Below are 57120 nucleotides of genomic sequence, written 5' to 3'. Positions count from 1 at the left end.
GCGCAAGGACCTCGCCGAGAAGGTCGCGGCCCTCAACCCCGGCTTCGTCCGCTTCCCCGGCGGCTGCATCGTCAACGTCAACAGCCACTACGGCTACGACGCCTCCTCCAACTGGGAGCGGGCGCGCTCCTACCAGTGGAAGGACACCGTCGGGCCCGTCGAGACCCGCGCCACGAACGCCAACTTCTGGGGCTACAACCAGAGCTACGGGCTCGGCTACTTCGAGTACTTCCAGTTCGCCGAGGACGTCGGCGCGATGCCGCTGCCCGTCGTGCCCGCGCTCCTGACCGGCTGCGGCCAGAACAGGGCCACCGAGGACGAGGCACTGCTGCAGCGCCACATCCAGGACACCCTGGACCTCATCGAGTTCGCCAACGGCCCCGTCACCTCCACCTGGGGCAAGCTGCGCGCCGACATGGGCCACCCGGAGCCCTTCGGGCTGACCCACATCGGCGTCGGCAACGAGGAGAACCTCCCGACGGAGTACGCCCGCAACTTCGTGAAGTTCCGCGACGCCATCAAGGCGAAGCACCCCGACATCGTCGTCATCAGCAACTCCGGGCCCGACGACCAGGGCTTCGTCTTCGACGAGCACTGGAAGAACAACCGGGCCAACGACGTCGACATGGTCGACGAGCACTACTACAACAGCCCCGCCTGGTTCCTGCAGAACAACGCCCGCTACGACTCCTACGACCGCAACGGGCCGAAGGTCTTCCTCGGGGAGTACGCCTCCCTCGACAACAAGCTCTTCAACGGCCTCGCCGAGGCCGCCTTCATGACGGGCCTGGAGCGCAACGCCGACGTGGTCAAGATGGCGTCCTACGCGCCGCTGCTGGCCAACGTCGACCACGTGCAGTGGCGGCCCGACATGATCTGGTTCGACAACGACCAGTCGTGGGGCTCGGCCAGCTACGAGGTCCAGAAGCTGATGATGAACAACGTCGGCGACCGGGTGGTGCCGACCCGCGCGAGCGGCAAGGTCGCCAAGCCCAAGCCCATCACCGGCGCGGTCGGCCTCTCCACGTGGGCCACCTCGGCGAAGTACGACGACGTGAAGGTCACGGGGACCGACGGCGCGACCCTCTTCGCCGACGACTTCAACGACGGGAACGACGAGGGCTGGACGAACCTGGCCGGGCGCGGGGCCTGGTCCGCCGCCGACGGCACGTACACCCAGTCCGACGTCGGGGCCGAGAACACGCTGGTGCGCGGCCCGGTCCTGAACGCGGAGAACTACGACATCTCCCTCAAGGCGACCAAGACCGCCGGCCGGGAGGGCTTCCTCATCGGCTTCGGCGTCAAGGACAGCGACAACTACTACTGGTGGAACCTCGGCGGCTGGAACAACACCCGCAGCGTCGTGGAGAAGGCCAGCGGCGGCGCCAAGGAGACCCTCTTCGCCAAGGAGGGCCACTCGATCGAGACCGGGCGCACGTACGACGTCAAGATCGAGGTCCGCGGCGGCAAGGTCAAGCTGTTCCTCGACGGGCAGCTGTGGGGCGAGTTCGCCGACGACGCCGTGACGGAGCCCTTCGCGCAGGTGGTGACGAAGGACGAGGCCACCGGCGACCTCATCGTCAAGGTGGTCAACGCCCAGGACACGCCGGCCGTCACGAAGGTCGACCTCGGGGCCGTCAGGGTCAAGAACAAGGCTCAGATGACCGTGATCTCCGGTGACCCGCTGGCCCACAACACCCGCTCCGCGCAGCCCGTCGAGCCGGTGACCAGCACCATCCGGGGCATCGCCCCCACCTTCACGCGGACGTTCGCCCCGAACTCCGTCACCGTCATCCGCATCGCCACGAAGTGAGGGAAGAGCTCATGTCGCACGACCTGACGTCCGGCGTCTCCCGCCGGCTCCTCCTCGCCGGCGGCCTCGGTGCGGCGGCGGCCACCGGGTTGACCGTGGGGGCCTCGGCCACCGTGGCCGCCCCGCCGAAGGGAGTTCCCCTGACCGACGCCCAGATCTACGGGGTGCCCACCCTGAACCCGCTCGTGGAGAAGCGCGCGGACCCCTTCATCACCCCGCGCACCGACGGCACGTACTACTTCACCGGGTCGGTGCCCGAGTACGACCGGCTCGTCGTGCGTGGTGCTCCCACCCTCGCGGGCCTGCGCGACGCCGAGGAGTCCGTCGTCTGGCGCCGTCCGCTCTCCGGGCGCATGGGCGGTCACATCTGGGCGCCGGAGCTGCACCGCATCGACGGCCGCTGGTACATCTACTTCGCGGCGGGCGACTCCGACAACGTCTTCGCCATCCGGATGTACGCCATCGAGTCCTCCCTCGCCGACCCGCGCGACCCCGCCGGCTGGGGGGACCCCCAGGAGGTCGTGACCCCCTGGGGCTGGTTCAAGCTGGACGCGACCACGTTCGAGCACCGTGGGCGGCGCTACTACGTCTGGGCCCAGGCGGAGCCGGAGCTGGCCGTCAACACCAGCCTCTACATCGCGGAGATGAGTTCGCCGTGGGCCATCAAGGGTGAGCCGGTGCGCATCAGCACCCCCACCCTGTCCTGGGAGATGCGGGGCTTCCGCGTCAACGAGGGCGCCGCCGTGCTGATCCGCAACGGCAAGGTGTTCATCACGTACTCGGCGAGCGCGACCGACGCCAACTACTGCATGGGGCTGCTCACCGCGGACGCCAAGGCGGACCTGCTCGACTTCCGCTCTTGGACGAAGAGCCAGGAGCCGGTCTTCACGACCAACGTGCAGACGAGCCAGTACGGGCCCGGGCACAACTCCTTCACCGTCGCCGAGGACGGCGTCACGGACGTCCTCGTCTACCACGCCCGGGACTACCGCGACATCGTCGGCGACCCGCTGTACGACCACAACCGCCACGCCCGGGTGCAGAAGGTGTACTGGCACCCGGACGGCACCCCGCTGTTCGGCGTTCCGGTCGGCACCGGCGGCCCGATCGTGCGGCTCAGCCCGGCCGACGTGCGCTCGGCCGCCTACGTCCGGCACGCGGAGTTCGTCCTCCGCGTCGACGAGGCGCCGCGGGAGCTGGCCGACAGCCAGTTCCGGTTCGTGCCGGGCCTCGCGGGGGCCGGCACCGAGTCGATCCAGTCGGTGAACTTCCCCGACCGCTACGTGCGGATCGTGGACGGCGAGGTGCGCATCGACCCGGTGCAGCCGGGCGACGCCGCCGCTCCGATGGCGAGCTTCCGCCGCGTGCCGACGAAGTGGGGCGTCGCCCTGCAGGCCGCAGGGGACACCGGCACGTACCTGCGGCACGAGAGCGGCCGGCTCACGGCCGGTCCCGCCGCGGGGGCGCGCACCTCGTTCCGGCTGAGCTGACGAACGACGGGAGGGGGGTCCGGCCATGCGGCCGGGCCCCCCTTCCGCTTGCGGTGCGGGTCCTCCGTCCTGCTCCCGGCTCGTCGGGGGCGGGCGACGCGGTGCGTGACGGGCCTGGTGAACTGCACCCGTGCTCGATGCCCCCGACCGCGACCGGCCGGTGGAGGTCCTCCGCTGGTACCCGGGGTCACCTCGCACCGCCGACCTGACCGTGCTGCTGACCGGCTACCACCTGCGCACGGAGGCGGAGAAGGGCGACGCCCCGGACGGGGTCGCCGGACTGCCCGAGCGCTACCGGCGCGAGGTGCTGGACCCGGCGGCCGCCTACGCCGGCTGCACCGTCGTGCTGGCCGCCGTGGCCGGGCGAGCGGTGGCGTGCGTGGTGCTCACCGCCCCGCTGGACGGGTGCAGCGAGGTCAAGCGGCTGTGGGTGGATCCCACGGCCCGGCGTCGGGGGATCGCCGCGGCGCTCCTGGAGGAGGTCGCCGGTGCCGCTCGTGAAGCCGGGGCGGACACCCTTCGCCTGTCGGTGTGGCGCTGGCGCGGGCCCGCCGTTGCGCTGTACCGGCAGGCGGGCTTCGAGGTCGTGCCCCCCTGGGGCCCTCGTGAGGGCCTGCTCTGCATGCAGCGGCGGCTCTGAGACCGGCCCCCCGCACCTACGTCCCGCGCCCACCGTCCCCCGCGCCTGCAGCGAGCCGGCGGTCGGGCTCAGCCCCCAGCGGGGCCCGCGGCGGCAGTGCCCGCGCGCACCCTGCGCCGGCGCAGGAGCAGCACCGGAGCGGCGAGGGCTGCGCCCACGGCGGCGAACGGCAGGACCGCCCCCGCGACGAGTGCGGTGGTGCGGACGGTGGCGGTCAGGGCGCCCCAGCCGGCGTCGAGGCCGTCGGTGAACCCGGGGACCCCCGCGGGCACCACCGCCGACCGCCCGGTCAGCGTGACCTCCACCGTGGCGAGCGCCACCTGGTCGGCGAGGGCGCGCTGGCGCGCCAGCAGCGCCTCGAGGTCGGCCTGCCGGCGGGCGAGCTCCCCTTCCAGGGCGAGCACGTCCGCGACGGAGGTGGCCTCGGGCAGCCTGGCGCGGAACGTCTCCAGCACCGCCCGCGCCGAGGCCACCCGGCTGTCGACGTCGGCGACCTCGGCGGTGACGTCGGTGGCCGACGTCGTCTGCGCCGTCCGGGTCCCGAGCGCCGCGAGCTCGTCGAGGACCGCGGTGAACCGGTCGCCGGGAACTCGCAGGGTCAGTTCGGCGCGGCCGTTCCCGTTCTCGGTGCCGGTCCGGCTCGCGGTCACCATCCCCCCTGCCGCCGTGGCGATCCGCCCGGCCGCCGCCGAGGCCCGCGCGACGTCGTCGACCTCGACGCCGACGCTCGCCCGGGACACGACGGCCCGGGTCACCACGCCGACGGCCGCCCCGGGGGTGTCGGACGTGGCATCGGTGTCGGACGCGGTGTCGGACACTGCGCCGGCCGCGGCGCCGGTCTCCGTGGCGGCGATGCCGTGCAGTCCGCTTCCGCCGCCGCCCTGTGCGGCGGGAGCGCCCGACTCGGCGGCAGAGTCGCCCGCTCCGCCCGAGCAGCCGGCGGACCCCAGCACGAGCAGACCCGCGAGGAGGGCGACGGTGGTCCTGGCCGCCGGGGTGCGACGGCTGCGGGTGCTGGCTGCGGGCATGGCGACCTCCGGAGGGACTGCGGTCACGGCGACCGTGGGCCCTCCGACGCACCCGGTCGGCGCCCGGTTCCCGGCAGGCGCCGCGCCGCGGCTCCGGCGTGGCGTCAGGCGCCCGCCGTGGAGCCGGCCACCCCGACAGCCAGGCTGCCGAGGAAGGCGATGCTCGCGACGACCTGCACGAGGACGGTGAGCCAGACGAGGGTTCCCAGCCCGCCGATGACGATGCCTGCGATGGCGAGACCGTGGCCACCGGCCTCCCCGCGGCCGGTGGACTTCAGCGCCAGGACGCACAGGACCAGGGCCACCGGGCTGAGGCCGATGAGGGAGAGGACGAAGCCCGCGACGGCCAGGCCGCTGGTCGGGGGCCCGATGACCGCGACCGGGTAGGCGTTGACGACCTGGCCGGGCCCGTAGGCGTGGACCGGCTGGTGCGGCGCGACCGGGGGCTGCTGGTGCGGTGCCTGCGACGGGAACTGCTGGTGGTTCACGGTTGTCCCTCCTCGGACGCCGCCGGGAGCGGCTCTCTGCCACGAGGGTGGGACCCGCGCCCTCCCCGGCGCGCGGTCTGCGTGACGCACTCGCCCGTACGGCGGACGCCCGCACGGGCGCTTCCACCCGAGCGGGTCACGTCGGACGGGGCGGCGCACCGCTCGCCGGGGCGGCTCCGACCGCTGCGGGTTCTCGGATCAGCAACCCGAGGCCGAGTCCGGCGGCGACCACGGCGATGCCCGCCCACACCGCCGGCGCGGGCGCCGGCCCTCCCAGCAGCATCCCGCTGACCGCCGCCGCCACCGGCGCGACGCCGGTGAGCAGGCCGGCGCGAGCCGGGCCGAGTCGCCGGACGCAGGAGTACCAGAGCACGAACGCGACCGCCGTGACGGCGAGCGCCAGGTAGGCGACGGCGAGCAGGTGCCGGCCGGTGAGCCCGGAGGGGGCCCCCTCCCCCGCGGCGACGGCGGCCAGGCCGAACGCGGCCGTCGCCATCCAGGTGGTGTGCACGGACACCCCCCACGCCCCGTGGCGGGCCAGCACGGGCACCGCCAGCAGGGTGAAGCCGACCTCGCAGAGCAGGACGACGAGCGCCCACAGCAGGCCCGTCGCGTCGCTGCGCCCGAAGCCCTGCACGAGTGCGGCTCCGGCCGTGACAGCCAGTGCGGCGAGGACTGCACCCGCGCGGGGCCGCCGACCCTCCAGGAGCGGCCCGGCGAGCGCGAGGGCGACCGGGACCCCGGCCACGGCGACGCCGAACACCGCCGGGTCGGCGTGCCCGGCCCCGCGGACGAGGGCCACGTTGAACAGCAGCAGCCCGGTGCCCGTCACGGCCGCGAGCCACCCCCACTCCGCACCCCGCGGCCGGTGCAGGGGCACTCCGGCGAGCCGTGCGGCGGTCAGGAGCAGGAGGCAGGCGGCCGCGTAGCGCAGGGCCTGCGCCGCGGCGAGGGGGGCGTCCGCAAGTTCCGCCGAGACGCCGACGCTGCCACCGACGAAGCCCATCGCCGTCGCACCGGCGAGCACGGCCACGGCGGCCCGAGCCGTGGCAGGCGGGGCGGTGGGCGGGGCGGCGGGCGGGGACTGGGGGCGGCGGGCCGGGCGGGTGCGGGGCGAGGTGGTCACGCTGCGATGCTCCGACCGCAGCGGTCCGCTAAGAAGGTCCAATGGACGTTGCGCCGACAGGACCACTGGCGCAGCGCGGCACCGGCGCGAGTGCGGCGGGCGGTGCCGACTTCCTGCAGCTCGACGCCGGTGGCGTGCCCGCCCGCGGACTCGCGGACTGGCTGACAGGGGCGGTGCGCGACGCGGTGCTCGACGGCCGGCTCGCGGCGGGGGCGGCCCTGCCCGCCACCCGGGCGCTCGCCCGCGACCTCGGGGTCTCGCGCGGCGTCGTCACCGAGGCCTACCAGCGGCTGGCCGACGAGGGGCTGGTCGCGGGGAGGGTGGGCGCCGGCACCCGGGTCACCGGCACCCGCACCTCGGGCACGCGCGCCACCGGAACCCGGCGCGCCGCCCGCGCGGCAGCCGGGGGCGGGAAACCCGTGGCGGAGCCAGTCCCGGCCCGCTCCCCCGGCGCGCCACCGGTGGACGGCGCCGCGCTCGACCTGTGGCCGGGCGTGCCGGACCTGTCGGCGTTCCCGCGCGCGGCGTGGCTGCGCGCCGAGCGGGAGGTCCTCGGCCGGGCCACCGCGCGCGACCTCGGCTACGGCGACCCGCGGGGCAGTTCGCGGCTGCGGGTGGAGCTGGCGGCCTGGCTGGCCCGGACCCGCGGGGTGCGCACCGCTGCCGCGGACGTCGTCGTCGTGAACGGGGTCGCGCAGGCGCTGGCGCTGCTCGGGCAGGTGCTGCCCCGGCACGGGCACGAGCGCATCGCGGTGGAGGACCCCGGTTCCCGCGGCGCCCGCGACCAGGTCGCCCACTGGGGCCTGCACCCGGTCGGGGTGCCGGTGGACGCCGACGGGCTGGACGTGGAGGCCCTGCGTCGCAAGCACCTGCGGGCCGTCCTGGTGACCCCGGCCCACCAGTTCCCCACCGGCGTCGTGCTGGCCCCGCACCGCCGGAGGGAGCTGCTCACGTGGGCGCAGCAGGTGGACGGGATCGTGGTGGAGGACGACTACGACGCCGAGCACCGCTACGACCGGCGCCCCGTCCCCGCGCTGCAGGCCGCGGCGCCGGAGCTGGTGGCCCACACCGGCAGCACGTCGAAGACGCTGGCGCCGGGCCTTCGGCTGGGGTGGCTGGTGGTGCCGCAGCGGCTGCACGCCGACGTCGTGGCGGCCAAGCACGCCACCGACATCTGCAGCCCCGTCCTGCCGCAGCTCGTGCTGGCGGAGCTGCTGGCGACCGGTGCGCTGGAGCGGCACCTGCGCCTGGTGCGCCGGCGGCAGCGGCAGCGGCGCGACGCCCTCCTGGCGGGGTTGCGCGAGCACCTGCCGGGAGTCCGTGTCCACGGGGTGCCGGCCGGCCTGCACCTGGTCGCGACGCTGCCGGGGCCGGCGAGTGCGCACACCGGGGATGCGGCGGCGCGCGAGCTCCACCTGGCTGCCGCGCTGGCCGCCGAGGGCGTGCGGGTGCAGCCGCTGTCGATGCACCGGCTGACCCCGGGCCCCGCGGGACTCGTCCTCGGCTACGCCGCGACCCCGCCGGACCTGCTGCGCGAGGCCGCCCGCCGCATCGCCGTGGCCGTGGGCCGGAGCGCTGCGCCGGATGGTGGAACCCCACCGGGGAACCCTCCCCCGCCGATGACGTAGCGTGCTCAACTTCTCACGGCGTGCTGAACGCTCCAGCGATCTCATCCCTCCCGAGGAGTCGGCATGCTCGCTAAGCCGGACGGACCACACAGCAGCACTGCCCGCTGGGCCGGGGCCCTGGCGGGCGCCGCCCTGGCGGTGAGCGCGGTCGTGGCGCCCGCTGCCCCGGCCGCGGAGGCGGCGGTGACCACCAACCGCTCGGTCCTGGTCCACCTGTTCGAGTGGAAGTGGACGGACGTCGCCCTGGAGTGCGAGCGCTTCCTGGGGCCGAAGGGCTTCGCGGCGGTGCAGGTCTCCCCGCCGCAGGAGCACGCCGTCGTGGCCGGCGCGCCCTGGTACCAGCGCTACCAGCCGGTCAGCTACAAGATCGAGAGCCGCGGCGGGACGCGCGCGCAGTTCGCCGACATGGTCCGCCGCTGCAACGCCGCCGGCGTCGACGTGTACGCCGACGCCGTCGTCAACCACATGACCGGCGTGTACTCCGGCACGGGCAGCGCCGGCACGTCCTTCACCCCCTACGCCTACCCGGGCACGTACCAGTCGTGGGACTTCCACCACTGCGGCCGCAACGGCAACGACGACATCGTCGACTACGGCGACCGCTACGAGGTGCAGAACTGCGAGTTGGCCAACCTCGCCGACCTGGACACCGGCTCCCCCTACGTCCGCGACCGGCTCGCGGGCTACCTGAACGACCTGCTGTCGCTGGGTGTGGACGGTTTCCGCATCGACGCCGCCAAGCACATGGACACCAACGACATCGCGAGCATCAGGTCGCGGCTGTCCAACCCGAACGTGTACATCTACCAGGAGGTCATCGAGGCCGCCAACGAGCCCGTCAAGGCGAGCGAGTACTTCTCCAACGGTGACGTCACCGAGTTCAAGTACTCCACCGAGATCGGGCGGGTGTTCAAGACCGGGCAGCTGTCCTGGCTGAGCGGGTTCGGCGAGTCGTGGGGCTTCATGCGCTCCGACCTGGCCGAGGTGTTCGTCGACAACCACGACAACCAGCGCGGCCACGGCGGCGGCGGCAACGTCGTCACCCACAAGGACGGGCAGCTGTACGACCTCGCCAACTACTTCATGCTGGCCTGGCCCTACGGCTACCCGCAGGTGATGTCCAGCTACCACTTCACCAGTCATGACCAGGGCCCGCCCAGCTACGGCGGCAACACCACCCGCGACGTGTGGGTCAACGGCTCGCCCAGCGGATGCAACTCCACCGAGTGGGTGTGCGAGCACCGCCGCACCGGCATCTCCAACATGGTCTCGTTCCGCAACGCCACCGTCGGCACCGGCGTGAGCAACTGGTGGAGCAACGGCTACCAGGCCATCGCCTTCAGCCGCGGCACCAAGGGCTACGCCGTCGTGAACAAGGAGAACTTCGCCGTCAACCGCACCTGGCAGACCTCCCTGCCCGCCGGCACCTACTGCGACGTGATCACCGGCGACATCAACTCCACCCGCACCGGCTGCCTCGGCCGCTCCGTGGTCGTCAACTCCTCCGGGCAGTTCACCGCCGGCGTCGGCGCCGTGCAGGGCCTCGCCCTCCACGCCGGCGCCCGCCTGAACTGAGCACCCCCGCAGCGGGCGTGCCGCCGCGGGGTCCGGGCACCACCCGGACCCCGCTGCCGCACCCGCCTCAGCGCGTCTTGGCGACCAGGGTGAGGACGTCGTAGGTGGCGACCAGCTCGTCGCGCTGGTTGAGCAGCCGCGCGTCCCAGCGGACCTCGCCGTAGTCGGCGTCGACGCGCGGGGCGATCGACTTCGCCGTCAGCTGCACCCGCACCTGGTCACCGGGGTAGACGGGGGTCAGGAAGCGCAGGTCCTCCAGCCCGTAGTTGGCCAGCACCGGGCCGGGGTCGGGCTGGACGAACAGCCCCGCCGCCATCGACACCAGGAAGTAGCCGTGGGCCACCCGCCCCTCGAAGAAGGGGTTCGCGGCGGCCGCCTCCTGGTCCATGTGGGCGTAGAAGCGGTCCCCGGAGAAGTCGGCGAAGTGCTCGATGTCCTCCAGGGTGACGGTGCGCGGGCCCGCCTCGACGCAGTCGCCGACCGACAGCTCCGCCAGCGACAGCCGGAACGGGTGCTCCTGCGGGGTGCTCCTGGGGGCGCCGGGGAACCACGTGCCGGTCACCGCGGAGAGAGCGCGCGGGGACCCCTGCAGCGCGGTGCGCTGCATGTAGTGCAGGACGCCGCGGATGCCGCCGAGCTCCTCCCCGTCGCCGGCGCGGCCGGGTCCGCCGTGGGTCAGGTGCGGCAGCGGCGAGCCGTGCCCGGTGGACTCCTTCGCGGAGTCCCGGTCGAGGACGAGGACGCGACCGTGCCACGGCGCGACCCCGAGCACCACGTCGCGCACGACGTCGGTGTCGGCGGAGACCACCGAGCCGACGAGGCTGCCCTTGCCGCGGGCGGCGAGCTCGACCGCCTCCGCGGTGGAGCGGTACCCGAGGAGGGTGCTCACCGGGCCGAACGCCTCCACCTCGTGGACCTCCGGGCGTCCGGCGTCCTCGGCGAGCAGCAGCATCGGCGGCAGGAACGCGCCGCGCTCGGCGTCGGCGTCCACCAGTTCCATGCGCGTGGGGTCGCCCACCACGATGCGGGCCGCCCGCTGCAGGTCGCCGACGCGCGCGCGGACCTCCTCGCGCTGCTGCAGGCTGACCAGCGCACCCATCGTCACGCCGTCGGCACCGGGGTGCCCGACGCGCACCTTCTCCGCGATGCGGGCCTCCACCGCCTCCGACACCGCGCCGAGCAGCTCCACGGGCACCAGGGCCCGGCGGATCGCGGTGCACTTCTGCCCCGCCTTCGCGGTCATCTCGGTGACGAGCTGGCGGACGAACAGGTCGAACTCCGCGGTTCCCGGCACGGCGTCGGGCCCGAGGAGGGAGAAGTTCAGCGAGTCCGCCTCGGAGGTGAAGCGCACCCCGCCCTCCAGCACGGCGCGGTGCGAGCGCAGCGAGTTCGCGGTCGAGGCGGAACCGGTGAACGCCACGAGGTCCTGGTCGCCGAGCACGTCGAGCACCCCGCGCGCGCTGCCCGCGAGCAGCTGCAGGCTGCCCTCGGGCAGCAGTCCCGACTCCAGCGCCTCCCGCACGACGGCCTCGGCGAGGTAAGCGGTCTGGCTCGCCGGCTTCACGATCGTCGGCACCCCGGCGAGGAAGGCCGGCGCGAGCTTCTCGAGCATCCCCCAGACGGGGAAGTTGAAGGCGTTGATCTGCACCGCCACCCCGTGGCGGGGGGTGTAGACGTGCTGGCCGAGGAACTGCCCGCCCCGTCCCAGCGGCTCGGTCGGACCGTCGAGGTAGACGGTGCCGCCGGGCAGTTCCCGCCGGCCCTTGGAGCCGTAGGTGAACAGCACGCCGATGCCGCCGTCGATGTCGATGAGGGAGTCGCGGCGGGTGGCGCCCGTCCAGGTGGACAGGTCGTAGAAGTGGTCCTTGCGGGCGTCGAGGTGCTGCGCGAGCTGCTTGAGCAGCAGCGCCCGCTGGTGGAAGGTCAGCGCACGCAGCGCCGGACCGCCGACGCGGCGGGCGTGCTCCGCGGCGGTGGCCGCGTCGGGGGTGGTGGCGGCGATGCGGGCGACGGGCTCGGAGGTGGCGGCGTGCAGCAGCGTGGCCGTCTCCCCTCCGGGGGCGCTCCAGCGCCCGGCGATGAAGCTGTCGACGGTGGCGACGTCGCGCACGGCGGTGGCGGTCATCGGGAACCTTCCTCCCAGGAGTAGAAACCCCGGCCGCTCTTGCGGCCCAGCTCTCCGCGCGCGACCTTGTCGCGCAGGAGCTGCGGCGGGGCGAAACGGGGCCCGAGCGTGCGCTCGAGGTGCTCGGCGATGCCGAGGCGGACGTCCAGGCCGACCAGGTCGGTCAGTCGCAGCGGCCCGATCGGGTGGCGGTAGCCGAGGACCATCGCGGCATCGATGTCCTCGGGTGCGGCGACGCCCTCCTCCACCATGCGCACGGCCTCCAGCCCCAGGGCGAGACCGAGGCGGCTGGAGGCGAAGCCGGGGGCGTCGCGGACGACGACGGCCGTCTTGCCGAGTTCGCCGACCCAGCCCCGGGCGCTCTCGACGAGTCCCGGCGGGGTGGACGGGGCGTGCACCACCTCCACGAGGGCGCTGGCCGGCACGGGGTTGAAGAAGTGCAGGCCGAGGAACGGCCGGTCCGGGCCGAGCGCAGCGGCGAGTTCGGCGATGCTGATCGAGGAGGTGTTGGTGGCCAGGACCGCGCCGGGGGCGAGCGCGTCGTCCAGTTCCGCCAGCACCCGGGCCTTGAGGGCGGGGTCCTCAGGAACGGCCTCGACCGCGAGTCCGCACGGCGCGAGGAAGCGCGCCCCGACGCCGACCTCCAGGCGCTGCAGCACCTCCGTGGCGGAGCCCGTGAGGACGCCGCGCTGCTCGCTGGCGCGGACGGCGCGCTCCACGGCGGCGCGGGCCTCCTCGGCGCGCCCGTCCTCGCTCTCGGCGACGCGGACCGCCGCGCCGGCGAGCAGCAGGGCGTGGGCGATGCCCGATCCCATCCGGCCGCCGCCCAGCACACCGCACTGCGCGGGCAGTCCACCGGATCCGTTCCACGCGGGCGCCGGGGCGGTGGTGCCGGCGGTGGAGGCGTTCACGAGGTCCCCCCGGCCGGCCGTCGGCGTTCCAGGAAGGCGGTCATGCGCCGCTCCTTCTCCTCCGTCTCGAACAGGACGGCCTGCGCGACGTCGTCGAAGGCGGGGTGCGCCCCCGGCGGCATCCGCAGCGCCAGTTTCGTCAGTCGCACGGCGAGGCCGCCGTTGCGCAGGATTCGGTCGACGAGCCGGTCCGCGGCGGGCAGCAGGTCCTCCGGTTGCACGACCTCGGTGACGAGGTGGGCCGCGAGGCTCTCCGGGGCGTCGAGGATCCGCCCGGCCAGGAGGATCTCCCGGGCCAGCGGTTCGCCGACGAGTTCGCGCAGCCGCCAGGTTGCCCCGGCGGCGGCCATGATCCCGAGACCCGTCTCGGGGTTGCCGAAGCGGGCGCGGGTCGTGGCGACGCGGAAGTCGCAGGCGTAGGCCAGCTCCGCCCCGCCGCCGAGGGCGTGGCCGTCGACGGCGGCCACCGTCGGCATGGGCAGCTTCGCGACACGGTCGAAGACCGCGGAGTTGATGCCCCGCAGCGCGTCGTCGCGGCGGCGTTCGCGCAGCTGGCGGATGTCGGCGCCGGAGGCGAAGATCCCCTCGCCGCCGGTGAGGACCAGGGGGCGCGGCTCGCGCTCCAGCTCCGCGCACAGGGCGTGCAGGGCGTCGACGAGCGCGGCGTCGATGGCGTTGCGGGTGGCAGGGCGGTCGATGCGCGCCAGGACGCGGTCGCCGAGGTCGCTGACCACCAGGCCGCCCACGGCGGCCTCGCCGTTCTCCCCGGTCCGCGGCTGCCCGGTCACTGGTCGAAGTCCAGCACGACGCGGTCGCTGGTCGGGTGGGACTGGCACGCCAGCACGTAGCCCGCCTCCTTCTCGTACTCCTCCAGCGCGTAGTCGTGCTCCATGCGCACGCTGCCCTCCAGCACCCTCGCCCGGCAGGTGCCGCAGACGCCGCCCTTGCAGGCGAACGGGGCGTCGGGGCGCACACGCAGCACGGCGTCCAGCACGGGTTCGTCCTCGACGGCGAGGTCGAGGGTGGTGCTGCGGCCGTCGAGCAGGACGGTGACGCTGCTCCCCGCTCCGCGGGCCGCGTCCCGGTCGCGCGTCGGCCGCAGCACGGGCTCGGCCCCGGCGACGTGGAACAGCTCCCGGTGCACGCTCGCGGCGGGAACCCCCGACGCGTCGAGCACCCGCCGGCACTCGGCGACCATCTCCTCGGGGCCGCAGAGGAACCAGGCGTCGACGTCCTCCGGGCGCAGCAGGCTGCCCAGGAGCGTGCGCAGCTTCTCCGCGTCGATGCGCCCGGACAGCAGCGGCGCGTCCTGCGACTCGCGGGAGAGCACGTGCAGCACCTGCAGTCGCTCGGGATGGCGGTCCTTCAGGTCCGCCAGCTCGTCCAGGAACATGACGGTGGCGCTGCTGCGGTTGCCGTAGACCAGGGTGAAGCGGCTGCCGCGCTCCACCTCCAGGCCGGTGGCGAGCAGGGACAGGACGGGGGTGATGCCGCTGCCGGCGGCGATGGCGACGTAGGAGCTCGCCCGCTGCGGCTCGAACGTGGTGCCGAACCGGCCGGCCGGCGTCATGACGTCGACCTCGTCGCCAGGGCGCAGCTCCCGCGTGGCCCAACCGCTGAACGCTCCCCCGTCGATCCTCTTGACCGCCACCCGCAGGCGCCCGGAACCGGCCGGGGCGCAGATGGAGTAGCTGCGCCTGGCCTCCTTCCCGTCGACCACGCGGCGCAGGGTGAGGTGCTGGCCCGGGCGGAACTCGTAGGCCGCGCGCAGGTGCTCGGGCACGTCGAAGGAGATGGCGACGGCGTCGTCGGTCAGCCGCTCGACCTCCCGCACGCGCAGGGGGTGGAACGTCGCGGGCATCAGGCGTCCTCGTGTCTCGGCGGTCGGGGCGCGGGCGGCGGCCCGGTGGTCCTGGAGTCGGTGACCCTCGGAGTCAGTGGTCCTTGAAGTGGTCGAACGGCTCCCGGCAGTCGTCGCAGACGCGCAGCGACTTGCAGGCGGTGGAGCCGAAGCGACTCAGCTCCCGGGTGCGGGCGGAACCGCACTGCGGGCAGCGCACGGTGAGCACGAGGCTCACCGTGCCTCCCGCGCGCCGCAGCGGCGGCGCGATGCCGTACTCGGCGAGCTTGCGGCGACCCTCCTCGCTCATCCACTCCGTCGTCCACGCCGGGCTGAGGGTGGTGACGACCTCGACGTGCGGGAAGCCCGCCGCGCTGAGGCGGGAGATCAGGTCGTCGCGGATCGCCTCCACCGCGGGGCACCCGGAGTAGGTGGGGGTGATGGTGACCCGCAGGTGGCCGTCGTGGTCGTCGACGTCGCGCAGCACGCCGAGGTCGGCGATCGTGAGGACCGGGACCTCGGGGTCGGGGACCTGCCCCGCCACGATGCGGGCCAGCTTCAGGTCCGCCGGCGACATCGGCGGCGGCCCGGGGGACGGCGGGGCCTGCTCCGCGGCGAGCACCGTCCCGGTCTCGGCGAGCACCGGCTGCTCGTTCACCAGGTCGCTCCGGGGTGCGAGCGCGCCAGGTGCTGCATCTCCGCGAGCAGGTAGCCGAAGCACTCCGTGTGCAGGCCCCGGCGCCCCCCGGTGGCGACCCGCACGGAGGACGGGCGCGCCAGGCCCGCCTCGGCGAGGACCGCGTCGACGTCGGCGTCCCAGCGCGGGCGCACGCTGGCAGGGTCCACGGCGACCCCGCGCACGGCGAGGGAGCGGACGAGGTCGTCGCTCTCGAACAGCTCCGCCGCGAAGGGCCAGAGCCGGTCGAGGGCCGCCTGCATCCGCCGGGAGCTCTCCTCGGTGCCGTCACCGAGGCGCAGGGTCCACTGGACGGCGTGGTCGCGGTGGTACGCGACCTCCTTCACGCCCTTGCCGGCGACCCCGGCCAGCACCTCGTCGGCGCTGGTGGTCAGGGCCTGCAGCAGGGGCAGCTGGTAGCAGGAGAACAGCAGCTGCCGGGCGATGGTGCCGGCGAAGTCGACGTCGGGCTGCTCCACGAGCTGGCAGTTGAGGAAGTCGCGCTCCTCGCGCAGGAACGCCAGGGCGTCCTCGTCGCGCCCGCGGCCCTCCAGCTCCCCGGCGCGGGCCAGCAGCGGCCGGGCCTGCCCCAGCAGGTCGAGGGCGATGTTGGCCAGGGCCACGTCCTCCTCCAGCTGGGGGGCGCGGGTCAGCTGGGCGCCGAGGCGCTGGGCGAGGACGAGGGCGTCGTCACCGAGGCGCAGCAGGTACTGCACGGTCGCCGCGGTGGTGCCCGCGCCGGTGGCGGGCTGGTCGACGGGGGCGGAGCTCTCGACGCGGGCGGGGGCGCTCACAGGTGCTGCACCCCCTCGGGCACCTCGTAGAACGTCGGGTGCCGGTAGGCCTTGTCCGCGGCGGGGGCGAAGAACGGGTCCCGCTCGTCGGGACTGGAGGCGGTGATGGCGGCGGCCGGGACCACCCAGAGGGAGACCCCCTCCTGCCGGCGGGTGTAGACGTCGCGGGCGTTGCGCAGGGCCATCGTGGCGTCGGGGGCGTGCAGGCTCCCCACGTGGGTGTGTGCCAGGCCCCGGCGCCCGCGCACGAAGACCTCCCACAGGGGCCAGTCGCGGCGCGAGGCGCGGGTGGGCGTGGGTGTGCCGGTGGCGACCCCCTCCACGGGCACGGCGCCGTGGCCGCCCTCGGCGCGCACCTCGGCGCTCACGCCGCCACCTCCGCGCCGGCCCGGGCGGCGTGCTTGGCGGCGTAGGCGTCGGCGGCCTCGCGCACCCAGGCACCCTCCTCGTGGGCGCGCACGCGGTGCTCGACGCGCAGGGCGTTGCAGGGCCCGTTGCCGCGCAGCACCTCGTGGAACTCCGTCCAGTCGATGGCCCCGAAGCGGTAGTGGCCGCTCTCGGCGTCCCAGCGCAGTTCGGGATCGGGCAGCGTGAGGCCGAGCGCCTCCGCCTGCGGGACGGCCATGTCCACGAAGCGCTGGCGCAGCTCGTCGTTGGAGAACCGCTTGATCTTCCACGCCATGGAGCGGGCGCTGTTCGGCGAGGCGTCGTCGGGCGGGCCGAACATCATCAGCGACGGCCACCACCAGCGGTCCACGGCGTCCTGCGCCATGGCGTGCTGCTCGGGAGTGCCGCTCGAGAGGTGGTGCAGGATCTCGAAGCCCTGCCGCTGGTGGAAGGACTCCTCCTTGCAGATGCGCACCATGGCCCGGGCGTAGGGCCCGTAGGAGCAGCGGGTGATGGGCACCTGGTTCACGATGGCGGCGCCGTCGACGAGCCAGCCGATGGCGCCGACGTCGGCCCACGTCGGCGTCGGGTAGTTGAAGATCGAGGAGTACTTCTGCCTGCCGGCGTGCAGGAGGTCCAGCAGTTCGGCGCGGTCGACGCCGAGGGTCTCCGCGGCGCTGTAGAGGTAGAGGCCGTGGCCAGCCTCGTCCTGCACCTTCGCGAGCAGGATCGCCTTGCGTCGCAGGCTGGGGGCGCGGGTGATCCAGTTCCCCTCGGGCTGCATGCCGATGATCTCGGAGTGGGCGTGCTGCGCGATCTGCCGGATGAGGGTCTTGCGGTACGCCTCGGGCATCCAGTCGCGCGGTTCGATGCGCTCCTCGGCGGCAACGGTGCGCTCGAAGCGCTCGGCGAGCGCCGCCTCGTCGGGTTCCACGGCCGCCTGCAGTGCGGGCGACGGGTCGGTGACCGGCACGGCTCCTCCTCGAGACCAACCGAACGTTCGGTTGCAGCGTGGCGCAGCGACCCGCCGTCGTCAAGGGGGGTCGAGGCGGCCGGGCGCGGGCGCGTCAGCGGGCGCGGAGCCCGTCCAGGGCGAGGGCCAGGACGGCGTCGGCGAGGCCGTCGGTCTCCGCCCGCGAGCCCGCGCCGCCGCCACGCGCCGACTTCGGCCGGTACCACTCCACGACGGAGTTGATCATGCCGAAGACGAGGCGCGTCACCAGGGCGGGGTCGAGGTCGGCGCGCAGGTCGCCCTCCTGCGCCGCGCGCGCGGCGAGGGCGGCCACGGCGGCGTCGAAGTCGCGGCGGCGCTGCAGCGCCCAGCGCTCGGTCTCCGTGTTGCCGCGGACCCGCAGCAGCAGCGTGACGTAGGGCAGCTCGGCGACCAGCACCTCCACCTCCCGCCGCAGGACGTGCTCCAGCCGGGCGAGGGCGGGGCCCTGCGTGGCGGCCGGCTCCTCCAGGACGGCGAAGAGCGGGTCGAGGGCGCGCTCGAGGGCCAGGTGCAGCAGGTGCTCCTTGCCGTCGACGTGGTGGTAGATCGACGACTTCGACACCCCGGCCGCGCGCGCGAGGTCCTCCATGCTCGTGCCGTCGTAGCCGCGCTCCGTGAAGACCCGCACGGCCACCGCGAGCAGGGAGGCGGTGTCGTAGCGCTGGACCCGTCGGGCTGTCTGCGGTGCGGCCATGCCGGGAGCATGGCACGGGCGGGACGCGCCACGACCGGTGATCGGCCGGGGTCTTGACGGCGGCGCCCACCAGCGCGTAAACCGAACGTTCGGTCGAAGACGACGAGGAGAGCACCGTGGCCCCCACCGCCCCCGTTCCGGCGGCGCCCCCCGACGTCGCGGCCGGCACGCAGGAGCTCGCCGAGCGCACCGTCGGGGCGCTGCGCGCCGCCGACACCGTCGCCGCGCACCTCGGCATCGAGCTGCTGTCCGTCTCCCCCGGCCGCGCGGCCGTGAGCATGCGGGTCGCGGCGGAGATGACCAACGGCCACGGGATCACCCACGGCGGCTACGTCTTCCTCCTCGCGGACACGGCGTTCGCCTACGCCTGCAACAGCCGCGGCCCGGCGACCGTCGCCGCCGGCTGCGACATCGACTTCCTGGAACCCACCCGCGCCGGGGACGAACTCGTCGCCACCGCGGCGGAGCGCAGCCTGCGGGGGCGCAGCGGAATCTACGACGTGACCGTGACCTGCGCGGGCCGTGCCGTCGCAGAGTTCCGCGGCCGCAGCCGCACCCTGCCCGTCCCGGCCGGGAACGCCCCGGACCCGGCAACCACGAGGGGAGCACGTCAGTGAGCTCGGGACAGAGCACCGCCTACCTGGTGGACGGCGTCCGCACGCCCATCGGCCGCTACGGCGGGGCGCTGAGCGCCGTGCGGCCCGACGACCTGGCCGCCCACGTCCTGCGGGAGCTCGCCGCCCGCAACCCGGGGGTCGACCCCGCCGCCGTCGACGACGTGGTGCTGGGCTGCGCGAACCAGGCCGGAGAGGACAACCGGGACGTGGCGCGGATGGCGCTGCTGCTCGCCGGATACCCGCACACGGTCTCCGGCACCACCGTCAACCGCCTCTGCGGTTCCGGGGCGGACGCCGTGGCGACCGGGGCGCGGGCGATCGTGGCGGGCGAGGCGGACCTCGTGGTCGCCGGCGGCGTGGAGAGCATGAGCCGGGCCCCGTTCGTGATGGCGAAGGCCGAGCAGCCGTTCTCCCGCACCGCGCAGGTCTTCGACACCACCATCGGCTGGCGCTTCGTCAACCCAGCCCTGGAGGCGGCCTACGGCACGCACTCCATGGGCGAGACGGCCGAGAACGTCGCCGCGGAGGACGGCGTCTCCCGCGAGGACCAGGACGCCTTCGCGCTGCGCTCCCAGCAGCGCGTCGCCGCGTCCCGGGCCCTGCTCGCCGAGGAGATCGCCCCCGTCAAGGTCCCCGGCCGCCGCGGCGCCACCCTCGTCGAGCACGACGAGCACCCCCGCGAGACGTCCCTGGAGGCGCTCGCCCGGCTGCGCCCCGCCTTCCGCGAGGGCGGCAGCGTCACGGCGGGGAACTCCTCGGGGGTCAACGACGGCGCCGCGGCCCTGCTGCTGGCGTCGGCGGACGCGGTGCGCCGCTACGGCCTGCGGCCGCTGGCGCGGGTGGCCGGGACCGCCACCGCGGGCGTGCAGCCGCGCACGATGGGGCTGGGACCGGTGCCGGCCACCGAGAAGCTGCTGGCCCGCCACGGCCTGGGCGTCGGCGACCTCGACGTCGTGGAGCTCAACGAGGCGTTCGCCGCGCAGGCGCTCGCGGTGCTGCGGCGCCTCGGCCTGCCCGACGACGCCGAGCACGTCAACCCCAACGGCGGGGGCATCGCGCTGGGGCATCCGCTGGGTTCCACCGGGGCGCGCCTGGTGCTGACGGCCGCGCGGGAGCTGGACCGCCGCGGCGGCCGCCACGCCGTCGCCACGATGTGCGTGGGCGTCGGGCAGGGCGTCTCCGTCCTGCTGAGCGCCCCGTGATGCGCGGCAGCGTCGAGGTGCGGGAGGGGGAACGGCGATGACGTCGGTGGAGGGCAGGCAGGTGGACGGCACGAAGGTGGACAGCACGCCGGCGAGCGCGAGCGTCGCGGAGGACGGCGCGGTCGCGGTCCTGACGCTCGACCGGCAGGCACGGCGCAACGCGCTCGACCTGCCGGCCGCCGCGGAGCTGGCCCGGGCGCTCGACGGGCTGGCCGAGTCGGTCGCCGCCGGCCGGATCCGCGCGGTGGTCGTGACCGGTGCGGGCGGCAGCTTCTGCGCGGGCCGCGACATCGCCGGCGTGGACCCGGCCGCGGAAGACGCCGGGCAGGTGCTGGCGGACGTCTTCAACCCGCTGGTGCGCCGCATCGCGGACCTGCCCGTCCCGACCCTGGCCGCGGTGGAAGGCCCGGCGCTCGGTGTCGGCCTGGGTCTCGCCCTGGCCTGTGACCTGGTCGTGGCCGCGGAGGACGCGAAGCTGGGCTCCCCCTTCGGCCGGATCGGGGCCGTGCTCGACAGCGGCGCGCACCTGTTGATGGCCGAGCGCATCGGGCGCCCCCGCACCCTGGAACTCGTCTACACCGGCCGCCTGCTCGACGGCGCGCAGGCGGCCGCGTGGGGGCTGGTCTCCCGCGCGGTGGCCCCGGGCAGCGCGCTGGCGGAGGCGCTGACGACGGCGCGGGCGCTGGCGCAGGGGCCGACGCGGGCGTTCGCCGCGAGCAAGCACCTGCTGGCGCGCATCCGCGACGAGGCGCTGCCCCTGGCGGAGGTGCTCTCCCTGGAGGCGGCGGTGCAGCGCGAGCTGAGCGCGGGAGCCGACTACCGCGAGGGCTTCGCGGCGTTCCAGCAGAAGCGGTCGCCGGTGTTCCGCGGCGCCTGAGCACCGGTGTGGTCGGCCCGCGCCGGACCTGGGATCATGCAGGCATGGGGTTGGGCGGCGGACCGAGCGAGTGGGACGAGTACGAGTGGTTCCGCCTCGCCGACCTCCCGCCGGCCCCGGAGGCGGCGCAGGCGACGCCGGACCCGTTCGGCGAGGTCCTCTGCGGCCTGGTGCAGGGCTACCCCGTCTGGGCCGACGCGCCCCGGGTGCTGCTGGTCGACCTCGACAACCTGCGGGCGGCGCCCGGGCGGCTGCGGGCGCGGATGGCCGTGGTCGTCGAGCTGGCCCGGCAGGCCGACCACGTCGCCCTCGCCGGGCAGGTCGGGGCGGTCGCCAGGGCCCGGCCGTGGCTGGCGGAGTTCGCCGCCCGGGCGCAGGCCGTGCCCGACGGCGCCGACGTCGCCGACCTGGTGCTGCTCGCCGCGGCGCAGGCCGTCGAGGGTCCGATCGAGACCCTCATCGTCAGCAACGACGGCATCTTCGCCGAGCTGGCCGAGCGCGGGGACCTGACCGTGCTGTCGCCGGGGATGGACGCCCTCAGCGACCGGCTCTACGGCGCGGCGAGCCTCCTGATCGACCTCGCCGCGCTGGAGCGGGAGGCCGCGGCCCTCGTCGCCGAGGAGACCTCGGGGGCCCGCACGCGCTGACCCGCAGCGGTCACCCCCCCCCGCGACGAGGGGCGCCGGCGGGCACGGACGCGGAGGGCACCCGAGTCACCGCGGCAACCGTCACAGCAGGGCGGGCCCGGACGGGGTCGGCCGGGCCGCCGGGGCGCGGCCGGGCGGCTGCGGGGGCCGTGGCAGCAGCGGCGCCCGCGGGAGCACCGGCAGCGTCAGCGGGACGCCCGCTTCGACGGTGACGTCCTCCCCCGCGTGCCGCAGCCGCAGACCGGCCACCCCAGCGCCGTCGGAGCCGTCGGAACCGTCGCGCAGCAGGTACGTCGCCCGGTCCGGTTCGACGTCGACGCTGAGCCGGCGACCGTGCCAGCGCAGCGTGAAGCGGAGCCGGTCGATGTCCTGGGGCAGCCTCGGGTCGAAGGAGAGCGTCCCCCCGTGGTCGCGCAGGCCGCCGAAGCCGTTGACCAGCGCGATCCACGTCCCCGCCAGGGAGGCGATGTGCAATCCGTCGCGGGTGTTGCGGTGCAGGTCCCTCAGGTCCACCAGGGCGGCCTCCCAGGTGTAGTCGTGGGCGAGGTCGAGGTGGCCCACCTCGGCCGCCACGACCGCCTGCACACTGGCCGAGAGGGAGGAGTCGCGCACGGTGCGGCGCTCGTAGTAGTCGACGTTGCGCGCCTTGTCCTCCCAGGCGAAGCGGTCCCCGAACCACACCATGGCCAGCGCCAGGTCCGCCTGCTTGACGACCTGCCGGCGGTAGAGGTCGAAGTACGGCGCGCTGAGCAGCAGCGGGTAGTCCGCGTGCGCGGCGAAGTCCCACTCCGGCAGCCTGGTGAAGCCCTCGTGCTGGGGGTGGACGCCGAGCTCGGGGTCGTAGGGGACGTGGACGGCGTTCGCGGCGTCGCGCCAGGAGGCGCCCTCCTCCATGTCGACCCCGAGCATGCGGGCCAGGTCGGGGTTGCGCCGCACCGCCGCGGCCGCCGCACGCAGGTTCGCCGCCGCAGCGAGGTTGGTGAAGACGTTGTCGGCCACCACGGCGGTGTACTCGTCGGGCCCGGTGACACCGACGACGTGCCAGCGCCCGTCGCGGTCGTGGTGGCCGAGCGACATCCACAACCGCGCGGTCTCGACCAGCAGCTCCAGGCCGCCCTCGCGCTCCAGCGAGTCGTCGCCCGTCACGGTGCGGTAGCGGTCCACGGCCAGGGCGACGTCGGCGTTGAGGTGGAAGGCCGCCGTGCTGGCCGGCCAGTACCCCGAGCACTCCGCCCCGCCGATGGTGCGCCACGGGAAGGCGGCGCCGCGGAGGCCGAGCTCCCGCGCGCGGTGGCGCGCCTGCCCGAGCGTGGCGTGGCGCCAGCGCAGCGCGTCGGCGGTGGCCTCGGGTGCGGTGTACGTGAGCACGGGCAGGACGTAGGCCTCCGTGTCCCAGAACGTGTGCCCGTCGTAGCCGGGCCCCGTCAGGCCCTTGGCGGGGATGCAGCGGCCCTCGGAACGGGCACCGGCCTGCAGCACGTGGAACAGGCCGAAGCGCACGGCCTGCTGCACGACCGGATCGCCCTCCACCTGCACGTCGGCGGCGTCCCAGAACTCGTCGAGGTAGGCGCGCTGCTCGGCGAGGAGACCGTCGAGGCCGCTGTAGCGGGCGCCGGTGAGCGCGCTGGCGACCTGGTCGCGCAGCGCCTGCTGGGAGCGGCGGCTGGACCAGCCGTAGGCCAGCGTCTTCTCCAGCCGCACCCGCTGCCCCGGCTGCAGGACGGTGACAAAGCTGGTCCGGGCCCAGTCCTCCGCGGCCCGCGTCTCGGCCTGGACGCGGCCCGGCGACTCGAAGCGGTGGTCCATCCCCGCCGCCATCTGCCGGCCGCTGGCGCGCGTGCGGTGCACCAGCACCGCCCTGAGGTCGGCCGCGTCCTGCTCGACGGGAACGAGGGGCGAGCGGAGCGCGGCGGCGGCGCGCGGGTCGCCCGAGCCGGTGGGAACCGCCTCGTTGGCCACCAGGAGGGACTGGATGATGAGCCGGACGGGCGCGTCGACCGCTTCGACGACGTACTCCAGCGCGGCGACGGCCCGCTGCGTGAAGGAGACCAGGCGCACGGTGTGGACGCGGACGCGGCGCCCGGCGGGCGAGATCCACTCCACGTGCCGCGTCAGGGTTCCCGCGCGCAGGTCCAGCACCCGCTCGTGCGCGACGAGCTGCCCGTAGCGCACGTCGAACGGCTCGTCGTCGACCATCAGCCGAACGAGCTTGCCGTTGGTGACGTTGACGATGCTCTGGCCGATCTCCGGATAGCCGTAGCCGGCCTCGGCGTGCGGCAGCGGGCGCTCCTCGAAGAAGGAGTTGAGGTAGGTGCCAGGCACGCCGTGCGGTTCGCCCTCCTCCAGGTTGCCGCGGAAGCCGAGGTGGCCGTTGGACAGCGCGAAGACCGACTCGGACTGCGCCAGCACGTCGAGGTCCAGGCGCGGCTCGCGCACCTGCCACGGGTCGATGCCGAACGTGGAGCGGCCGATCACCCCGCGGCTCCGTCCAGGAGCTCGGCGAGGTCGGCGACGACGAGGTCGGCCCCGTGCCGGCGCAGCTCGTCGGCGTGGTCGACGCGGTCGACGCCCACAACGCAGCCGAAACCGCCCGCGCGGCCGGCCTGCGCACCGGCCAGGGCGTCCTCGAAGACCGCCGCGCGCTCCGGGGCGACGCCGAGGGCCCGGGCGGCGGCGAGGAACCCGTCGGGTGCGGGCTTGCCGCGCAGGCCCTGCTCGCGCAGCGTCAGGCCGTCCACCCGCAGCTCCACGAACTCCGCGAGGCCGGTCACCTGCAGCACCTGGGCGGTGTTGGCGCTGGAGGACACCACGGCCCGGCGCAGGCCGGCCTCGCGGGCGGCGGCGAGGTAGCGGCGGGAGCCCTCGTAGACCCGCACGCCCTCCTCCTCGATGCGGCGCAGCAGCTCCACGTTCTTGCGGTTGCCCAGGCCGTGGACGGTCTCCGCGCCCGGCGGGTCGTCCGGGCCGCCCTCGGGCAGGGCGAGGCCGCGGCTGGCGAGGAAGTCGCGGACGCCGTCCTGACGGGGTTTGCCGTCGACGTGGCGGGCGTAGTCCTCCACCGGGTCGAACGGCACGAACGGCTCCCTCGTCCGGTCGGAGCGCTCCCGCAGGAACGCGTCGAACGTCGCGGTCCAGGCCGCGTCGTGGACCGCCGCGGTGTCGGTGAGCACGCCGTCGAGGTCGAACAGGCACGCCTCCACGCCGTCGGGCAGTCCCAGCACGTCGCACCGCCTCCGTCGTCGCAGTGGTCGGGGTGCCGACCCTAGGACTCCCGCACGGCCGGGGCGAGCCGCGTGCCGGCGCCGGGCTCACCGTGCGGGGCTCCGCCCGGTGCTCGCCCCATCGCCGCGGCGAGGCCCCCGGCCGCTGCGGCGAGGCGCGCGCCCAGGCGCCCCTCGTCCAGCGCCGCACCGTCGATGTAGACGACGGCGAGGGCGCAGGGTTCCTCCAGGTGCGCCGGCACCGGCACCGCGACGGCCCGCAGGCCGGGGATGACCTCGTCGTGGGAGGTGGCCCATCCCCGGCGGCGCACCTCGGCGATCTCGCCGGCGCGCGGGCCGCCCGCGGCCCCGGGGCGGGCCGCGAGCAGCGCCAGCCCCGGAGCGCCCCGGTCCAGCGGGTGGACGGTCCCCGGGCGCTGGGCGAGGCTCGCGCCGGCGCGGCGCGGTTCCACGCTGGCCAGCGTGACGCACTCCTCGCCGCGGGCGACGACGAGGAAGGCGGTGACGCCCAGGTCGGCGGCGACGGCCTCGAGGACCGGCTCGGCAGCGGTTCGCAGGTCCGGCAGGACCGAGCGCGACAGCACGGCCAGGCCGACCCCCGGGCGGTAGCGCCCGGCCGCGTCACGCTCGACGAGGCGGTGGGCCTCCAGCGTCCGCACCAGCCGGTAGGCGATGGAACGGTGCAGTCCGAGACCGGCTGCGACGTCGTCGACGCTCAGGGCCCCGCCCGCCGCGGCGAGCAGTTCCAGGACCTGCAGCCCGCGCGACAGCGTCTGCGACAGCACTCCCTCGGTCGCCACGTCTCCTCCTCCTCGCGCCGGTTCCGCGCTGGTTCCCGCAGCGGCCTGGACCGCTGAGCCCGCCCCCGTGTCCGTCGGCCTTGACGGCTCCACCACGCCTGCCTAGCGTTGCTCTGCTTGCGAATTCAGAATTCTAATACAGAACGCGTCCTCGACGCGGGGTTCCACAGAGAGGTGGGCAGATCCCGTGCAGTTCCACCACCACGGATACGTCTCCGGCGACCCGCGGATCGAGCCCGCCGCCGGCACCGGCCTCAACCGGCCCGACGACCTGCCGGACGAGGTCGACGTGCTCATCGTCGGCACCGGCCCCGCCGGGATGATCACCGCCGCGCAGCTCGCGCAGTTCCCCGGCGTGGTGACGCGGATCGTCGAGCGACGCGGCGAACGCCTCGCCATCGGCCAGGCCGACGGCATCCAGGCGCGCAGCGTCGAGACCTTCCAGGCGTTCGGCTTCGCCGGGCGGATCACCGCCGAGGCGTACCGGATCACCGAGACGGCGTTCTGGAAGCCGGACCCCGCCGACCCGTCCCGCATCGTCCGCACCGCGCTGACCCCGGACGACCCCTCGGGCATCAGCGAGTTCCCGCACCTCATCGTCAACCAGGCCCGGGTGCTGGACCACTTCGCGGAGTTCATGGCCTCCTCCCCCACCCGCATGCGCCCGGACTACGGCTACGAGTTCGTCGGCCTGCAGGTCCACGACGGCCGGGAGCACCTGGTCGAGGTGACCCTCGCCCGCACCTGCGGTGAGCGCGCGGGCGAGACGCGCACCGTCAGGGCGAAGTACGTCGTCGGCGCCGACGGCGCGCGCAGCCGGGTGCGCGCCTCGATCGGCTGCACCCTCGCCGGGGCGTCGGCCAACCACGCGTGGGGGGTGATGGACGTGCTCGCCGTCACCGACTTCCCCGACGTCCGGCGCAAGTGCGCCATCCAGTCCGCGGCGGGCAGCATCCTGCACATCCCGCGGGAGGGCGGGCACCTGTTCCGGATGTACGTCGACCTCGGCGAGGTCCCCGAGGGCGGCAGCCACGCCGTGCGCAGCACGACCCTGGAGCAGGTCATCGCCAAGGCGCAGCAGATCCTGCACCCCTTCACCCTCGACGTGCGCGACGTGGCCTGGCACAGCGTCTACGAGGTCGGCCACCGCCTCACCGACCGCTTCGACGACGTGCGGCCGGAGGAGGCCGGCACCCGCACCCCGCGGGTGTTCATCATGGGCGACGCCTGCCACACGCACAGCGCCAAGGCCGGGCAGGGGATGAACGTCTCCATGCAGGACGGCTTCAACCTGGCCTGGAAGCTCGGCCACATCCTCGAGGGCCGCAGCCCCGAGGAGCTGCTCACGACCTACTCCAGCGAGCGGCAGGTGGCCGCGCAGAAGCTCATCGACTTCGACCGCGAGTGGTCCACCCTCATGGCCAAGAAGCCCGAGGAACTGGCGGACCCCACCGAGCTCGAGCGGTACTACGTGCGCACCACCGAGACCCTCGCCGGCATGGCGACGCGGTACGCGCCGTCGCTGGTGGTGGACGAGCCGGTCCACCAGGACCTCGCCGCGGGCTTCCCCGTGGGCATGCGGTTCAAGTCCGCGCCGGTCGTGCGCGTCTGCGACGGCAACCCCGTGCACCTCGGCCACCAGGCCAGGGCCGACGGCCGCTGGCGGCTCTACGCCTTCGCCGACGCGGCGGCACCCGGGCGGGCCTCGGCGGTCGACGAGCTCGCGCGGTGGCTCACCGGCGCACCGGACTCCCCGGTCGCCGCCACGCCGGCAGGCGCCGACCCCGACGCGTGGTTCGACGTCAAGGTCGTCTACCAGCAGGCGCACGCCGAGGTGGACATCTCGGCGGTGCCGCAGCTCTTCACGCCCCGGGTGGGGCCCTTCCGGCTGCTCGACCTCGAGAAGGTGTACGCCGCCGACCCGGAGGCGGACGTCTTCGACCTGCGCGGCCTCGACCGGCGCGGTGTCCTCGTCGTCGTGCGCCCGGACCAGTACGTCGCCGCGGTGCTGCCGCTGACCGCGCGGGAGGAGCTCGCCGCCTTCTTCGCCCCGCTCCTGCGCCTGCCGCGGGGCGCGGGGGTCTGACGTACCGGCTGGCCCACCGTCGAGGGAGGACGTGTCATCCTCGCGCCCTGACGAACGCCATGGTGAAGTTGGTGAACCACGTCTCGCCGTCGTCGAGGGAGAAGGCCTGCTCCCAACGGGCGGTCGCCGGACCCGTCACCGTCCACTCGAAACGGACGTCGACGTCGCGCCCGTCGATGCGATCACGTCCGTGGAAGAGGCCACGTGCTTCCTCGAACCGGCCGGCCAGCGGCGAGTCGAGGTGGCCGGGATTGCGGTTCGAGGCCCACCAGATCCGCCAGGTCCGGTCCCTGGGGTCGAAGAGGCGCAGCGAGAACCCGACGAAGGGCTGACCGTCCGGCCCGGTCGCGGTCTCGCAGGAATCGGTGTTGCCCAGGCCTCCCAGGAGGGGGCGCGCGCGCTGGGTCATGAGGAACTCGTGCCAGTCGTCGCAGCGCGGGTCGAGCATGTCGTGAGCCCGGCGGGCCCTGACCTGCCAGTCGCCGAACAGGAAGTCGAAGTCGGCGCGCCCGTCGGCGGGCGGGGCGTCCACGAGGGCCCGCGCGGCCGGGTGATCTGCGGTCGGCACATCTGCGGTGGGGTGCTCAGCGGTCATGGCGCCAGCCTCCCGGCAGATGCTGACAACCCGTGTCAGCGATGGCTGGGAAGATCCCGGGATGAGTTCCAGCCGCCTGCTGTCCCTGCTGATGCTCCTGCAGGTCCACGGCAGGCACACCGCGGCGCAGCTCGCCGCGGCGCTCGAGGTCTCGGTCCGCACCGTCTACCGCGACGTCCAGGCGCTGCAGCAGACCGGCGTGCCGATCACCGCTGAGCCGGGCCCAGCGGGAGGCTTCGAGCTGGTGCAGGGCTACCGCAGCGGCCTCACCGCCCTGACCGGGCCGGAGGCGGAGACGCTCTTCCTCACGGGCCTCCACGGACCCGCCACCGACCTCGGGCTCGGAGCCCAAGTGCGATCGGCGCGGCTCAAGCTCGAGGCGACGCTGCCGGCCGAGTTCCAGCAGCGGGCCGTGCGGGCGCGCCGCACCTTCCACCTGGACCCGGCCGGCTGGTACCACCAGGCCGACGACGTCCCCTGGCTGACCGCTGTCGCGGAGGCGGTGCGGCGAGGCCGGCGGATCCGCGTCGGCTACCGGAGCTGGCGGCACCCGGAGGGGATGGTCCGCCTGCTGGACCCCTACGGCTTGGTGCTCAAGGCCGGCACCTGGTACCTGGTCGCCGCCTCGACCAGCGCGTCGGCGGCTGCTTCGACACCGCGCACCTACCGGATCAGCGAGATCAGCGAGGTGACCCCGCTCGACGTCCCCGCCGACGTCCCGGGCGGATTCGACCTGCAGGCCCACTGGGAGGAGCACGTCGCGGGCTTCCTGGCCCGGCTGCACCCCGACCTGGCCGAGCTGCGGCTGACGCTCGCCGGGGTTGCGCTGCTCCAGCGACTCTCCGTCGCGGCCGCGCCCCTGCTGGTCGACCTGGTGCACGACGAGGACGGGTGGGCCCGCACCACCGTCCCGGTCGAATCCGGGGAGGCCGGAGTTCGGCTGCTCCTGCAGCTGGGACCCGACGCGGAGGTCCTCGCACCCGTGGACCTGCGCAGCGCGATCGCCGATCGGACACGACGGATGGAGGCGCTCTACCGGTCGGGATCGTGACCTCGGCGGCGCCCGGCCGTTGCAGAGAGCCGCCGGACGGGCGCTACCTCGCGGCTGCGTGCACCGCGACGATCTCCTCCTGGTGGGGTGCGACGACCGTCGCGCTGACCCGGCAGTCGAGGAGGAACACGCCCTCGCGCCCGGCGGCGACCCAGTCCGCCAGCGCGTCGAGGTCCTCCAGCGTGCGCGCCACCGCGGCCTCGGCGCCCACGGCGCGGGCGAGGGCGGCGAAGTCCACCTCCGGGATGAGCATGGGGGCGATCGCCAGCCCCTGGCGCCCGTACAGGCTCACCTCCGCGTTGTACGCGGCGTCGTTCCACACCACGACCACTCCCCGCCGAGTCTCCCGCACGACGCTCTCCAGGTCCGCCAGGGCCATCAGGCAGCCGCCGTCGCCCGTGGACAGCACGATCGTGGAGTCCGGGCGGGCCTTCGCCGCGCCCACGGCGCTGGCCAGCCCGAGCCCGATCGTCTGGTAGGCGGTGCCCACCATCTGCATCCGGTGCGGGCCCGCCACCGGCCAGTAGGCGTTGGCCCAGCCGATGAAGTGCCCGCCGTCGGAGACCACGACCCTGTCCTGCGGGAGGATCTCCGCCAGCCGGGTGGCGACGCTGCGCGGGTCCAGCCGCCCGTCGGGCGCCACCCTGACCCCGGGGTCGCGGCGGTGCAGGCCGCGCCGGGTCAGCTCCGCCGCCGCCGCCCGCCAGGCGGGGTCGGCGTTGCGGCGCGCCGGCAGGGCGGCGCAGAGAGCGTGCACCGCCTGCGCCGCGTCACCGCGCACGAAGTGCGACACCGCCGGGTGTGTCGGGGCCTCCGACTCGTCGACCTGGACGACCTTGGTCCCGGGACCGAAGAGCCGGCCGAAGCGCGACGTGAACTGGTTGAGGCCCGCGCCGACCACGAGGACGACATCGGCCTCCCCCACCAGCGCCATCGCCTCCTCGTGGCCGAAGCCCCCGGTGACCCCCACGTCGTAGCGCGCGTCGGGGAAGAGGCTGCGGGCGATCGCCGTGGTGCCCGTCACCGCCCCGACGGCGTCGGCGAGCCCGCCGAGCGCGGCACCTGCTCCGGACAGCACGGCGCCGCGCCCGGCGAGGAGGAACGGGCGCCGCGCGGCGGCCAGGTCCGCGGCCGCGGCGGCGACCGCCGTCGCGTCCGGGCGGGGGCGCGGGGGCGGTTCCAGCGCCAGCGGTGTCGCGGGAACCCCGGCCTCGCGGGCGGCGAGGTCGTACGGGATCGCGACGACGACGGGGACGCGCGCGGACAGGGCGTGGTGCAGGGCCGCCGTCGTGACGGTGGCGGCGTCGTCGGGGCCGACGACGAAGGTGCGCACGCCGACCGCGGCGGCGATCGCCGCCTGGTCGACGTCCCAGGGCCGCGGCCCCGGGGTGGGCCGGTCACCGGTGACGAGCACGAGGGGGACCCGCGCCTGTGCCGCCTCCGCGAGCGCGGTGATCGTGTTGGTGAATCCCGCGCCGTACGTGGTCGTGGCCACGGCGAGGCGGTCGCAGGCGCGGAAGTAGGCGTCGGCGGCGGCGACGGCGGCCGCCTCGTGCCGCACCGCCGTGAACCGCACCCGGCCCCCGGTGTGGAGGGAGTCGAGGAAGTGGGCGTTGCCGTGGCCCATGACGCCGAACGCGTCGGTGGCGTGGGGGGTCAGGGCGTGCGCGACGTGCGCGGATACCGAGGACATGCGAACTCCGCAGGATGGTGTGAGCGGCTTCCGTATGTGTCTCGCGCACCATCGCTTCGTGCCCCTTTTTCGGGCACCGGGAACATCGTCCGGACCCGACCATCGTAGGACAGGGGGCGCCTCGCGGGTACCCCGCGAGGCGGGGGTTCCTCCTCGCGGGGTACCCGCGCACCGGCTGCGCCACCGGACGATCAGCGACCGGTGGCGCAGCGGCTCACACCTGGTGCCCGACCTTGAACCCCTGCTCGACCTCGTCGCGGCGGGTGTACGAGAACCCGTCCGCGCCGATCGTCACCTCGGCCTCGCGCGCGTCGCGGCGCTCGACCACCGGGCGCGGGTCGCCGTCGAGGTCCAGCACCGTGGAGGCGTTCGCGTACCAGGAGGGGACGACGGGGTTGCCCCACCAGTCGCGGCGCTGGTTGTCGTGCACGTCCCAGGTGATGACCGGGTTGTCTGGGTCACCGGTGTAGTAGTCGTGCGTGTAGATCTCGATGCGGTGCCCGTCGGGGTCGAGCAGGTACAGGTAGAACGCGTTCGACACCCCGTGCCGGCCGGGGCCCCGCTCGATGTGGTCGGAGCGGCGCACCGCCCCCAGGTGGTCGCACAGGTGCAGGATCTGGCTCCGCTCGTGGGTGGCGAAGGCGATGTGGTGCATCCGCGGGCCGTCGCCGCCGGTCAGCGCCACGTCGTGGACCGTGGGCTTGCGGTACATCCACGCGGCGTAGACCGTGCCCTCGGAGTCCGCGATGTCCTCCGACACCTTGAACCCGAGGCCCTCGTAGTAGCGGCGGGCGGCCGGCACGTCGGGGGTGACGACGTTGAAGTGGTCCAGCCGCGAGATGGCACCGGCGCCGTGCAGGTCGTAGCGCTGGGTGAAGCGCTCGACGTGCTCGGCGTCGTGGAAGAACTCCACCGGGAAGCCGAGGGGGTCCTCGACCTGCACCGCCTCCCCGATGCCCTTCGTGGTGCCGGCCGGCACCCGGCGCACCGGCACCTCCAGGGCCCGGTAGTACTCCTCCGCCAGGTCCAGGTCGCGCGGGGTGCGCACGCGGTACGCCAGCTTCGCGCAGGCGGCCACGGGTCCCCGCCGGATGACGAGGCTGTGGTGCAGGTACTCCTCGAAGGCCCGCAGGTAGAGCGCGTCCTCGGTCTCGGCGGTGACGACGAGGCCGAGGAGCTCGGTGTAGAACCAGCGCGACCTCTGCAGGTCGGTGACGACCAGTTCGGCGTAGGCGCAGCGGATGACGTCGGGCGGGGTGGGCAGCTGGGCGGCCGCGGGCGGGATGGAGGCGTTGTCGGCCACGGGGTTCTCCTCGTCGAGAGCGGTGCGGGGACGTCGCGGGTCAGACGTCGGTCTCGGCGGCGGCACGGGCGCCGAAGCGGGCGGTGTGCACGTCGCCGAGGGTGATGTGCACGGCCTGCTGCTCGGTGTAGAAGTCGATGGACCGGTAGCCGCCCTCGTGGCCGAGGCCGGACGCCTTCACCCCGCCGAACGGGCTGCGCAGGTCGCGCACGTTGTGGGAGTTCAGCCAGACCATGCCCGCCTCGATGGAGTGCGCGACGCGGTGCCCACGCTGCAGGTCCGAGGTCCACACGTAGCCGGCCAGGCCGTACTTCACGTCGTTGGCCAGCCGGATCGCCTCGGCCTCGTCCTCGAACGGGGTGATGGCCACGACGGGGCCGAAGATCTCCTCCTGGAAGATCCGGGCGGTGGCGGGCACGTCGGCGAAGACGGTGGGGGCGAGGTAGTTGCCGACGGGAAGGTGCTCGGGGCGGGAGCCGCCGGCGACGAGGCGCCCCTCGGTCTTGCCGATCTCGACGTAGCCCATCACCCGCTCGTAGTGCTCGGGGTGCACCAGCGCCCCGACCTCGGTCCGCGGGTCGTGCGGGTCGCCGACGACGATGTTGCGCGCCCGGGCGGCGTAGCGCTCGACGAACTCGTCGTAGATCTCGCGCTGGACGAGGATGCGGGAGCCCGCGGTGCAGCGCTCGCCGTTGAGGGAGAACACCCCGAAGAGGGTGGAGTCCAGCGCCGCCTCGAGGTCGGCGTCGGCGAAGACGACCGCCGGGGACTTGCCGCCCAGCTCCATCGACATGCCCTTGAGGGAGCCCGCGCAGTTGCGGAAGATGAGCTGCCCGGTGGTGGTCTCCCCCGTGAAGGAGATCAGGCGGGTGCCGGGGTGCTTGACCAGCGCGTCGCCGGCCTCCTCGCCGATGCCGTTGACGAGGTTGAAGACGCCCTTCGGCAGGCCCGCCTCCGTGAAGATGTCCGCCCACAGGCTCGCCGACAGGGGCGTGAACTCCGCGGGCTTGAGCACCACCGCGCACCCGGAGGCCAGCGCCGGCGCCAGCTTCCACGACTCCAGCATGAACGGGGTGTTCCACGGCGTGATGAGACCGGCGACGCCGACCGGCTTGCGGTTGACGTAGTTGATCTGCTTGCCGGGCACCTTGTAGGCGTCGTCGGTCTGGGCGACGACCAGGTCGGCGAAGAAGCGGAAGTTCTCCGCGGCGCGCTGGGCCTGCCCGAGCGCCTGGGTGATGGGCAGGCCGGTGTCGAAGGTCTCCAGCTCCGCCAGGCGGGCGTCGGAGGCCTCGACCAGGTCGGCGATCCGGTTCAGGACGCGCGCGCGGCCCCGCGGGGCCGTCGTGGGCCACGGGCCGTCCTCGAAGGCGCGCCCGGCGGCGCGCACCGCGGCGTCGACGTCGGCGGCCTGCCCGGCGGCGGCGGTGGCGTAGGTCTCGTTGGAGACGGGGTCGAGCACGTCGAACGTCTCGCCGCCGATCGAGTCGCGCAGCTCACCGTCGATGAAGTGCTGCAGGTGCGTCGGCAGGCCCTCGGGCACGTGCCGGCCGGCGGTGCGGGCGGTGGTGTCGGTCGCGGTCATGCTGGTCACCTCGAGGCGGGGGCGGGGACGTCGGCGGGGGTGAGGTACTGCTCGGCGGCGGCCGCGAGGGCGGCCACCTTGCGCCGGCCCGCCTCGGTGAGCGGGATGAGCGGGGAGCGCACGTGGTCGGAGGCGATGAGACCGCGTTGCTGCAGCAGCCACTTCGCCGGAGCGGGGTTCGTCTCGACGAAGAGCAGGTCCACCAGCGGGTGCACCCCGTAGTGGATCTCCCGGGCGCGGGCGGCGTTCCCGGCGGTCGCCGCGTCGTACATCTCCGCCACCGCGGCCGGGGCGATGTTGGCCAGGGCGGAGATGAACCCCACCCCGCCCAGGGACAGCACCGGCAGGCACAGCAGTTCGATGCCGGACCACACGAGCAGGTCCGGTCCGCAGGCGGCCAGGACCCGGGAGAAGTGCTCGAAGTCCTTCGTCGTCTCCTTGATGCCGACGAAGTTGTCGTGGGCGCGGAAGAGCCGCGCGACCGTCTCGGGGGCGATCTCCACCGCGGTGCGCGAGGGCACGTTGTAGGCGACGATCGGCAGGTCGGGGAACTCCCGGGCCACCGTGGAGTACCAGACGTAGAGCGCCTCCTGGGTGGGGCGCGCGTAGTACGGGGTGATGACCAGGGCCGCGTCGGCGCCGGCGTCGCGGGCGGCGGCGGTCAGCTCCAGGGTTTCGTCCAACTTCGCGGAGCCGGTCCCCGGCACCAGCGGCACGCGGTCGCCGACCTCCTCGGCGACGACGCGGATGGCCGCGGCGCGCTCGGCGACGCTCTGCGAGGACGGCTCGCCGGTGGAGCCGCCGATGGAGACGCCGTCGGAGCCGTTGGCCAGCTGCCAGCGCACGAGGCGGCGCAGGGAGTCGTGGTCGACGTCGCCTGCGTCGGTGAACGGGGTGATGACCGGGGCGAGGGATCCCCTGATCTGCGCGGGGTCGGAGCGGAACTTCACGGGGGTCCTCCTGTCGGTGCGCCGGCGCACCGTGCGGATCGGTCGGCGGGCGGGTCGGGCGGTGCGGGGTCGGGGCGGGGTGCGCGGTGTCAGGCGTGCTCGTGGTCGAGCACGGCGCGCAGGGTGGCGGAGCGGTGGGCCCTGGCGGCGCGCTCGACGTCCTCGGGCGCGGCGCCGGAGGCGATGAGGTCCAGCAGCGCGTCGTGCTCGGCGACGGACCGCGCCGTGCGCTGCGGGACCAGGGAGAAGACGCTGGCGCGCAGCAGGGCGAGCCGGCCCCAGCCGCGGTCGACCAGTTCGAGGAGGTGGGGGTTGGGGCAGGGGGAGGCGAGCAGGCGGTGGAAGCGCTGGTTGAGCGCGGTGAAGCGCTGGGGGTCCAGGTCGTCCAGCTCGGCGCGCATGAGCTCGTTGAGCCGGCGGGCCTCGGCGAGCACCGCGGCGTCGAGGAAGGGCAGCGCCTGCGCCACCGCGGCGCCCTCGACGACGGCGAGGGTCTCCATGGTCCAGCGGTACTCCACCGGGTCCAGGCCGCGGACGGTGGCGCCGACGTTGCGCTCGACCTGCACGAGGCCCTCGGCCTCCAGCCGGCGCACGGCCTCGCGCACGGGCACGGAGCTGATGCCCAGCTCCTTCCCCAGCAGGCCCAGGACGAGGCGGTAGCCGGGGGTGTACTCCCCCGAGACGATGCGGGAGCGGATCAGCCCATGGGCCAGGTCGACCTTGGAGACGGCCGCACCCGCCTCAGGCGCCGGGCTCACGCGCTCCCCCGGCCTCGGCGTCGTAGCGCTCCCGCCACGCCCCGCTCAGCGGGTACAGCCCGTCGACGGCCTCGCCCTCCGCGACCCGGGCGGCGATCCAGCGCTCCTCGGCCTCCTGGCGCTCGGCGTCCGCGAGGACGTCCTCCACCAGTGCGGGCGGGATGACGAGGGCGCCGTCGTCGTCGGCCACGACCACGTCGCCGACCTGCACCGTGGCCCCGCCGCAGGCGATCGTCACGTCCGTCTCCCACGGCACGTGGCGCCGGCCCAGCACCGCGGGGTGGACGCCGGCGGCGAGCACGGGCAGCCCGGTGGCGGCGACGGCGGCCGAGTCGCGGACCGCGCCGTCGGTGATGACCCCGGCGGCACCGCGCACCTTGGCGCGCAGGGCGAGGATGTCACCGAGGGTCCCGGCGGTCGGGTCGCGGCGGGCGTCCATGACGAGGACCTCGCCGGGACCGACGGCGTCGACCGCCTGCTTCTGCGGGGTGAACCCCGCGCCCCTGTCCTGGAACAGGTCCGGGCGGAAGGGCACGTACCGCAGCGTGCGGGCGGTGCCGACCAGGCGCGTCCCGGGCGTCAGTGGCCGCACGCCGTCGATGCTGACGTCGTGGTAACCGCGCTTGCGCAGCTGGACGGACAGCGTGGCGACGGCCACGTTCCCCAGCCGCGCGCGCAGCTCCTCGTCGAGCCCCCGGGCGGGGTCCGGCTCGGGCGTTCCCCAGGCGTCGGCCCGCACGGCGTCGTCGACGCGCGGGGGCGTGCCGACGTCCACCGGGGCGGGCCCGTCGACCACTCGGGTGCGCAGGCGCCCGGTGGTGGCCGCGCCCGCCAGGTCGGAGACCTCGACCTCGACGACCTGCCCGGGCTCGGCCACCGAGGCGCCGGCCGGGGTGCCGGTGAGGATGACGTCACCCTCCTCCAGGGTCAGCAGCCGGGCGAGGTCCGCGACGAGGTGCCCGAAGCCGAACAGCAGCGCCCCGGTCGTGTCGTCCTGGACGAGCTCCCCGTCGAGCCAGGTGCGCACCCGCAGCGCGGCGGGGTCGAGGTCGGCGGCCGGCAGCAGCACCGGACCGAGCGGCGTCATGCCGTCGCCGCCCTTGGAGCGCACGTTCGAGCCCTTGTCGGCGGCCCGGAAGTCGTAGAGCCCCAGGTCGTTCGCGGCGGTCACCCAGCCGACGTGGTCCCAGCCCTGCGCCGCCCCGATCCGGTCCGCGGGCCGCGCTGCGCGGCCGATGACCAGCGCGATCTCCCCCTCGAAGCCGAGCAGTTCCACGCCGGCGGGGCGCACCACGTCCCCGCCGCCGGTCAGCGACGAGGACGGCTTGAGGAAGTAGGAGGCGGCTGCGGGGGTGCGCCCGCGCTGCGCCGCGCGGGAGGGGTAGTTCAGGTGCACGGCGACGACCTTGCCCGGGCGGCGGCCGGTCGCGGTCGTCACCGCGTCCGCCAGCACCTCCGGGGCCCGGCCGGTCGTGGGGGGCACTGCCGCGTCGGTGCTCACTCGATCTCCTGGGACGCCGTCGACTCCGGATCGTATACGTTGTCGAATACGGTAGGTGGCGCGGCGCGTCCGGCGCAAGAGCCGCCGGGACCCGGGACGGCACGACGCGCAGGGGCCCCGCCGTCGGGTGGCAGCGGGGCCCCTGCGCGGACGGTCAGACTCGGCTGAGCGTGCGTTCCCGCGCGTGGTTCCGGCTCCACCGCAGCACGAGCGCACCGGCGACCAGCGATCCGAGCATGCCGGCGAAGAGGTCCACGACCGTGTCCGTGTAGCCGACGATCATCCCCTGCGGCGCGATCTGCTCGACGATCCACTCGTAGAACTCCCACACCACCGCGACCGTGACCCCCACACCGGTCACCCACGCCACCGGGGCCCACCCGCGCAGCCCTTCGGGGAACTCGCGGCCGTCGGGGAGCAGTCGCATCTGCACCAGCACGAAGTACGCCACCGCCGCGACGCTGCCCGGGGTCAGGAAGTGCACGAGCGCGTCGAACTGCGGCAGTTCCCGGTACCAGTGCTGCGCCGACGCCCACATCGCCAGCAGGATGAAGACGGAGAACGCCGCCCCGAAGGGCGCCGGCACCTCGGCGCCGCGCGCCGCGCCGATCGCGGCCGTCACCAGGACGAACCGGACCGTCTCCTCCCAGCGGCCCGCCAGGGCCATGACCACGGCACTGGCGAGGGCCCCCAGCAGGGCCAGGTCCAGGATCCAGCGCCCGGCCCGCCGTGCACCACTGCCCTGCGTCGAATCCATCCTCACGCCCTCCGTTCGCTTCGTCGGCCCACCTCTGGAACCGATCCTCGGGATCCCCTCATGCGGTGGCCCGGCCCGGCTGCACGCGGGCCACCCACCGTTCGACGTGCGATTCGACGACGTGCGGGTCGGTCAGGGGCAGCATGTGCCCCTCCCCCCGCAGCGTCACGAACTCCGCGTCCGGGAGGTCGGCCAGCAGTTCCCGCACCTCACGGCGGGGCACCTCCGGATCGCGACTGCCGTGCAGCACGAGCGCGGGCACCGCGAGATCGGGCGCCATCCGCCGACCGTCGTGGCTCACGCTCGCCAGCGTCGTCCCGGCGAGGGCCTGGGGCCGGGTGCGGAGGAAGTCGTCGCGCACCTCGGCCACGAGGTCGCGCGGGGCGTGGGAGGTGAAGGCGCACCGTCGCACGATGCGGTCGGAGACGCTCTCCACCGGTCGCAGGTGACGCCCGGCCCTCGCCACGAGCAGGAGCGCCTTCAGCCACGCGGTCCGCACCGCCGCCTCGACGCGGTCAGGCAGCCGCCGGGCTGGCAGGCCGGGCACGGTGACCCCGGAGGCGCCGGAGCCGGCGAACACGACGCCCGCCATCCCGCGGGTGCCGCAGTGGTGGGCCCGGGCGACGATGACGCCACCGCCGAGGCTGTTGCCCACGAGCACGGCGTCCCGCCCCTCCGGCACGACCTCGCGCAGCACCGCGTCGAGGTCGAGCGCGTGCGCCCGCATCGAGTAGTCGCCACCGCTCGCAGGCGCGCTGCGTCCGTGCCCGCGCAGGTCGTAGGCGACGACCCGGTGCCCGCCCGAGAGCGGTCCGGCGACGCGGCGCCAGGAGTCCGCCGACAGGCCGAGGCCGTGGACCAGCACCACGACGGGAGCGGCCTCCGGGCCCCGCGACTGCACGGCCAGCCGCGTCCCGTCGAAGGAGGTGATCTGGGACATGCGCACTGGGGCCCTCTCGTCGTCGGCACGGTCACGCACCCGGCGCCGGGCCCGCGAACCCTGCGCGAGGGAACGCCGAACACCGGGTCCGGTGCAGCCGACGCTACCGGGGCGGCCCCCGCGCGCCACCGGACGCGAACCACCTGTACCACCTCGGTCCGCTGCCACGAAGAAGTTGCCCCGCAACGACTTCGGCCGCCGCGCCAGCCGCGGCCGGACCGCCGGCGCCGCCATGACAGTTCCGTGACAGTACGGCGGGCGGCCGGGCGCGCAGCGGCCCCGCCCGGCGGTGCCGGACCGGGCCGCGTCCTCGCGGACGGGGTCCTACGCCTCCCCGAGCGCCACGACGGGGTTCTCCACGCAGTCGGCGACGTAGCGCAGGAACCCGCCGGCGACGCCCCCGTCGCAGACGCGGTGGTCGAACGCCAGGCACAGCTGACCGACCCGGCGCACCGCCAGCTGCCCGTCGACGACCCACGGCCTGTCGATGATGCGCCCGACGCCCAGGATGGCGACCTCGGGGTGGTTGATGATGGCCGCGGAGCCGTCGACCCCGAACGAGCCGTAGTTGTTGAGGGTGAAGGTGCCCCCGGTCAGCTCGGCGGGGCCCAGTGTCCCGGCGCGGGCGGCGGCCGTCCGCTCCGCCAGCGCCGCGGAGAGCCGCCGGGCCGGCAACCGCTCGGCGCCGTGCACGACGGGGACCACGAGCCCTCGTTCCGTCTGCGCGGCGAACCCGAGGTTCACGTGCCCGGGCAGGACGATCTCGTCCCCCTCCACGCGCGAGTTCAGCTCCGGGTAGCGCTGCAGGCCGAGGACGCAGAACCGCGCCAGCAGCGCCAGCAGGCTGACGGGGTCCTCCGGGTCGCGGGCCGTCAGCGCCGCCCGCGCCGCCAGCAGCGCCGTCGCGTCGACGTCGACCCAGACGGTGGCCTCGGGGATCTCCCGGCGGGAACGGCTGGTGGCCTCCGCCACCCGCTTGCGCAGGCCGCGCAGGGGGATGCGCTGCTCCCCCGCCCGCGCCGCCGGGGCCGGCGCCTGCTCCGCCGGGGCCGGCGTGCCCCCGGGCCGGGCGGGCTGCGGCTGCGGGGACGTGGCGACCTCCGAGAGCGCGAGCTCGACGTCGCGCCGGCGCACGAGCCCGGCGGGCCCGCTGCCGTGGACGCGGTTGAGGTCCAGACCCGCGTCCCGGGCCAGCTTGCGCACCAGCGGCGAGATGACGGGAACGCTGCGGCCGCGCTCGGCGGCGCGCTCGGGCGCGCGGTCGAGGGCCGGCGTGCGGCCCGGCGCGGTGGGCGGCGCCGCCACCGGTGGCCGGCGCCGGGCACCGCGGCGGGCGCGCCGCGGTGCGGTGCTGGTGCCGTAGCCGATGAGCACGCTGCCGCTGGAGTCGGCCTCGGCCTCCGCCCCGTCCCCGGGCGCCGCCGCGGCGGGAGCGGTGGCGGGCGACGGCACGGCCACGCCCGGCTCGCGCAGGCCGGGAGCCGCGGTCGCGGCCTCGGCGCCGACGCTGATGAGCGGCGCCCCGACGGCGAGCACCTGGCCGGGCTGCGCGTGCAGGGCGGAGACGACGCCCGCGTAGGGAATCGGCACCTCCACGGCGGCCTTGGCGGTCTCCACCTCGACGACGGGCTGGTCGACCGCCACCTCGTCGCCCACGGCGACGAGCCAGCGCAGCACCTCCGCGTCCTCCAGTCCCTCGCCGAGGTCGGGCAGCAGGAAGTCAGGCACGACCCTCCCCCGTCCCCTCGAACCGCTCGGGCTCGTCGTCCCACTGCAGCCGGTCGATCGCGTCGAGGATGCGGTCGACGGTGGGCAGGTGGTGCTGCTCCAGCTTCGGCGGCGGGTACGGCACGTCGAGGCCGGTGACGCGCAGGATCGGCGCCTCGAGGTGGTGGAAGCAGCGCTCCGTGAGGCGGGCGGCGACCTCCGCGCCGTAGCCGGCGAAACCCTGCGCCTCGTGCACGACGAGCGCCCGCCCGGTGCGGCGCACCGATTCCGCGACGGTCGCGTCGTCGAAGGGGGCGAGGCTGCGCAGGTCGACGACCTCCACGTCCCAGCCCTCCCCGGCGGCCGCCTCCGCCGCCTCCAGGGCGGTGCCGACGGTTCCGCCGTAGGTGACGACGGTGACGTCGGTGCCACTGCGGCGCACCACCGCACGGTCGATCGCCGGGCCGTCGGCCGTCAGCGGCGCGGTCTCCTTCGCCCAGTAGCGCCGCTTCGGCTCCAGGAACACGACCGGGTCGGGGCACTCGATGGACTGGCGCAGCAGGCGGTAGGCGTCGGCGGGCGTGGCGGGAGTGACGACCCGCAGCCCCGGCGTGTGCGCGTAGTACGCCTCGGAGGAGTCGCAGTGGTGCTCCACCCCGCCGATGCCGCCGCCGTAGGGGACGCGCACGACCACCGGCAGGGCGACGCGGCCGCGGGTGCGGTTGCGCATCTTCGCCAGGTGGCTGGTGATCTGCTCGAACGCCGGGTACGCGAAGGCGTCGAACTGCATCTCCACCACGGGGACGAGCCCGTTCATCGCCATCCCGATGGCGGTGCCGATGATCGCCGACTCCGCCAGCGGCGTGTCGAAGACGCGCTCGGCCCCGAAGCGCGCGGCCAGGCCGTCGGTCACGCGGAAGACACCGCCCAGGGTGCCGACGTCCTCGCCGAAGACGACCACGCGCGGGTCGGCCGCCAGGGCGTCCGCGAGCGCGGTGTTGAGCGCCCCGGCCATCGTCACCGGCCGGGGCGCCGCGGCGGTGCCCGCCGGACCCGGTTCGGTGCCGGGCCGGGTGCCCGCGGTGCGGGGTTCCAGGGTCGCGGTCACGACTGCTCCTCCTCCGCCAGTTCGTCCAGCAGTCGCGCCCGCTGCTCCAGCAGGTTCTCCGTCGGCTCGGCGTAGACGTGCTCGAAGAGCGCCGCCGGGTCCACCTCGACCTCGGCGGAGAGTCCCTCGCGGGCCTCGGCGGCCACCTGCTCGGCCTCCTCCTGCACCGCCCGGGCACGTTCGTCGTCCAGCAGCCCGGTTGCGCGCAGGTGCTTCTCCAGCCGGGCCAGCGGGTCGCGCGTCAGCCACGCCTGCACCTCGGCGTCGTCGCGGTAGCGGGTGGGGTCGTCGGCGCTGGTGTGCGCGTCGACGCGGTAGGTCAGCGCCTCGATGAACGTCGGCCCACCGCCTGCGGTGGCGCGCTCGACCGCACAGCGCACGGCAGCGAAGACCGCGGCGGCGTCGTTGCCGTCCACGAGGAGGGAGGGCACGCCGTATCCGACGCCCTTGCAGGCCAGGGCCGGCGCGGCCGTCTGCTTCGACAGCGGCACGCTGATGGCGTAGCCGTTGTTCTGCACCAGGAAGACGACGGGCGCGTTCCAGACCCCGGCGAAGTTCAGCGCCTCGTGGGTGTCGCCCTCGCTGGTGGCGCCGTCGCCGAGCAGCACGAGGGCGACGGTGTCCTCGCCCTTGAGGCGTGCGGCGTGTGCGAGGCCGACCGCGTGCAGCGCGTTGGTGGCGAGCGGCGTGCACTGCGGCGCCACCCGGTGCTCGTAGGGGTCGTAGCCGCAGTGCCACTCTCCCCGCATCATCGACAGGACCTCGACCCCGCCCACGCCGCGGGTCAGGACGGCCACGGAGTCCCGGTAGGTGGGGAAGAGCCAGTCCTGCTCCCGCAGCGCCAGCGCGACGCCGATCTGACACGCCTCCTGGCCGCGCGAGGAGGGGTAGACGGCGAGGCGGCCCTGGCGCGCGAGCGCGGTGGCCTGCGTGTCGAAGCGGCGGCCGACGACCATGCGCCGGTGCAGCTCCAGCAGCGCCTCCGGCGGCGGCGGGTTCAGGACGCCCCCGGCGTCGGTGGGCTGTCCGTCGGCGTCGATGAGGCCGAGGGGGAAGCCGCCGGGAGGCAGCAGTTCGGCGATCCGGTCCGACACGGCGGTAGCGGGCATGGCCACGGCGGCATCCCTCCATTGGGCTGTTGGCGCAGATTGTCCGCCCGCTCCGGGCCATGCGTCCATCAGGGCCGGTGCGATCGAGACGAACGGCCCCACCAAGCGCTACGGTCCGGTGCCGTGGATCCAGAGGAGCCGGCGGAGCCGGGTAGCGGTGGACGAACGGCTCCGCTCGACGCGGTGGACCGGCGCATCGTGGCGGCCCTGCGGGCGGACGGGCGCCTGTCGATGCGCGCCCTCGCCGCGGCCGTGCACGTCTCCCGCGCCAACGCCTACAGCCGGGTCGAGCGCCTGCAGCGGGAGGGCGTCATCACCGGCTTCAGCGCGCTCGTCGACCCGCAGCGCTACGGGCACGGCCTGTCCGCCTACGTCTACCTGACGATCGCGCAGCAGTCGTGGAAGGCGGTGCGCCGCCAGGTCCTCGACATCCCCGAGGTCGACCACGCCGCCCTGGTCTCCGGGGAGCACGACATCGTCCTGCTGGTCCGCACCCGCGACGCCGCCGCCCTGCGGGACCTGGTCCTGAGCCGGTTGCAGGACATCCCGGAGATCCGCTCCACCCAGACGGTGCTCATCCTCGACGAGACCGGCCCGCACGCCGCCGGGGGCGGGCCGCCGCGCTGATGCGGCGCGCTCCGGCGCCCGCTTAGGTTGGCGGGGTGCCGGACGGCGGACGCACCTACGCGCAGATCCTGCGCGCCAACCTCCTGACCTTCTTCACCGTGGTCCTCTTCGCCATCGGCATCGCGCTGCTCGCACTGGGGCGCACCGGCGACGCGGTCGTCAGCGCCGGCCTCGGCCTGCTCAACGCGCTCATCAGCGCCGCGCAGGAGATGCGCGCCAAGCACCGGCTCGACGCCCTGCGCCGGCGCTCCGCCGATCCCGGCGTGCAGCCGCGGCCCCCGGCGACGACCGGGCCCGTGGGCACCGGGCCTGCCCGGCGCTCCGCCCGCACGCCCCTGCAGCACCAGATCGACGTCGTCATCCGCGCCGTCGTCCTCGCGGTCGCACTCATGAGCACCGCCATCCTGGGGCAGGCGGCGTTGGAGGGGCTGCCCGCCGTGCGGATGGCGCAGATCAGCGCCGTGCTGTCCGGGCTCATCCCGTACGGCCTCTTCCTCCTCGTCACCCTCGCCTACGCCGTCGGCGCCGCCGGCATCGCCCGCCGCGGCGCGCTCGTGCAGCGCGTCAACGCCGTGGAGTCCCTCAGCAACGTCGACGTCCTCTGCGCGCGACTGGGCGGCGGCCTGGCCGACGACGACGGCCGGCTGCGCCCCGGCGCGGCGCAGGCCCTGGCGGACCTGCGCGAGCGGGGCATCGAGGTGCGGTTGCTCGACGAGCGCGACGCGGAGCACGTCCGCGCCGCCGCACACGAACTCGGCCTGCCGGCGGCGGACGTGCTGGTGGCCGGCGAGCTGGAGGGGCTGGGCGCGGAGGACCTGGACCGGATCGTGCGCGGGCACGCCCACCTGGCCGGCGCCGACGCCCGGCTGGCCGAGCAGGTCGTCGACTCCCTCGTGCGCGCCGGGCGCTACGTCGCGATGGTCGGCGGCGGCGACGGGGACGTCCCCGCCCTGACCCTGGCCCACGTCGGCGTCGCCGTCCAGAGCGGCGGCACCGGCGCCCGCGACGCCGCGGACATCGTGCTGCTGGAGGACTCCTTCGCCGCCCTGCCCGTCGCCCACCACGAGGGACAGCGCATCATCGGCGGGGTCTCGCCCGCCATGAAGCTGTTCCTCACCCGGGTGGCGACCTCGGCGGGCGTCATCCTCGGCGTCGCGGTCCTGGGCCTGGGGTTCCCGTACGAGCCCGCCCAGGGGTCCCTGACCATCTTCACCGTCGGCATCCCGACCCTGTTCCTCACCGCGTGGGCACGCCCGCAGCGCTGCGACCCGCACCTGCTCGGCGACCTCGCGCGGTTCGTGGTGCCGGCGGCCGTGGTCACCGGCGGCTTCGCCATCGCGATCTACGCCGCGCTCCACACCCTGCTCAGCCGCGCCCTGGGCGAAGGCGGGGTCCTGCCACCCCAGGCGATCGCCGACTTCGAGGAGTTCACCGGCGTCGCCAGCGCGGATCCGCGGTTCGTGGAGCTGGCAGCCACCGCCGTCGCGCAGACCAGCCTGTCGATGTTCACCTCCGTCACCGGCCTGCTCCTCGTGCTCTTCCTGGAGCCGCCGGCACGCTTCTTCCGCGGCTGGGCGCCCGTCAGCCCCGACAGGCGTCCCGCCGTGCTGGTGCTGGTGCTCTTCGCCACGTTCGTCGTGGTCCTGCAGACGCCCGCGCTGGCCCGCTACTTCGGGCTGCACACCCCCGGCGGGTTCGAGGCTCCCGTCGTCACCGCCGCCACGGTGCTCTGGTTCTTCCTGCTGCGCACGGTCTGGCGCCACGACCTGCTGCGCAGGGCGCTGGGGCTGCACTCCGCGCCGCGGGGCTGAGGGCCGCCACCGGTCCCGACCTCAGGAGCCCGCGCCCGCCAGCTGCTCGGCGAGCAGGCGCTCCGCCTCGGCCGCGACGAAACCGCCGACCTCCTCCTGCAGGAAGACGCCGCCGCGTTCGCCGACCTGACGACTCAGGGTGGCCGACAGGACGTCCAGGCCGGCGCTGATCCCGATCCATCCCGTGAGCCCGGGCAGCACCAGCGCCGTGAGCAGGGCGAGGAACGGCACCACGGAGCGGCGGGTGCGCACCGCGGAGACGAGCGCCACCACCAGGGCGAGGAAGACGAGGAGCGCGGCCGCACCGGCCACCGCGGCCCACTTGAAGAAGGGACCCAGGGGGTTGACGGCGACGAGCGGCACCCCGGCCAGGGCGAGGTAGCAGCTCGCCCCGAACCCGAGCGCCCCGGTGACGGCCAGCACCAGGGCCGCCCACCCCAGGCGCGCGGAGGGCCCGCGGGGCGCGGGGACGGCCGCCGCGGGCGCCTCCGCCGGGGTCGACGGACGCCGCACCCGAGGGATGCGGATCCGCTCACCGAGCATGCGTGCCCCTCCGTCGGGCCGGGGACGCGGCCGGACCGGGCGGACGGCGCGTGGACGTGACGGCCGGAGGTCCCCCGGCCCGCGTCCGAGGGTAGTGAGGGCGGGGACGCGGCAGGGGCGCGTCGGCGGGAACCTCGCCCGAACGGTGGCAGCCGGGCACGACGCGCACCGGGCACGACGCGCACCGGGCACGACGCGCACCGGGCACGACGCGCACCGGGCACGACGCGCACCGGGCAGGACGCGCACCGGGCACGACGCGCACCGGCCGCCGCATCGCGTCGATGCGGCGGCCGGTGCCTGCGCCGACGGGGCGGGCGCGTTGGGGCGCGATCAGCGCAGCGCGGCCGCCGCGGAGGTGGCGGTGTGGCGCAGGACCTGCTGGGCGTAGCCGTCGATGCGGCCCTGCCCCGGAGGCTGGTCGAGCTGCCCGAGGAACCGCTCGAGCTCGCGCAGCCCCTGCTCCGTGCGGCCCCGCTCCAGGTGCCGCTGGGCGTTGTCGGCGTGGGCGCGCAGGGTGTTGGCCAGCGGGCCGCTGACCCTGCCCGCGGCGATCAGCTCGGCGAGCCGGCTCGCCAGCACCTGCGCCGTGGGGGCGACCAGGTCCGGCACCGGCACGTCGCGGAAGTCGGTGTCGGAGGCGAGGTAGAAGCCGGGGTAGGCCGGCTGGTTGTACGAGGTCTGCTGCCGGGTGACCTCGGCGCGGTACTGCGGGTCGTGGAGGAGCGTGTACATCTTCCGGTCGGTCACCTCGGTGCTGAGGTGGATCCGCAGCGCCGAGCTGTCGGCCGTGCGCACGACCAGCTCCTCGCGCCAGTCGCCGAGGATGTCGGCGACGAGGGACGGGTTCCCCTTCGTGTGGTTGTTGGTGAGGGTCCCCGTGGCGGTGAGCAGGACGCCACGCTTCCAGTCGCGGATGACCGGGGTCTCGCTGCGGGAGCCCTCGACGATCTGGGTGGTGCCGTCGGCGGCCCAGCGGATGGACATGTTGGTGCCGGGCGTCGACGTGCTGAGCTGGGTGCCCTTCGCGCTGAGCAGCCCGGAGCCGTCGCTGCCGCCCGGCATCGACGCCCACACCTCGATGCCGCGGGTACCGGCCTCCACGTCACCGATCATGCCGCGGCCGGTGTCGCGGCCCGAGTAGCTGCCGAAGATCGTCTCGCCGGTCGCGGCGTCGCGCAGGACGTTGCCGAACGGCGCCCAGCGACCGCCCTCGTGGACGGAGAAGATCTCCAGCCCCGGACGGTCGGGGTCGATGTCGGTGACGTGCATGGCGTCGCCGTGCCCGAGCCGCGCCTGCTCGCCGGGCATCGCGGACTGCGGCGGCATCGTGTCGAAGGAGGAGTACAGCAGGCCGCCGTCGTGGTCGATGGTCGCGCCGCCGTAGACGATCTCGTGCTTGCCGTCGCCGTCCACGTCGGAGGCGCTCAGGGAGTGGAAGCCCTGCGTCGTCAGCGTTCCGTAGACGGGATCGGTGCCGTCGCGCCCGTGCGGGCTGTCGTTGAACGGGTTGGTCAGGGGCGCGTGCCCGCTGTCGACGAACCAGCGCTTCGAGAGGCGCTCGCCGTCCCAGTCGTAGGCGGCGAGGGTGGTGCGCGTGTAGTAGCCGCGGGCGAACACCGCCGAGGGGCGCTGGCCGTCGAGGTAGGCGACCCCTGAGAGGAAGCGGTCGACGCGGTTGCCGGGCTCGATGCGGCCCATCGCGTAGTCGCCCCACATGAGTCCGTCGTCGCCGCGGCCGGGTTCGTAGGCGACGGTCTGCAGCTCGCGGCCGGTGCCGGCGTCGAAGACGGTCAGGTACTCCGGCCCGCTGAGGACGAAGCCCTCGAACTTGCGCAGCTCGTTGCGGCTGGAGCGGCCGGGGGCGTAGACGTCGATGAAGTGGTCGGCCAGCGCGCCGGCGTCGGCCTCCGACAGCGGGTAGGCGTACTTCGGCTCCATGCCGAGGGCCTGCTCGACCGTGGCGGGCCAGTTCCCGGCGACGACCTCCGGGTGGGCGTGCCAGCCCTGCAGCATCCCGGCGAGGTGGTCGCGGTACTGCGGTGCGCTGAGCCGGTAGTCGTCGGAGTGGCTGACGCCCGCCGCGACGTCCTCCGGCAGCAGGGTGATGGGGGCGGTCGTCGCGGCCCTGCCGTCGACGTAGCGGGTGCTCTTCGTCCCGGGTGCGGTCTTGACCATGAGCTCGGCGCGGCCGTCGCCGTCGAAGTCCTGCACGAGGGGCTGGGCGTAGTGCGCGCCGGCGCGGATGTTCACGCCGAGGTCGATGCGCGCGAGCAGCGTTCCGTCGAGCTCGTAGGTGTCCAGGTAGACGGTGCCGGTGTAGCCGCGCTGCGAGACGTCCTTGGAGTTGGACGGGTCCCACTTCACGACGAGCTCCAGCTGCCCGTCCCCGTCGACGTCGGCCGCGCTGACGTCGTTGGCGGAGTAGGTGTAGGCCTCCCCAGCCGGGGTGACCCCGTCGGCGGGCTTCTGCAGCGCGACGTCGAGGGACGCCCCGCGCCACGGCGTCGTCTCGCCGCTGGGGCCGCTCTCGCGGCCGTCGACGACGGGCACGACGCGGTAGCGCGACGACGGCGCGCCCGCGGGGTCGAGCCAGTTGGTGCTGTCGGTGACCGTGGCGACCAGGCTGCCGTCGCGGTAGACGCGGAAGTCCGGCCCGGTCATGCCGTCGGCGGTCGCCCCGGTGACCTCGGTGGCGAGCAGTCGCCACGAGAGGAAGACCCCGCGGTCGGTGGCGGCCGCGACGAGCCCGCGGTCGAGCCACTCCAGCAGGACCCCGCCGCCGGAGCCGCCCGCCGCGGTACCCGCCCGGGCTCCGGTCGGCGCGCTCGCCACCGCCGCGGAGCTGGTGGCCATGCTCAGCAGGAGCGCGGCGCTCACGCCGCCGCACACGAGCGCGCGGCCCGTCGCTGCACGAGGAAGAAGCTTCATCGTCGAATCCTTCGTCCGAGGGCGGGCCCTCTGTGCGCGGCCTCGTCCTGGAACGATTCAAGTGCCCGCGGCCCTCCCGTTGCGCCGACGGTAGGAGGTGTCGGGGGCCGTTGGCAAGCGCTTGCCTGCCACCCCCGCCCGGTGCTACGCGCGTCAGCCGCACCCGCCGGGGCGCGCGAGCCCGGTCGGCCTCGACCTCGACGGCGCCCCGCGGACGGGTTAACCTCTCACGCGCCGCCTGTGACCGGTTACAGGGTGGTCCGCCGACTGCTGCCGCCACCAGAAGAACGCGCGTCCGGGGATTCCGGACGGCGCTGCCCCACGTTCCTCACCGAGGAGGACGAACCATGCCCACCGCCCTGCGCAGAGTCGCCAGCACGCTCGCGGCGATCTGCCTCGCCCTCGCCGCCCTCATCGCCACGACCGCGGAGCGGGCCGCCGCGCTCGACCCCTTCACGGGGTACCTGCTCGCCCACTTCACCGGGGACACGGGCAACGGCGAGCAGATCTACTTCGCGCACAGCTCCGACGGCATGCGGTGGACCGACCTCAACGGCGGCGCGCCGGTGCTGCTGTCCACCGTCGGCACCCGCGGGGTCCGCGACCCTGCCCTCGTGCGCTCCCCCACGGGCGACAAGTACTGGATCATCGCCACCGACCTGCGCATCGCCAGCGGAACCGTCTGGTCGGACGCCACCGAGCGCGGCAGCACGGCCCTCGTGGTCTGGGAGTCCACCGACCTGGTCACCTGGAGCGCCCCGCGGCTGATGGACGTGGCCAAGGACATCCCGGGAGCCGGGGACGCCTGGGCCCCCGAGGCGATCCACGACCCCAGCACGGGCGACTACCTCGTCTACTGGGCGACCAACGCCACCCTCAACGGCGTCCGGCACCACCGCGTCTACTCGGTGCGCACCCGCGACTTCCGCACGTTCACGACCCCGCAGCTCTACATCGACCGCCCGCAGGGGATCATCGACACCCAGATCATCGAGGTCCCCGGCAGCGTGGGCGGCCACCGCTACTACCGCGCCTCGGCCGACGGCCAGATCACCGTCGAGGGCAGCAACTCGCTCCTCGGCACCTGGACGCGGATCGGCGACCTCTCCCACCTCGGCATCTCCAACGGCGCGACCGGCGGCAACGTCGTCGAGGGGCCGATGTGGCAGAAGCTCAACGGGCGCACCGAGTGGAACCTGTGGGTCGACCAGTACGCGTCCAAGCGGGGCTACATGCCGCTGACGTCGACCGACCTGGGCAGCACCCGCAACTTCCGCACCCGTTCCTCGTCGGAGTACTCGATGGGCACCTCCACGAAGCGACACGGCTCCGTCCTCAACCTGACGGCGGCCGAGGAGGCACGCGTCCTGGCCCGCTGGGGCACGGCGCGCCCCGCGATCCGCCTGCAGTCCCACAACTACCCCGACCGCTACGTCCGCCACCTGGACTTCGACGTCCGCCTCGACGCGGGCGTCTCCCCGCTGCAGGACTCGCAGTTCAGGCTCGTGCCCGGCCTCGCCGGCGCCTCGGGGACCGTGTCCCTGGAGTCGGTCAACTTCCCCGGGCACTACCTGCGCCACTACGGCTTCGACCTCGTGCTCGCCCGGGACGACGGCACCTCGGTGTTCGGCTCGGACGCCACCTTCACGGAGGTCCCGGGCCTCGCGGACGGCTCGGCGGCGTCGTTCCGCTCCTACAACTACCCCGACCGCTACCTCCGGCACTTCGGCTTCGAGCTGAGGCTCGACACGGTGAGCACGAGCGTGGCCCGCGCCGACGCGACGTTCCGCGTGGTCCGCTGAGGCGAGGGACGGGACCGGGTGGGGCGGGAGCTCCCCGCCTCGCCCGGTCGGGCCGTTGCCGTTCGCCCCGCCCGCGAGGAGGGCCTCACGTCCACTCGGCGAGAAGTCCCTGCGTCAGCTCGCGGAGTTCGCGCTCCGCTCCGTCGCCGCCGTTGCAGGACACCGCGACCGCCATGCGCCGGTCAGGCGAGACGGTGAACGTGGTGAGGTAGCCGGCTCAGGACCCGGCGTGGCCGAGCCCGCCCGAAGGGGTGAGGATGATGCCCGCCGCGTACCGGTCCCCCGCATCTGCCGGAACGGCGCCGTGCAGCTGGGCGTCGAACAGCCGCAGCCCGCCGAGCCGGCCGCCAGCCGCCCCTCCCTGCGCGGACCCTAGCCGAGCGCCGAGGAGAGCAGGAGGCTGCTCTCGGAGTTCTCCACGCCCTCGGTGGAGCGGATGCTCGACAGGACCTCGTTGAACTCCGCGAGCGAGGCGACGCGGATCTCGGCGACCAGGTCCCAGGCGCCGTTCGTGGTGTGCAGGGCGACGATCTCGGGGAGCCCGCGCAGGCGGCGGATGACCTGGTCCGCGGACCGCCCGTTGATCTCGATCATGGTGATCGCCCGGATGTCGTCAGCCACGTCCTCGCGCACGCGCGTCGTGAAGCCCAGCACGACCCCCGTCGCCAGCATCCGGTCGATGCGCTTGGTCACCGTCGCCCGGGTCACCCCCAGCTGCCGCGCGATCGACGCCGCCGGGGTTCGCGCGTCCACCCGCAGCAGCGCCAGGATCCGGCGGTCGAGGTCGTCCAGGAGGGCCATCGAGCACATCGTAAACATCAGTTGGGCAGGGTGCCCAGGAACAGCACAGATGTTGCGCAGAACGCCGCTTGTGACCGCTCGCGCACCGCGCCTAGCGTCCTGAACAGCGCAGGGCCACCACCGCAGCCCCGGCGCCCCGCACCGACCACCCCGAGGACGGACGCAGTGCAGTTCACGAGTGTCACGAACATGGCCGCCTGGGCGCGGGACGCCGGCCCGGCACGGATCGTCGCCGACCTGGTCGAGGCCCTCGAGGTCGACTTCCGGCGCTGGCCGGCCTTCGACCTCGTGCCGCGACTGGCCACCCACTCCAGCGACGGCGTCATCGAGCTGATGCCCGCCAGCGACGGCGAGCAGTACGCCTTCAAGTACGTCAACGGGCACCCCGAGAACCCCCAGCGCGGACTGCAGACCGTCACCGCGTTCGGTGTCCTGGCCGACGTCTACTCCGGCTACCCGACCTTCCTCGCCGAGATGACGCTGCTCACCGCGCTGCGCACGGCCGCGACCTCCGCACTGGCGGCGAGGTGGCTGGCTGCCCCCGGCTGCCGGACCATGGCGATGATCGGGGCCGGGTCCCAGGCCGAGTTCCAGGCCCTCGGCATGCGCTCGCAGCTCGGCATCGACCGCCTGCGGGTGGTCGACGTGGACCCCCGCGCCACGGCCAAGCTGCAGCGCAACCTGACCCCGCTCGGGTTCGAGGTCGAGGTGTGCGCCACCGCCTCCGCTGCGGTCGACGGCGCCGATGTGATCACCACGTGCACCGCCGACAAGGCGAACGCCACCGTCCTGCACCTCGGCGACGTGCGCCCCGGCGTCCACGTCAACGCCATCGGCGGCGACTGCCCGGGCAAGACGGAACTCGACCCGCGCATCCTCGACGCCGCCACCGTCGTCGTCGTCGAGCACACCCCGCAGACACGCATCGAGGGGGAGATCCAGCAGAAACCCGCCGACTTCCCCGTGACCGAACTGCACGAGGTGATCCGCGGCCTGCGCCCCGGCCGCACCGCCGCCGAGCAGATCACCGTCTTCGACTCCGTCGGCTTCGCCCTCGAGGACTTCACCGCCCTGCGCTTCGTCCGCGACGCCGTGCGCGGGACGCGCTACTCGGAGACGCTCGACCTGCTCACCGACCCCGAGGACCCCAAGGACCTCTTCGGGATTCTCGGCGCCCCCGCCCCCGTCGCATGACCGGGGCGCGGACCGCTCCACCGCCCACCCGGGCGGGCGAGGCGTCGGCCGGTGACCTGCAGCGACCTCGGGCGGTCGTCATGGTCCGCCCCCACCACTTCCGCCCCAATCCGCTCACCGCGCAGGACAACGGGTTCCAGGCACCGGTTCCCAGCCTGGACGACGTCGCGGCGGCCGCCCACGCGGAGGTCACCGCCGCGGCCGCAGCACTGGAGCGCCACGGAGTGCGCGTGCACCTCTTCGAGGACCTCGCGGCGGACCGACCGGACAGCGTCTTCTGCAACAACTGGTTCACGACGCACCACGACGGCACCGTGGTCGTGTACCCGATGCACGCAGCGAACCGCCGGCGCGAGCGGCGCCAGGACGTGCTCGACGCGCTGTGCGCGCACTACGGCGTCACGCGGGTCGTCGACCTGGCGGCGGACGTGCCCCCGGGCCGCGCGCTCGAGGGCACCGGCGCGATGGTGCTCGACCACGTCCACCGCGTCGCCTACGTCTGCCGCTCCCGCCGCACGGACGAGCGCCTCCTGCGCCGGTTCTGCGACGAGGTCGGCTACCGGCCGTTCGCCTTCGACGCCTACGACCGCGGCCGGCCGATCTACCACACCAACGTGCTGATGGCCGTGGGGGCGACCGCGGCCGTCGTCGGTGCCGACCTCCTCCCGGACCCGGACCAGCGCCGCGCCCTGCTGCGCAGCCTGGCGGACGGCGGGCGGGAGGTCGTCCTCCTCGACCGGACGGAGATCCGCTCCTTCGGCGGGAACTGCCTGGAACTGGCCGGCACCGAACCGCTGCTGGCCCTCTCCGCGACCGCCCGGCGAGCCCTCCGCCCGCGCACCCTGGCCCACCTGGAGCAGCACGTGCAGCTGCTGCCCCTGGACATCCCCGTGCTGGAGCTGGCCGGCGGGTCGGTGCGCTGCATGCTCGCCGGCATCCACCTGCCACGCGGCGGGGGGACGTCCTCCGCGGGGCAGGTGACGCCGTAGTCCCCGCCCCCGGGGGCACCGCCACGCACGGGGAGAGCGCCGCGGGACGGGCCGAGCGCCACGGTTGCCGCCCCCCGGTGCCCGTGGCAACCTCGTCCCGAGGCTGGCTCACCGGCCCCACGCCGACCCGCGGCTGCCCCGGCAGCCGGCCCGGACCTGGAAGGGGCTCATGCCGCTGCTCCCCTCGCACCCCGCGGCTGCCCCGACCGGGCAGCCACCGGACACCGAGGCCGTCCGCCGGCACCTCGCCTCACGGGCGCTGCGCCCGGGCCGCACGGGTGTGGTGGGGCTGGAGCTGGAGCGGCACGTCGTCGACGTGGCCGAGCCGTTGCGCCCGGTGGACTGGCGACGCCTCACGGGCGCCCTCACGGGCCTGCAGCCACCCGCCGGCTCCAGCGTCACGCTGGAGCCGGGCGGGCAGGTGGAGCTGTCCACCCCGCCGGCCTCCGGCGTGGCCGCCGCCGTGGAGGTCCTGCGCCGCGACGCCGCGGTGGTCGACGCGGCCCTGGCCGAGGCCGGCCTGGCGCTGCTCTCGGTGGGCGCCGACCCCGTCCGCGCACCGGTGCGGATCAACCCGGGAGCCCGGTACGCCGCGATGGAGAGCTACTTCCGCGCCGTCGGCCACGGCCGGGACGGCGCCGCCATGATGTGCTCGACGGCCGCGCTGCAGCTCAACGTCGAGGCGGGCCCGGCCGGGCGCCTCGGCGACCGGCTCACGCACCTGCACCGACTGCTGCCCGTCCTGATCGCGCTCGCCGGCTGCAGCCCCCTGCTGGGCGGGCGCGACACGGGGATGCGCTCGGCTCGTCAGGGCGTGTGGCAGCGGCTCGACCCGGGCCGGTGCGCCCCGTGGCTGCGTGACGGGGACCCGGCCGCGGCGTGGGCGGAGTTCGCGCTCGCCGCCCCCGTCATGCTCGTGCGCAGCGAGCGCACCGGCGCCCCCCAGCCCGTCCACGCGCCGGTGCCCCTGGTCGACTGGGTGCGCGGCCGCCACCTCCTCGACGGCAGGTGCCCGACCCTGGCGGACGTCGACCTGCACCTGAGCACCCTCTGGCCGCCGGTGCGGCTGCGGGGCTGGTTGGAGCTGCGCGTCCTCGACACCGTCCCGGCCGCCTGGTGGCCGGGCCTCGCAGCGGTGGTGGCCACCGTCCTCGACGACGTCGCGGCTGCCGACCGCGCCGCCGAGGCCGCCGAGCCCGTCGCGCAACGGCACGGGGTGGCCGCCCGCGACGGCATCTCCGACCCCGCCCTGGGGAGGGCCGCCCGCGGGCTCGTCGCGGCCGCCCTGCCTGCCGTGCCGGCGGTCCTGCGCCCCGACGTCGAGCGCTGGGCGGAACTCCTGGACTCCGGGCGCACCCCGGCCGACCTCGTCCGGAACCTGGCCCGCCGCACCGACGCCGCGGGCTGCCTGCTGGCGGAGGAGCTGAGATGACGACGCACACCGACACCGCCGTGGCCGCCCTGGAGTCCGCGCGGCGGCAGACCCTGGCCCTGACGTCCTTCGACGACGCGGAACTGCTCGCCCAGCACTCCCGCCTGATGAGCCCGCTGGTGTGGGACCTCGCCCACGTCGGCCAGCAGGAGGAGTTCTGGCTGCTGCAGACCGGGCGGGGCTCCTACTGCCCGGTCTTCCACCCCCGCGTCGCCACCCTCTACGACGCGTTCGAGCACCCCCGCGCCACCCGGCCCAGCCTGCCGCTGCTCAGCCCCGCCGAGTCCCGCCGCTCGCTGGCCGACGTCCGCGGCCGCGTCCTCGACCTGCTGGAGCGCTCCCCCGCCGACGATCCCCTGTTCGCCGTCGGGATGGTGGCCCAGCACGAGCACCAGCACGACGAGACGATGCTGGCGACCCACAACCTGCGTGCCGGTGCGCCGCTGCTCACCCCGTCCCCCACGCCGCCCGGACGCCCGGTCGCCCGCGACGCCGTGCTCGTGCCGGGCGGCCCGTTCCGGCTCGGCGCCGACCCGGCCGTGGAACCGTGGGCGCTGGACAACGAACTGCCGCAGCACGAGGTCCACGTCCCTGCGTTCCGCATCGGCCGGGTGCCCGTCACGAACGCGGAGTGGGCGCAGTTCTGCGCGGCCGGCGGCTACGAGGACGAGCGTCTGTGGTCTGCCGAGGGGTGGGAGCACCGCCTGCGCACCGACCTGCACGCCCCGATGTCCTGGCGACCGGACGGCACCGGCGGCTGGGTCCGCCGCCGCTTCGGCCGCACCGAGGCCGTCCCGCCGGACGAGCCGGTGCAGCACGTCTCCTTCCACGAGGCCGAGGCCTACGCCCGCTGGGCCGGCGCACGGCTGCCCACGGAGGTGGAGTGGGAGAAGGCCTGCGCCTGGGACCCGGAGCCGGGCCGCCGCCGCCGCTGGCCCTGGGGCGAGGAGCCACCGACGCCGGAGCGGGCGAACCTCGGCGGCACGAGCCTCGGGCCGGCGCCCGTCGGGGCGTACCCGGCCGGCGCGTCGGCGTACGGCGTCGAGCAGATGGTCGGCGACGTCTGGGAGTGGACGTCCTCGGTGTTCGCCCCGTGGCCCGGTTTCCGGCAGATGCTCTACGCCGACTACTCCGCACCCTTCTTCGACGGCACGTACCGCGTGCTGCGCGGTGGGGCCTGGGCCACCGCCCCGGACGCGGTACGCCCCTCGTTCCGCAACTGGGACTACCCGATCCGGCGGCAGGTCTTCTCCGGGCTGCGGCTGGCGTGGGACGCGTAGGTGTGCAGGCACCTCGCCTGGCTCGGCGCGCCCCGGTCGCTGGCCGCGCTGCTGCTGGAACCGGAGCACGGGCTGCTGCGCCAGAGCTGGCAGCCCAGGCGGCAGCGCCACGGCACCGTGAACGCCGACGGCTGGGGTGTCGGATGGTGGTCCCCGGCCCATGCCGAGCCCGCGCGGTGGCGCTCGCCGAGACCGCTGTGGGCCGAGGCGTCCCTGCTCTCGGTGGCCCCGCACGTCGCCTCCACCTGCGTCCTCGCGGCGGTGCGCAGCGCCACGGAGGGCATGCCCGCGGACGAGACGGCGTGCGCCCCGTTCGCCCGGGGGCGGTGGCTGCTGTCCCACAACGGCCGGGTGGACCGCGCGGTCCTGCCCGCCGCGGCGTGGCCGGCGGCGGAGTCCGTGTGCGACAGCGCCGTGCTCGCGTCCTGGCTGCTGGAGGACCCGCTGGACCTCGCGGGCCGGGTTCGCACCCTGGGCGCCGCCGACCCCGACGCCCGCCTCAACGTGCTCCTCGCCGACGGGGACCGCCTGCTCGCCACCACCTGGGGAGACACCCTCAGCGTGCTCGCCACCCCCGAGGGCGTCGTCCTGGCGAGCGAGCCCTACGACGACGACCCCCGCTGGAGCGACGTCCCCGACCGTGTCCTCGTCACCGTGACGCCGGACGGCGTCGCCCTCGAACCCCTGGAACTGCCGTGACCCCACCCACGCCCCCCACCCCCGCGCCCGGCGGTGCCGATGCCGGCGCCGCACCGTCCGTGGTGGTGGAGAACCACCTGCCCGCCGGTGCGCTCGCGGGGGCGCTGCGCGCCGACGCCCTGGCCGGGCTGACCGCCACCCCGAAGCGGCTGCCGCCGAAGTGGTTCTACGACGAGCGCGGCGGCCGGCTCTTCGACGAGATCACCCGCCTGCCGGAGTACTACCCGACCCGCCGCGAGCGCGAACTGCTGGCGGCCGTCGCGGCGGAGGTCGCGCAGCTCACCGGGGCGGACAC

General features: G+C 74.8%; 50 protein-coding genes (2 of these 50 only partly in view). 20 read left to right on the top strand and 30 right to left on the bottom strand.

What is annotated here, in order from left to right; genetic code table 11:
* The 3 genes from CLV92_RS11225 to CLV92_RS11215 all read left to right on the top strand — a co-directional run.
* On the top strand, positions 1–1813 hold the 3' portion of the coding sequence (locus CLV92_RS11225) for an alpha-L-arabinofuranosidase C-terminal domain-containing protein (RefSeq protein WP_104432916.1). It extends 722 nt beyond the left edge of the window; the window shows 1813 of its 2535 coding nt (coding positions 723–2535); the start codon falls outside the window, past its left edge; its stop codon occupies positions 1811–1813.
* 11 nt (positions 1814–1824) lie between these two features.
* Positions 1825–3303: a family 43 glycosylhydrolase gene (locus tag CLV92_RS11220; RefSeq protein ID WP_104432915.1), complete on the top strand. Its 1479-nt coding sequence runs from the start codon at positions 1825–1827 to the stop codon at positions 3301–3303.
* Positions 3304–3433: 130 nt separating this feature from the next.
* Entirely contained in the window at positions 3434–3943 is a 510-nt protein-coding gene (locus CLV92_RS11215) for a GNAT family N-acetyltransferase (protein WP_104432914.1), read from the top strand.
* A gap of 68 nt (positions 3944–4011) precedes the next feature.
* Here the strand turns inward: CLV92_RS11215 and CLV92_RS11210 are convergent, their stop codons facing one another.
* From CLV92_RS11210 to CLV92_RS11200, 3 genes are all read right to left on the bottom strand, one after another.
* Positions 4012–4998, bottom strand: a complete 987-nt coding sequence (locus tag CLV92_RS11210; protein WP_146099495.1) for a DUF4349 domain-containing protein — start codon at positions 4996–4998, stop codon at positions 4012–4014.
* 77 nt (positions 4999–5075) lie between these two features.
* Positions 5076–5459, bottom strand: a complete 384-nt coding sequence (locus tag CLV92_RS11205; RefSeq protein WP_104432912.1) for a DUF4190 domain-containing protein — start codon at positions 5457–5459, stop codon at positions 5076–5078.
* Positions 5460–5595: 136 nt separating this feature from the next.
* Positions 5596–6465 carry an EamA family transporter gene (locus CLV92_RS11200; RefSeq protein ID WP_104433050.1) on the bottom strand — a complete coding sequence of 290 codons (870 nt, stop codon included), beginning with the start codon at positions 6463–6465 and terminating at the stop codon, positions 5596–5598.
* A gap of 161 nt (positions 6466–6626) precedes the next feature.
* Here CLV92_RS11200 and pdxR point away from each other — a divergent pair, with 161 nt between their 5' ends.
* Complete coding sequence (gene pdxR / locus CLV92_RS11195) at positions 6627–8213, top strand: MocR-like pyridoxine biosynthesis transcription factor PdxR (RefSeq protein ID WP_104432911.1); 1587 nt, start codon at positions 6627–6629, stop codon at positions 8211–8213.
* A 63-nt stretch (positions 8214–8276) separates the two neighbouring features.
* A complete protein-coding gene (locus CLV92_RS11190; protein WP_104432910.1) occupies positions 8277–9788 on the top strand; it encodes an alpha-amylase in 1512 nt (503 codons plus the stop codon).
* A 67-nt stretch (positions 9789–9855) separates the two neighbouring features.
* Here CLV92_RS11190 and paaZ read toward each other — a convergent pair whose 3' ends face one another.
* The 9 genes from paaZ to CLV92_RS11145 form a co-directional block, all read right to left on the bottom strand.
* Positions 9856–11913, bottom strand: a complete 2058-nt coding sequence (paaZ, locus tag CLV92_RS11185) for a phenylacetic acid degradation bifunctional protein PaaZ (protein ID WP_104432909.1) — start codon at positions 11911–11913, stop codon at positions 9856–9858.
* On the bottom strand, positions 11910–12824 hold the full coding sequence (locus CLV92_RS11180) for a 3-hydroxyacyl-CoA dehydrogenase family protein (RefSeq protein WP_211291056.1): 915 nt from the start codon (positions 12822–12824) through the stop codon (positions 11910–11912). The genes paaZ and CLV92_RS11180 overlap by 4 nt, the downstream gene beginning before the upstream one ends.
* Positions 12821–13612 carry an enoyl-CoA hydratase/isomerase family protein gene (locus tag CLV92_RS11175; protein WP_211291055.1) on the bottom strand — a complete coding sequence of 264 codons (792 nt, stop codon included), beginning with the start codon at positions 13610–13612 and terminating at the stop codon, positions 12821–12823. Before CLV92_RS11175 ends, CLV92_RS11180 begins: the two co-directional genes overlap by 4 nt.
* On the bottom strand, positions 13609–14685 hold the full coding sequence (gene paaE, locus CLV92_RS11170) for a 1,2-phenylacetyl-CoA epoxidase subunit PaaE (RefSeq protein ID WP_104432908.1): 1077 nt from the start codon (positions 14683–14685) through the stop codon (positions 13609–13611). Before paaE ends, CLV92_RS11175 begins: the two co-directional genes overlap by 4 nt.
* A 73-nt stretch (positions 14686–14758) precedes the next feature.
* Complete coding sequence (gene paaD / locus CLV92_RS11165; protein WP_104433047.1) at positions 14759–15241, bottom strand: 1,2-phenylacetyl-CoA epoxidase subunit PaaD; 483 nt, start codon at positions 15239–15241, stop codon at positions 14759–14761.
* Positions 15242–15318: 77 nt separating this feature from the next.
* Positions 15319–16134 carry a 1,2-phenylacetyl-CoA epoxidase subunit PaaC gene (gene paaC / locus CLV92_RS11160; protein ID WP_104432907.1) on the bottom strand — a complete coding sequence of 272 codons (816 nt, stop codon included), beginning with the start codon at positions 16132–16134 and terminating at the stop codon, positions 15319–15321.
* Positions 16131–16502: a 1,2-phenylacetyl-CoA epoxidase subunit PaaB gene (gene paaB / locus CLV92_RS11155; protein ID WP_170112748.1), complete on the bottom strand. Its 372-nt coding sequence runs from the start codon at positions 16500–16502 to the stop codon at positions 16131–16133. Before paaB ends, paaC begins: the two co-directional genes overlap by 4 nt.
* Positions 16499–17467 carry a 1,2-phenylacetyl-CoA epoxidase subunit PaaA gene (paaA, locus tag CLV92_RS11150; protein ID WP_211291075.1) on the bottom strand — a complete coding sequence of 323 codons (969 nt, stop codon included), beginning with the start codon at positions 17465–17467 and terminating at the stop codon, positions 16499–16501. Before paaA ends, paaB begins: the two co-directional genes overlap by 4 nt.
* 121 nt (positions 17468–17588) lie before the next feature.
* On the bottom strand, positions 17589–18209 hold the full coding sequence (locus CLV92_RS11145) for a TetR/AcrR family transcriptional regulator (RefSeq protein WP_104432905.1): 621 nt from the start codon (positions 18207–18209) through the stop codon (positions 17589–17591).
* A gap of 116 nt (positions 18210–18325) precedes the next feature.
* On the opposite strand from CLV92_RS11145, the gene paaI reads away from it, so the two are divergent.
* The 4 genes from paaI to CLV92_RS11125 are packed head-to-tail and all read left to right on the top strand — an operon-like array spanning position 18326 to position 21552.
* Positions 18326–18826, top strand: coding sequence for a hydroxyphenylacetyl-CoA thioesterase PaaI (gene paaI / locus CLV92_RS11140; protein WP_211291054.1), 501 nt, complete (start codon positions 18326–18328; stop codon positions 18824–18826).
* Complete coding sequence (gene pcaF / locus CLV92_RS11135) at positions 18823–20028, top strand: 3-oxoadipyl-CoA thiolase (RefSeq protein WP_104432904.1); 1206 nt, start codon at positions 18823–18825, stop codon at positions 20026–20028. The genes paaI and pcaF overlap by 4 nt, the downstream gene beginning before the upstream one ends.
* A gap of 37 nt (positions 20029–20065) precedes the next feature.
* Entirely contained in the window at positions 20066–20905 is an 840-nt protein-coding gene (locus CLV92_RS11130) for an enoyl-CoA hydratase/isomerase family protein (RefSeq protein ID WP_104432903.1), read from the top strand.
* A 44-nt stretch (positions 20906–20949) separates the two neighbouring features.
* Positions 20950–21552: an NYN domain-containing protein gene (locus CLV92_RS11125; RefSeq protein WP_104432902.1), complete on the top strand. Its 603-nt coding sequence runs from the start codon at positions 20950–20952 to the stop codon at positions 21550–21552.
* A gap of 81 nt (positions 21553–21633) precedes the next feature.
* Here the strand turns inward: CLV92_RS11125 and CLV92_RS11120 are convergent, their stop codons facing one another.
* Genes CLV92_RS11120 through CLV92_RS11110 form a run of 3 tightly spaced genes read right to left on the bottom strand, consistent with a single transcriptional unit; the run spans position 21634 to position 25573 of the window.
* The gene (locus CLV92_RS11120) at positions 21634–24027 is read right to left on the bottom strand and encodes a glycoside hydrolase family 65 protein (RefSeq protein ID WP_104432901.1); all 2394 of its coding nucleotides are present in this window, start codon (positions 24025–24027) and stop codon (positions 21634–21636) included.
* A complete protein-coding gene (locus tag CLV92_RS11115) occupies positions 24024–24773 on the bottom strand; it encodes a beta-phosphoglucomutase family hydrolase (RefSeq protein ID WP_104432900.1) in 750 nt (249 codons plus the stop codon). Before CLV92_RS11115 ends, CLV92_RS11120 begins: the two co-directional genes overlap by 4 nt.
* Positions 24774–24814: 41 nt before the next feature.
* Positions 24815–25573 (bottom strand): IclR family transcriptional regulator, encoded by a 759-nt coding sequence (locus tag CLV92_RS11110; RefSeq protein ID WP_104432899.1) that lies wholly within the window; start codon positions 25571–25573, stop codon positions 24815–24817.
* A gap of 187 nt (positions 25574–25760) precedes the next feature.
* Here CLV92_RS11110 and CLV92_RS11105 point away from each other — a divergent pair, with 187 nt between their 5' ends.
* On the top strand, positions 25761–27659 hold the full coding sequence (locus tag CLV92_RS11105) for an FAD-binding monooxygenase (RefSeq protein WP_104432898.1): 1899 nt from the start codon (positions 25761–25763) through the stop codon (positions 27657–27659).
* A 34-nt stretch (positions 27660–27693) separates the two neighbouring features.
* On the opposite strand, the gene CLV92_RS11100 is transcribed toward CLV92_RS11105, so the two are convergent.
* Complete coding sequence (locus tag CLV92_RS11100) at positions 27694–28254, bottom strand: hypothetical protein (protein WP_211291053.1); 561 nt, start codon at positions 28252–28254, stop codon at positions 27694–27696.
* Between the two features lie 61 nt (positions 28255–28315).
* Between CLV92_RS11100 and CLV92_RS11095 the strand changes: the two genes are divergently transcribed.
* Complete coding sequence (locus CLV92_RS11095; RefSeq protein WP_104432897.1) at positions 28316–29305, top strand: helix-turn-helix transcriptional regulator; 990 nt, start codon at positions 28316–28318, stop codon at positions 29303–29305.
* 43 nt (positions 29306–29348) lie between these two features.
* On the opposite strand, the gene CLV92_RS11090 is transcribed toward CLV92_RS11095, so the two are convergent.
* The 11 genes from CLV92_RS11090 to pdhA form a co-directional block, all read right to left on the bottom strand.
* Entirely contained in the window at positions 29349–30998 is a 1650-nt protein-coding gene (locus tag CLV92_RS11090; protein ID WP_104432896.1) for a thiamine pyrophosphate-binding protein, read from the bottom strand.
* Between the two features lie 214 nt (positions 30999–31212).
* Positions 31213–32301: a 3,4-dihydroxyphenylacetate 2,3-dioxygenase gene (gene hpaD, locus CLV92_RS11085; protein ID WP_245886710.1), complete on the bottom strand. Its 1089-nt coding sequence runs from the start codon at positions 32299–32301 to the stop codon at positions 31213–31215.
* A 40-nt stretch (positions 32302–32341) separates the two neighbouring features.
* Complete coding sequence (gene hpaE, locus CLV92_RS11080) at positions 32342–33886, bottom strand: 5-carboxymethyl-2-hydroxymuconate semialdehyde dehydrogenase (RefSeq protein WP_104432895.1); 1545 nt, start codon at positions 33884–33886, stop codon at positions 32342–32344.
* Positions 33887–33891: 5 nt separating this feature from the next.
* Positions 33892–34836, bottom strand: a complete 945-nt coding sequence (dapA, locus tag CLV92_RS11075; protein WP_104432894.1) for a 4-hydroxy-tetrahydrodipicolinate synthase — start codon at positions 34834–34836, stop codon at positions 33892–33894.
* A gap of 89 nt (positions 34837–34925) precedes the next feature.
* Entirely contained in the window at positions 34926–35594 is a 669-nt protein-coding gene (locus CLV92_RS11070) for a GntR family transcriptional regulator (protein WP_104432893.1), read from the bottom strand.
* The gene (locus CLV92_RS11065; RefSeq protein WP_425433574.1) at positions 35578–37047 is read right to left on the bottom strand and encodes a fumarylacetoacetate hydrolase family protein; all 1470 of its coding nucleotides are present in this window, start codon (positions 37045–37047) and stop codon (positions 35578–35580) included. The genes CLV92_RS11070 and CLV92_RS11065 overlap by 17 nt, the downstream gene beginning before the upstream one ends.
* Positions 37048–37249: 202 nt before the next feature.
* Complete coding sequence (locus tag CLV92_RS11060; RefSeq protein WP_104432892.1) at positions 37250–37852, bottom strand: DUF2238 domain-containing protein; 603 nt, start codon at positions 37850–37852, stop codon at positions 37250–37252.
* 58 nt (positions 37853–37910) lie between these two features.
* Complete coding sequence (locus tag CLV92_RS11055; RefSeq protein WP_158257205.1) at positions 37911–38792, bottom strand: alpha/beta fold hydrolase; 882 nt, start codon at positions 38790–38792, stop codon at positions 37911–37913.
* A 324-nt stretch (positions 38793–39116) separates the two neighbouring features.
* Complete coding sequence (locus CLV92_RS11050) at positions 39117–40520, bottom strand: dihydrolipoamide acetyltransferase family protein (RefSeq protein WP_104432890.1); 1404 nt, start codon at positions 40518–40520, stop codon at positions 39117–39119.
* Positions 40513–41514, bottom strand: coding sequence for a transketolase C-terminal domain-containing protein (locus CLV92_RS11045; protein WP_104433041.1), 1002 nt, complete (start codon positions 41512–41514; stop codon positions 40513–40515). The genes CLV92_RS11050 and CLV92_RS11045 overlap by 8 nt, the downstream gene beginning before the upstream one ends.
* Positions 41515–41603: 89 nt before the next feature.
* Positions 41604–42716 carry a pyruvate dehydrogenase (acetyl-transferring) E1 component subunit alpha gene (pdhA, locus tag CLV92_RS11040; RefSeq protein WP_104433040.1) on the bottom strand — a complete coding sequence of 371 codons (1113 nt, stop codon included), beginning with the start codon at positions 42714–42716 and terminating at the stop codon, positions 41604–41606.
* 123 nt (positions 42717–42839) lie between these two features.
* On the opposite strand from pdhA, the gene CLV92_RS11035 reads away from it, so the two are divergent.
* Both CLV92_RS11035 and CLV92_RS11030 read left to right on the top strand, forming a co-directional pair.
* Positions 42840–43343: an Lrp/AsnC family transcriptional regulator gene (locus tag CLV92_RS11035; RefSeq protein ID WP_211291051.1), complete on the top strand. Its 504-nt coding sequence runs from the start codon at positions 42840–42842 to the stop codon at positions 43341–43343.
* Positions 43344–43378: 35 nt separating this feature from the next.
* Positions 43379–45154 (top strand): HAD family hydrolase, encoded by a 1776-nt coding sequence (locus CLV92_RS11030; protein WP_104432889.1) that lies wholly within the window; start codon positions 43379–43381, stop codon positions 45152–45154.
* A gap of 21 nt (positions 45155–45175) precedes the next feature.
* Here the strand turns inward: CLV92_RS11030 and CLV92_RS11025 are convergent, their stop codons facing one another.
* Together CLV92_RS11025 and CLV92_RS11020 are read right to left on the bottom strand one after the other, a co-directional pair.
* Positions 45176–45697, bottom strand: a complete 522-nt coding sequence (locus CLV92_RS11025) for a hypothetical protein (RefSeq protein ID WP_104432888.1) — start codon at positions 45695–45697, stop codon at positions 45176–45178.
* 333 nt (positions 45698–46030) lie between these two features.
* Positions 46031–48628 carry a rhamnogalacturonan lyase gene (locus tag CLV92_RS11020; protein WP_211291050.1) on the bottom strand — a complete coding sequence of 866 codons (2598 nt, stop codon included), beginning with the start codon at positions 48626–48628 and terminating at the stop codon, positions 46031–46033.
* Positions 48629–48975: 347 nt separating this feature from the next.
* Here CLV92_RS11020 and CLV92_RS11015 point away from each other — a divergent pair, with 347 nt between their 5' ends.
* Positions 48976–50430, top strand: coding sequence for a glycoside hydrolase family 43 protein (locus CLV92_RS11015; protein ID WP_104432887.1), 1455 nt, complete (start codon positions 48976–48978; stop codon positions 50428–50430).
* 372 nt (positions 50431–50802) lie between these two features.
* Here CLV92_RS11015 and CLV92_RS11010 read toward each other — a convergent pair whose 3' ends face one another.
* Positions 50803–51231: an Lrp/AsnC family transcriptional regulator gene (locus CLV92_RS11010; RefSeq protein WP_104432886.1), complete on the bottom strand. Its 429-nt coding sequence runs from the start codon at positions 51229–51231 to the stop codon at positions 50803–50805.
* A gap of 165 nt (positions 51232–51396) precedes the next feature.
* Between CLV92_RS11010 and CLV92_RS11005 the strand changes: the two genes are divergently transcribed.
* The 6 genes from CLV92_RS11005 to egtD all read left to right on the top strand — a co-directional run.
* The gene (locus tag CLV92_RS11005; protein ID WP_104432885.1) at positions 51397–52425 is read left to right on the top strand and encodes an ornithine cyclodeaminase; all 1029 of its coding nucleotides are present in this window, start codon (positions 51397–51399) and stop codon (positions 52423–52425) included.
* The gene (gene ctlX, locus CLV92_RS11000; RefSeq protein WP_104432884.1) at positions 52422–53414 is read left to right on the top strand and encodes a citrulline utilization hydrolase CtlX; all 993 of its coding nucleotides are present in this window, start codon (positions 52422–52424) and stop codon (positions 53412–53414) included. The genes CLV92_RS11005 and ctlX overlap by 4 nt, the downstream gene beginning before the upstream one ends.
* A 169-nt stretch (positions 53415–53583) precedes the next feature.
* Entirely contained in the window at positions 53584–54846 is a 1263-nt protein-coding gene (locus CLV92_RS10995) for a glutamate-cysteine ligase family protein (protein WP_104432883.1), read from the top strand.
* On the top strand, positions 54843–56126 hold the full coding sequence (gene egtB, locus CLV92_RS10990) for an ergothioneine biosynthesis protein EgtB (RefSeq protein WP_104432882.1): 1284 nt from the start codon (positions 54843–54845) through the stop codon (positions 56124–56126). Before CLV92_RS10995 ends, egtB begins: the two co-directional genes overlap by 4 nt.
* A complete protein-coding gene (gene egtC / locus CLV92_RS10985) occupies positions 56127–56825 on the top strand; it encodes an ergothioneine biosynthesis protein EgtC (RefSeq protein ID WP_104432881.1) in 699 nt (232 codons plus the stop codon).
* Positions 56826–56884: 59 nt separating this feature from the next.
* On the top strand, positions 56885–57120 hold the 5' end (the start) of the coding sequence (gene egtD / locus CLV92_RS10980; RefSeq protein ID WP_211291072.1) for an L-histidine N(alpha)-methyltransferase. 736 nt of this gene lie beyond the right edge of the window; 236 of the gene's 972 nt are visible here — the first part of the coding sequence; its start codon is at positions 56885–56887; its stop codon lies off the right edge, out of view.

Source organism: Kineococcus xinjiangensis, from assembly GCF_002934625.1.
In the GTDB taxonomy this organism is placed as follows: domain Bacteria; phylum Actinomycetota; class Actinomycetes; order Actinomycetales; family Kineococcaceae; genus Kineococcus_A; species Kineococcus_A xinjiangensis.
The sequence above is the reverse complement of the archived record's forward strand: the minus strand, read 5'-3'. Positions and strand labels throughout refer to the sequence as shown.

What these genes read in the sequence shown, in the direction of transcription:
- CLV92_RS11020 (WP_211291050.1), bottom strand. Translation starts at nt 48,628, where the DNA reads ATGAAGCTTCTTCCTCGTGCAGCGACGGGCCGCGCGCTCGTGTGCGGC.
- paaE (WP_104432908.1), bottom strand. Translation starts at nt 14,685, where the DNA reads ATGCCCGCGACGTTCCACCCCCTGCGCGTGCGGGAGGTCGAGCGGCTG.
- CLV92_RS11100 (WP_211291053.1), bottom strand. Translation starts at nt 28,254, where the DNA reads ATGACCGCTGAGCACCCCACCGCAGATGTGCCGACCGCAGATCACCCG.
- CLV92_RS11045 (WP_104433041.1), bottom strand. Translation starts at nt 41,514, where the DNA reads ATGGCCGGGGCGCTCAACACCGCGCTCGCGGACGCCCTGGCGGCCGAC.
- pdhA (WP_104433040.1), bottom strand. Translation starts at nt 42,716, where the DNA reads ATGCCCGCTACCGCCGTGTCGGACCGGATCGCCGAACTGCTGCCTCCC.
- CLV92_RS11010 (WP_104432886.1), bottom strand. Translation starts at nt 51,231, where the DNA reads ATGGCCCTCCTGGACGACCTCGACCGCCGGATCCTGGCGCTGCTGCGG.
- CLV92_RS11055 (WP_158257205.1), bottom strand. Translation starts at nt 38,792, where the DNA reads ATGTCCCAGATCACCTCCTTCGACGGGACGCGGCTGGCCGTGCAGTCG.
- ctlX (WP_104432884.1), top strand. Translation starts at nt 52,422, where the DNA reads ATGACCGGGGCGCGGACCGCTCCACCGCCCACCCGGGCGGGCGAGGCG.
- egtB (WP_104432882.1), top strand. Translation starts at nt 54,843, where the DNA reads ATGACGACGCACACCGACACCGCCGTGGCCGCCCTGGAGTCCGCGCGG.
- CLV92_RS11025 (WP_104432888.1), bottom strand. Translation starts at nt 45,697, where the DNA reads ATGCTCGGTGAGCGGATCCGCATCCCTCGGGTGCGGCGTCCGTCGACC.
- paaD (WP_104433047.1), bottom strand. Translation starts at nt 15,241, where the DNA reads ATGTCGCCGGCGGACCTGAAGCTGGCCCGCATCGTGGCGGGGCAGGTC.
- CLV92_RS11125 (WP_104432902.1), top strand. Translation starts at nt 20,950, where the DNA reads ATGGGGTTGGGCGGCGGACCGAGCGAGTGGGACGAGTACGAGTGGTTC.
- hpaE (WP_104432895.1), bottom strand. Translation starts at nt 33,886, where the DNA reads ATGACCGCGACCGACACCACCGCCCGCACCGCCGGCCGGCACGTGCCC.
- CLV92_RS10995 (WP_104432883.1), top strand. Translation starts at nt 53,584, where the DNA reads ATGCCGCTGCTCCCCTCGCACCCCGCGGCTGCCCCGACCGGGCAGCCA.
- pdxR (WP_104432911.1), top strand. Translation starts at nt 6,627, where the DNA reads ATGGACGTTGCGCCGACAGGACCACTGGCGCAGCGCGGCACCGGCGCG.
- CLV92_RS11130 (WP_104432903.1), top strand. Translation starts at nt 20,066, where the DNA reads ATGACGTCGGTGGAGGGCAGGCAGGTGGACGGCACGAAGGTGGACAGC.
- CLV92_RS11190 (WP_104432910.1), top strand. Translation starts at nt 8,277, where the DNA reads ATGCTCGCTAAGCCGGACGGACCACACAGCAGCACTGCCCGCTGGGCC.
- CLV92_RS11060 (WP_104432892.1), bottom strand. Translation starts at nt 37,852, where the DNA reads ATGGATTCGACGCAGGGCAGTGGTGCACGGCGGGCCGGGCGCTGGATC.
- CLV92_RS11220 (WP_104432915.1), top strand. Translation starts at nt 1,825, where the DNA reads ATGTCGCACGACCTGACGTCCGGCGTCTCCCGCCGGCTCCTCCTCGCC.
- CLV92_RS11095 (WP_104432897.1), top strand. Translation starts at nt 28,316, where the DNA reads ATGAGTTCCAGCCGCCTGCTGTCCCTGCTGATGCTCCTGCAGGTCCAC.
- CLV92_RS11015 (WP_104432887.1), top strand. Translation starts at nt 48,976, where the DNA reads ATGCCCACCGCCCTGCGCAGAGTCGCCAGCACGCTCGCGGCGATCTGC.
- paaZ (WP_104432909.1), bottom strand. Translation starts at nt 11,913, where the DNA reads ATGACCGCCACCGCCGTGCGCGACGTCGCCACCGTCGACAGCTTCATC.
- CLV92_RS11145 (WP_104432905.1), bottom strand. Translation starts at nt 18,209, where the DNA reads ATGGCCGCACCGCAGACAGCCCGACGGGTCCAGCGCTACGACACCGCC.
- CLV92_RS11200 (WP_104433050.1), bottom strand. Translation starts at nt 6,465, where the DNA reads ATGGGCTTCGTCGGTGGCAGCGTCGGCGTCTCGGCGGAACTTGCGGAC.
- CLV92_RS11090 (WP_104432896.1), bottom strand. Translation starts at nt 30,998, where the DNA reads ATGTCCTCGGTATCCGCGCACGTCGCGCACGCCCTGACCCCCCACGCC.